This window comes from Enterococcus sp. LJL128 (assembly GCF_056924295.1).
This window is the reverse complement of the sequence record NZ_JBXPBP010000015.1, coordinates 1-56794: the sequence shown is the minus strand read 5'-3', so window position 1 is coordinate 56794 and position 56794 is coordinate 1. Positions and strand designations below refer to the sequence as shown.

Genomic DNA, 56794 nt, shown 5'->3' with positions numbered 1-56794 from the left:
TTTATGAACCCGCATTGGATGAAGAGGAATTTTATCACTCCAAAGTAATCAAAGATCTTCAGGAGTTTAAAGAACTATCTGATGTGATTGTCTCAAATCGATTTGAAGACGACTTGGCTGATGTTGAAGAAAAAATTTATACAAGAGATTTATTTAAACGGGATTAAGCGTTATCCCGTTTTTTCGATGTTATTGTTTCTTAAACCATGTAGAGAACCACTGAGTCGAGAAAATTTGGATTTCTTATGTTCAGTATTTTACAATTGTGTTAAGATATCATGCCAATTTTTCAAAAATATTGCTAGCCCGGGGAATTTATGAGAAAATGATTGGGTGTAACGATTCTTGTGTAAATGAGGAAGTGTCTTATGAATCTATGGAAAAAACTGGTACTGTCATTTTTAGGACTGGTATTGATACTGATTGCTGGTGTTTGTGCCTACGGTCTAAAAATGTATTCAGATGCCACTGATACAGTAACAGATGTTTATGAATCGATCGAAAGAGTATCTACAAAGCGGGAAACAGCAGTGAATATTGATGCTCAAGAGCCTTTTTCAGTTTTATTGATGGGAATCGATAACGGAGACCTTGGGCGAGCTGAAGAAGATGGCGGTCGTTCTGATACCTTAATGGTTGTAACCGTTAACCCGAAAGAAAATAAATCAACAATGATTAGTTTAAGTCGAGATACGTTAACTGAAATTGTAGGAAATGATACAAATGATAAATTGAATCATGCCTATGCTTATGGCGGAGCTAAGATGGCGATTGAAACGGTGGAAAATCTGCTGGATATTCCGATTGACAGCTATGTCTCCATCAATATGAGAGGTCTAAAGGATCTGATTGAAGCAGTTGGCGGTATTGATGTGGATAATCCATATGCAACAGAGTTGGATGGTATTGAACTGCCTAAAGGACCAATGACATTGAATGGAGAGACAGGTTTAGCTTATGCTAGATACCGTTATGATGATCCAGAAGGAGATACTGGCCGTCAGAAACGGCAGCGGGAAGTTGTTGAAAAGATTGTCCGAAAAGTAATGAGTTTAAATGGTGTAACTCAGTATAAAAGTATTTTAAATGCTGTGAAGGATAATGTTAAAACTGATTTAACCTGGGATGATATGATTGATATTCAGAAGAAATATATGTCGGCATTCCAGACGATTGATTCATTGCAGATAGAAACAACTGGCGAAATGATTAATGGTGTATCTTATCAAATCATGAATCCTGATAACCTGTTTGAAGTACAGACAAAACTTCGGGAGCAGCTGGGTTTGCCTAAAAATGAAGAAATGCTGGCGGAACTGACAAATAAGTTATCTATTTACTCATCAAATGCTGGGACAGCGGATAGCACCTATTATGAAGATCAGGATTATTATGATCAAAATACGTATGTGGACCCTAATGCTGCTAACCAAACATATTATGGCAATGATCAAACTGGTGCTAATTATAATCAGGGTTATCAGGAACCTGTTTATAATGAACCAGTGACTCCTGCTGAAACGACACCTCAATACGAAGCTCCTGTAGATCCCAATACAGGCGGCGATGGAACTGGCAGTACAGACACTGGTGCTGGAGTTCAGCCGGAGGCTCCTGCAGATGTACAAAATGCAGAGGGTACCTGAATAATCTGAAAAATAAAGTAAGAGATTGAAAGCAGAAGCGCTGTCAGAGTGTTTCTGTTTTTTTCTTTTATCTAATCTTTTAGGTAGAAATTCGAAAATAAAAGTGGTATAATTGGACTATACCAAATACAAAAGAAGTAAAGGAGATTGTCATAAATGAAAATCATTCGTGTAGCAAATGCAGAAGAAGGCGGAAAAAAAGCGTTTGAATTGATTAAAGAAGGCATGGAAAAGGGAGCAAAGGTTTTAGGCTTGGCAACTGGAAGTACACCGGAAACACTTTACCATGAAATGGTAGGGAGCGACCTTGATTTTTCTAATATGGTTTCTATCAATTTAGATGAATACGTTGGCTTAGGCGGAGAAGATGAACAGAGCTACCGCTATTTTATGAATCAAAAGCTATTTAGTAAGAAACCGTTTAAAGACACCTATGTACCAAACGGTAAAGCAGAAGATTTAGATGCAGAATGTGCGCGCTACGAAGAGATTATTGATAGCCATACAGTTGATATTCAAATTCTAGGAATTGGTCAAAATGGTCATATCGGTTTCAATGAACCTGGCACTCCTTTAGATAGCCTGACACACGTTGTACAACTAACAGAATCTACAATCAATGCAAACAAACGTTACTTTGATAAAGTTGAAGATGTACCGACAACAGCTGTTTCAATGGGGATTGGCTCAATTATGAAAGGTAAGAAAATGATTTTAATGGCATACGGCGAAGCAAAGGCTGATGCGATTAAAGGAATGGTAGACGGACCTGTAACAATTGATATGCCGGCAAGTGCTTTACAAAACCACGAAGATGTTGTTGTAATCATCGATGAAGCAGCAGCAAGCAAGCTGTAAAAGATAGGAATAATTAGAAGAGCTGAGTTTTTACTCGGCTCTTTTTTCCATTCCAAAGAAACATCTGCAAAAAAATATTATCCACAGGCGTTCATATTTTTTTGATATTAGTGCTATAATGAAGAAATACAAGGTTTATAGAAAAAGGTGAGAGAATTGAGTACATTGGAATTAACAGTGCCGGAGATAATTCTGCGTCTGTCTATTTCTTTGGTAATCGGCGGTATCATCGGATTTGAACGGCAGTACAAGAATCGACCGGCTGGAATGCGCACCCATATATTAGTTTGTATGGGCGCAACGATTATCGCATTGATACAGGATCAGATTGCAATCTCTGCATTGAAGGATGCAATGACATATCCTGAGTTGAGTGGTGTGATACGATCGGATCAGGCCAGACTGATTGCACAGGTTGTCAGCGGTATTGGCTTTCTAGGAGCTGGAACAATCATTGTAACAAAGCGTTCAGTTACAGGACTAACAACAGCAGCATCGCTTTGGGCAGTCGCTGGTTTGGGAATAGCAATTGGCATGGGCTATTACTCAATTGCTTTGACTAGTTTTGTTGGAATCTTTATGGCGTTGACATTAGTCAAAAAAGTAATTCATGTGCCCAGCATAAAAAAACTTGAGGTTCGATATATCCATAAACAGGAGACAAAGGAATTTATTACTCAATATTTTACAGAGCATGGTATTGAAGTCAGTGATGTCAATTTCGATGTAGACTTAAGTGGTCCAGCAAGAATCTATACGAATATTTATACCATTGAGCTGGCGAAGGGAATGACCTACGCGGAAGTAATAGAAGATCTTTCTATCTATGAAAATATCACTAAACTACGTTTAGTAAGTCTTTAGGGAGGTAACAATGAAACTTGCAAATTTTAGAGAATTAGGCGGCATTAAAACAAAAGATGGAAAACAAGTCAAACACAAGCGGCTACTTCGCTCTGGGGAAGTGTATCAGCTGGATGAAAAGAGCTTAAAGGTGCTGGAGGCTCATGAACTGACTAAAATTATTGATTTACGAGGAGAAAAGGAAATTAATGAACGTCCGGATGATCAGCTGGCGAATGTTTCCTATCAGTGGATTGATATCATGAAGGAAGTTCACCATAATGCTAGCATGGAGGACTTGTTTGATGTTTCCGATATTGGCGCTGTGGATCAGCATATGATGGATATTTACGAGAATCTCATTTTAAATACAGGTGCTCAGCAGGGATACCGGGAATATTTTCAGCAGCTGCTTTCGACGGAGCAGGGAAGTGTACTGTTCCACTGTTTTGCAGGGAAAGATCGGACTGGTGTTGCAGCTGCCCTGACATTGGAGTTGTTGGAGGTATCAAAAGAGACAATCTATAAAGATTATTTAGATACAAACATTCAACGTCAAAAGCCTAACGCTTTATTTTTAGCAGAGGCAGCTTCACGAGGGCTGACAAAAGAGCAGCTGGCAGGAATCAAAGTGGCAATGGAAGTCAAAAAAGAATATTTGGATTATGCCTATCAGCTGATTGATCAGAATTTTGGAAATGTTTCTGAGTATGCAAAGGATATCTTAAAGCTAAGCAGTAGTGATGTTCAGCTGTTGAAGCAGATGTATGCTGAATAGGGAAATCGGTTGAGGCAGAAGCGTTAAGCTTTGCGAACTAAGCAGATACTGAGAAAGATTCGCTCATACCTCACTTTGTTTTCTCAGCAATAAGAAGGACTTTCTTAGGGTAACTATACAAAGTTTAAAGAAAATTTGGCTTATTTCCGAAAACTTCAACTCTTAGTGCTTTTAGCACTTAGAAGTTGGTGCTATCGGAACGAAGTGTAGTAAGTTGATTCTGAGCCACCGTTAATTTGAATTTTAGAGAAAGAGGAGGTTGGGGATTTAGTTATGCTTCAATCTCTTTTTTATAAAGTATTTTTTGCGAATGAAAGCATAATTTTTTATAAAGTATGTAGAAAATACTGAAAAAGAATATTTTGTAGAAGTTGATAATGTTAAAATATGGGTAATTATTGTTTTTTGGGAAAGGGTTTTGGTTGAATGGGTTCTTTGTTTAAGCAGTCCAAATTATTATTTTGGACAGTAGAAATAGTTTTAACGATTATCGGTATTTTCTTTTTAATGAGGATGCCAAACATTTTTACACCAGTTTTGGGGATGATTTCAGCTTTATTTTTACCACTGCTGATTGCGGGATTTTTCTATTATATGTTTGAGCCGATTGTTGTTTTTATGGAGAAAAAGAAGATTCCAAGGCTGGTAGGTTTCTTTATAACATTGATCGTATTGATGATATTGATTGCTCTCATTGTGATGAATGTAGTACCACAGCTTGTTAATCAATTTTTAGAATTAAGTCAGTCTATTCCGGCTTATGCAGAGGAAATCAATAAATGGCTGGTGGAATTAAGTCAACAGGAGGCTTTGAAGGGATTTAATCTTCAGGAAGAATTGTCTCAAGCAAACATTACTGTCAGTAATATCCTTAATATTGCTATTGTTGGCGTGACAAATAGTTTATCGAAAATTGTCAGTGTGCTGATGCAGTTTTTCATTCTTTTATTCACAGTTCCATTTATCCTGTTCTTTATGTTTAAAGATGGCCATAAATTTTTAGATGCTGCCTCTCATTTCTTTCCTAAAAGTATTCGTAAAGAACTAAGAGAAACTGTTCAGGAAATGAATCAAACGTTGTCTGCATATATCAGCAGCACGATTCTAGATGCGCTGATTATTGGTGTGCTGAGCTTTGTAGCTATGACGATATTGAATCAGCCTTACACATTGCTGCTAGCTGTATTTTGCGGCGTGACGAATATCATTCCCTATGTCGGACCCTTTATCGGAGCTGTTCCGGCAGTTTTAGTCGGTGTATTCGTTTCACCATGGCAGGCTTTATATGTTGCTTTAGCTATTTTAATTATTCAGCAGCTTGATGGTAATTTGATTAAGCCTCTTCTTATGGGTAAATCGCTGAGTATTCATCCATTGACTATTATTTTAATTTTGATTGCTGCAGGAAGTATTGGCGGAATTATCGGGATGCTGATTTGTATACCTGTTTATGCAGTAATTAAAACATTAGTGCTGAATATCCGCAAAATTTATCTTCTAAAAAAAGAAACTAAAATAGAGACTGATTTGAATAATTAAGTGAGGTACTTTCTGCATCCGTTTTAAGTGATGCGGGAAGTATTTTTTATTATACTCACTAAAAATCAAAACATTTGCTCGTTTTCTGAAATAATTTAAGAAAATTTCAGGAAATGAGCAATATTGTTTGAATTATTAAAATAGGATGAGATAATACTTTCCAGTTAAATAAATCCTACTAAATAAATGAGAAGCTATACTGAAACGCTGGGAAAGGCAATAATAGCTACTCTGAAAGCTAAGTATCTCTATTAAAGCAAGCTTATTGGATAAACAATTAAGTAGGATTTATCTGACATCAAAAAATGGAAAGAAGGAAGACTGTTATGATTAAAGGAATAATATTTGATATGGATGGCGTGATTGTTGATTCAGAATACACCTTTTTAGAATCAAAAGCAGAGTTGCTGAAGGATGTAGGCTTCCCTCTTGGTATCAGCTATCATTATCAATTTATGGGAACTACGTCTGAATTTATGTGGAAAAAGATTAAAGAAGACTTATCGCTTCCCGGGTCTGTAGAAGATTACATCAAAGAGATGACTGCACGTAGAAAAGAAATTATTAAAAGAGATGGATTGAAGCCCATTGAAGGCGTAGTAGAATTTATTCATCGTCTAGCAGAAGAAAATGTACGGTTGGCAGTTGCCTCTTCTTCTCCAAAGAAGGATATTATTCATAATCTGAAGGAATTAGGTATTCGGGATTGTTTTGATGCATTAGTCAGCGGTGAAGAGGTTAATCGTTCTAAACCGGCCCCAGATGTTTTTCTAGAAGCAGCTAAGCAAATCGAGATTGCTCCCGCAGAATCTTTGGCATTTGAAGATTCTCATAATGGAAGTATCGCTGTAAAAAAAGCCGGAATGTTCTGTGTTGGAGTAGAAAATGATAATTATCCTCCACAAGATTTAAGCCAGGCTGATCAACTAATTTCAAGTTTTTCAGAGGTCGAACTAAAAGATTTAAATCGATCCTTTATTAATAATAAAAAATAAAGCTCTTCAATCTTTCGAATGTATCAGCTTGTTCTAACCGATACATCGAAGCTCTATAGCTTTGTAATACGCTGTGCTGGTGGAAACCTCTTAAGGAAAATCCAACCAGCACTTTTTAATTAACCAAACGTAAAGAAGGAATACCAAGTGAAGGAAATCATCTCAAACCATAGTCCATTAAAAAAAGGCTTGTCTGTTGGTAAAAATGCTAGAGTATTCATAGACATACAAATAGACAGTTCTTCTTCGAAATAAAAGAAGAAATAGAAACAGTGATTTCTGCTTTTTATTCCAAATTCCAAGTTTTCATTTAGTTTTTATTACGCCAACATAAATTGATATAGAGACATTTTTGTTTTTATTCCGGATTCTTCAAAGTAAACGAGTGTTTAATTTAATCAAAAATCATGAGATAATACGATAGAAAATAAAAAAGAATACGAATGACGGGAGAACCAGGATGATTAAAGGGATAATATTTGATATGGATGGTGTATTGGTTGATTCTGAGTACACTTTTTTAGAGTCCAAAACTGAAATGCTGAAAGATGCTGGCTTTTTGAAAGATATCAGCTATCAGTATCAATTTATGGGAACTACTTTTGAATTTATGTGGCAGAAAATGAAAGAGGAGCTTGGACTGCCGGATTCAGTTGAATCCTACATCAAAGAAATGAATAGTCGCCGAGCGACGATGATAAAAAGAGATGGAATTCGTGGAATTAGAGATGCAGTATCATTGGTTCGTCATTTAGCAAAGCAGGATATAAAACTGGCCGTGGCCTCTTCCTCGCCTAAAAAGGAGATCCTCTATAATATGAAAGAGCTTGGTTTACTTCCTTGCTTTGATGCCTTAGTCAGCGGAGAAGAGGTGGAAAACTCTAAACCAGCGCCAGATGTATTTTTGGAAGCGGCTAAACAGATAGATGTTTTGCCGGAAAACTGCCTCGCCTTTGAAGATACAAAAAACGGCAGTCTGGCAGTAAAACGGGCGGGTATGTTTTGCGTAGGGTTTAAGAATCCTGAGTACCCGGCACAGGACCTTAGTCAGGCGGATCAGGTTATTTCCAGTTTTTCAAACCTCAGAATGTCGGACTTAAAGAGGTGGTTTTCTGAACAATAATCAACGCATCACCAAAAAAAGCGTTTGAGACATAATTAAATGTCCAAACGCTTTTTAATTAGTCTAAGCCAATCAGATAGTCATCGTCTTTCATTGCTTCTACTTGCCCCAGCAGGTAGCCGTTTCCTACTTGGGAGAAGAAGTCATGATTACTAGTTCCAGTAGATAAACCATTCATAACAATTGGATTCACATCGTTGGCAGTATCGCCAAACATTGGGTCCATCCCCAAGTTCATTAAGGCCTTGTTGGCATTATAACGCAGGAAGGTTTTTACTTCTTCAGTCCAGCCGAGATCATCATACAATTCTTCTGTATAACGTTCTTCATTTTCATATAATTCATAAAGTAAGTCGTACATCCAAGCCTTCATCGCTTCTTGTTCATCTTCGGCTAATTCATTGAAGCCAAGCTGAAATTTATAACCGATGTAGGTTCCATGAACGGACTCGTCGCGGATAATCAACTTGATAATTTCTGCAACATTGGCCAGTTTGTTGTTGCCAAGATAATATAGCGGTGTATAAAAACCAGAGTAGAATAAAAATGTTTCTAGAAAAACACTGGCAATTTTTTTCTCTAAAGGTGTTCCATTTTTGTAGATTTCATTGATGCGCTCTGCTTTTTTCTGCAAATAGACATTAGTATTTGTCCATTCAAAGATATCGTCAATTTCTTTTTTTGTATTTAAAGTACTAAAGATAGAGGAATAACTTTTTGCATGGACAGATTCCATAAACTGAATATTATTTAGTACAGCTTCCTCATGAGGAGTCCGAACATCTTTGCGAAGCTGGTCCATACCGCTTTCAGATTGAACGGTATCCAGTAATGTCAGTCCGCCAAAGACATAGCCTACTGTTTGTTTTTCTAGCTCAGAAAGTGTACGCCAGTCATCTAAATCGTTAGATAAAGGAATACGGGTATCCAGCCAAAATTGCTCAGTCAGCTTCTCCCAGGTTGATTTGTCAATGATATCTTCAATTGCGTTCCAATTAATCGCTTCATAATAAGTCGCCATAGTTTTCTTCCTTTCTGCCTAAATAATCAAAGTAAACCGGCTGAAGCAAGATAAGAGGAGCGTTAATCAGCACGTTCTCTCTAATAACTTTCTATTAGACCATGGTGCTTACTGGAAGCATGCCGATGATTCGCAGTCCAAGGTTGTCCAGTTTGCAGCCGGTTGTAGATCATTAGGTTGTCCTAGATGACACAGCTTTCACATTGATTACTACCAATTTCTTCAGAATCTTCAGTGAAAGTCCGTACGTAATAAATTGATTTGATGCCTTTATGGAAAGCATAATGGCGTAAAATATTTAAATCTCTGGTTGTCTGTTTCGTTGTTTCTTTCCATTCATACAGACCTTCTGGAATTTCTGAACGCATAAAGAGCGTTAAACTCATTCCTTGATCCACATGCTGCTGAGCAGTAGCATAAACATCAATTACTTTACGCATATCCATGTCATACGCTGAGGTGTAATAAGGAATCGTATCATTAGCAAGATGAGGTGCAGGATAGTAAATTTTTCCGATTTTCTTTTCCTGACGTTCCTCAATCATACGAGTAATCGGGTGAATACTGGCACTTGTATCATTGATATAAGAAATTGATCCGTTTGGAGCGACTGCCAATCGGTTTTGGTGATACAAACCATCCTGCATAACAGCATTTTTCAGTTGTTCCCAATCTTCCGCTGATGGAATAAAAATTCCTTTAAAAATTTCTTTTACTTTATCAAATTGAGGGGTAAAATCACCATTGATATATTTATCAAAATATGTGCCGTCAGCATAAGCTGATTTTTCAAAGTTATGGAAGGACTGATTATATTCTTTAGCGATTGTATTGCTTTCAGCCAACGTCCAATAATTTAGGAGCATAAAATAGATATTTGTAAAGTCCAATGATTCTTCCGAACCATACTCCATGTGGTTTTTGGCAAAGAAGGTATGGAGCCCCATTGCACCTAAACCGATTGTGTGGCTGAGCTTGTTGCCGTTTTGAATAGTCGGAACAACATCAATATCAGATGAATCTGTTACAAAGGTCAATGCACGAGTCATCGCACGTACTGATTTTCCAAAATCGGGACTTTCCATTAAATTAACAATGTTTGTAGAGCCTAGGTTACAGCTGATATCAGTTCCCATAACCTCGTACTCCTGCTTGCCGTTAATAACAGAAGGTGTTTGTACCTGTAGGATTTCAGAACAAAGATTGCTCATAATGATTTTTCCATCAATCGGGTTCTGTTTATTTGCTGTGTCAATATTAACAATATAAGGATAGCCTGATTCCTGCTGCAGCTTGGAAATTTCATTTTCCAAATCGCGTGCTTTGATTTTTGTTTTACGGATATTCGGATTGGCTACCAAATTATCATATTCCTCAGTAATATCTACATAAGAGAAAGGAACACCATATTCCCGCTCCACACTGTAAGGGCTGAAAAGATACATTTCTTCATTCTTACGAGCTAGCTCATAGAATTTGTCAGGTACTAATACACCTAGAGAAAGAGTTTTTACACGAACTTTTTCATCTGCATTTTCTTTTTTTGTTGATAAGAACATTTCAATGTCAGGATGGAAAACATTCAGGTAAACCACGCCGGCACCTTGCCGCTGACCAAGCTGATTAGAATAACTGAAGCTATCTTCGAAAAGCTTCATAACAGGTACTACACCGCTGGCTGCGCCTTCGTAGCCCTTGATTGGAGCACCGCCCTCTCTTAAATTAGAAAGAGTGATTCCAACACCGCCGCCAATTCTTGATAACTGTAGGGCAGAGTTGATTGAACGGCCAATGCTGTTCATATCATCTGTGACTTGAATTAAGAAACAAGAGACCAGCTCGCCACGACGTTGTCTGCCGGCATTTAGGAATGACGGTGTAGCAGGCTGGTAGCGCTGATGAATCATTTCATCTGCAAGACTTAGAGCCAGCTCTTCATTTCCATCAGCAAAATACAACGCATTAAAAGCAACACGGTCTTCATACGATTCCAGATACTCTGTCCCGGCATTATTCTTCAATGCATATTGAGAATAGAATTTGTAAGCAGCCATAAAAGATTTAAACTGGAAGTTTTGTTCTGCTAGAAACTGATACAAACGTTCAATAAATGCTAAAGAATATTTCTTGATGAATCCTTTTTCAATATAATCATTCTCAGTTAAATAGCTGATTTTTTCTGATACATTAGCAAATTTTTTAGTATTAGGTAAAACATTTTCATTAAAAAAAGCCTTCAGGGCTTCGCCATCCTTATTTAAAGGAATTTGTCCGTTGACAGGACGATTGATTTCGTTATTTAACTTGAAATAGCTGACATCTTTAATTTCTTTTAAACTCAATCTCACTCACTACTTTCTTAAAGGATTCGACATCTTCGGTTGTTCCGCTGAATTCAAAGGAGAAAACTAGCGGTACATGATAATCTCTGGCAATGTCTTTTGCCGTATAAATAAAAAGCTCAGCGAAGTTACGGTTGCCGCCTCCGGCTACGCCTTGTAAAAAGTCTTTATTGGATTTGTAATCCAGAAAATCATTAACAACTTCAGTAATTTCTATATCATAAGTAGGAACAATCAAAACAAACGGCTCGTTTATCTCAAAAAAAGGATTCGCAGGCTCAATTTCATAAGCTGGCAAATCCAATTTTTTTATAAAGCGTCTGGTCTGTCCGGTCACACTAAAATAGACTATTTTCATGATTAATTTGCCAATTGCTTCAATTGATCAGGACGGAACCCGACAACTGTAGTGGCATCAGAAGTAATCACTGGAACGCTTTGATATCCTTGTTCCTTTAACCAGTCAATCATCTCAGGCTGATTATCGATATTTACTTCCTCAAAAGTAATGTTATTTTCATTTAAAAAGCGTTTTGCCATGTTGCATTGGATACAATTATTTTTAGAAAAGATTTTTACGTTCATTTTTTTTGCCCCCTTGATTAATCTACATTCACTAGTATAAATCTCTTTAGGAAAAAGTCAACACTTAGGCACTACATATTGTGGTCGTTTTTTTGTTAGATACTATGTTTTGTGTTTTTTTAAGATTTATGAAAACCAGTCGCTATGAGAGTTTTCCCGAGAAAAAGAGGTTTTTTATCTTTATAAATTGACGAAAATAAAAAATTTTTGAAAAAAATTTGCTGTCTAAAATACAAGATATAGTGGTCAGTTTTTTTAGAGACACTATTTTTTAGACGAAAAATAGGATTAGCTAAAAAGCTCCTTTTTGTGTATAAACTTTATAAAAATATTCAATATACGAACATTTCATATTCTCCTTAGGACAGACAACGAAATAGTAGTTATAAACGGTTTCTTTTATTGATTGAGCTTAAGCATTGTATTGTCATGCACGAACCTCTAATCTTATAAGTCTGTTATGTCAGCTCCGTTAAATGAGCCGCTATAGTAAATAGGCAGGCAAAAGGAAACGCACGTTAATCTATTAAAATTCATTTTTTAAAGATGTAAAAATGGGTTATTATCGTTAATATTCTGAGGGTTTTAAGTGGTGTAATATTGACAACTATATATAGAAGGAGTATTCTTATTGATAATGATTATCAATCTCATTGGAGCTGGAATTGAAACTTTTTCACAAAAAAAGGAGGAGCTTAGATGCTGACTTTAGTAGATGCTGAAATCAATACGGTATATATAGTAAAAGAACTCATTGTCTCTGACGAAACAAAAAAACACTTAAATAACCTGGGATTGATTGTTGGCGGTAAGATTGCATTGGTTAGCTATTCTAATGGAAATGGCATTATCCTCCTTCATAATAGTCGGATTGCCTTGAGTAAATCAGTATTAGAACAAATTATAATAGATGAAGAAATTCTGGAAGAAGAGAGCTGGTTGTCTTTGGATCAGCTAGAGGTTGGAGAGACGGCAACCGTTATTAGTGTTCATGGTCAGGGGGCAGTTCGCAGGCGGTTGATGGACATGGGGATAACTAGAAATGTCGAATTACTGGTTAGAAAGAGAGCTCCTTTAGGAGATCCGATTGAAATCAATCTTAGAGGCTATGAACTGACGCTTAGAAAAAATGAAGCAGAGCTGGTTTTAATAAAGAGAGTGGGGTAAGAAATGAACGAGTGCCAAATTGCATTAACAGGAAACCCGAATAGTGGAAAAACGACAGCCTTCAACGGACTAACGGGTGCTAATCAATATGTTGGAAACTGGCCGGGAGTGACTGTAGAGCGCAAAGAAGGAAAATGGAAACAGAAAAAGAATGTGCTGATTCAGGATTTGCCGGGTATTTACTCGCTCTCACCTTATACACCGGAGGAAGTAATCGCCAGAGATTTTCTGCTGGAACAACAACCGGAAGCCATTCTTAATATAGTAGATGCAACGAATCTCGAACGAAATCTATATCTGACGACACAACTAATCGAAACAGGTATTCCTGTGGTTGTCTGTCTAAATATGATGGATATTGTTGAAAAAAGTGGAAAACAAATCAATTTTCAGAAGCTGGCGTACAGTTTAGGAACCAAAGTCGTTGGAATCAGTGCGGTCAAAAAAAGAAATTTGGATGAGGCTGTGGAAAAAACACTGCAGCAAGTTGAATCAGCTGAGGAAATAAATTATCCTCAATATGATAAACGCCTAGAGGCTGCATTAAATGAAATCACCGGTGTTTTAGGTACGACGGTTTCGAAAAAACAGGCGCGCTTTTATAGTGTGAAACTTTTTGAAAGAGATCCTCAGATACAAAAAACACTGCGGCTAAATAGTGAGCAGCAGAAAGAAATTGAAGAAATTATCAAAATAACAGAAAAAATCTTTAATGATGATAGTGAGACGATTGTGATTAATGAACGGTATGATTTCATTGCTCGTCTTACTGCTTTGTGTGTAATTGAGGAAGATGAACTGAAACTAAAATTAAGCGATAAAATTGATCAAATTGTGACTAACCGCTGGTTAGCCCTGCCAATATTTGCACTAGTTATGTGGCTTGTCTACTATCTGGCAATTCAGACCATAGGTACTCTAGGTACTGACTGGGTCAATGAAGAGCTTTTCGGTTCGATTATTCCTAATACTGTTCAGTCGTGGCTGGATAACTGGCAGGTTGCTGGCTGGATGCAGAGTCTGATATTGGATGGAATCCTTGCTGGTGTGGGAGCAGTCTTAGGGTTTTTACCTCAATTAGCTGTGCTGTTCTTATGCCTGGGCTTTCTTGAGGATTGCGGTTATATGGCAAGAATTGCTTTTGTGATGGATCGAATGTTCAGAAAATTTGGCTTATCAGGAAAATCGTTTATTCCCATGCTGATTGCTACTGGCTGCGGCGTCCCGGGTGTGATGGCTAGCCGGACCATTGAAAATGAAAAAGACCGTCATATGACCATCATGGTCACAACCTTTATGCCCTGCTCAGCTAAGCTGCCAATCATTGCATTGATTGCCGGCGCATTTTTTCCAAACAGCAGCTGGGTATCTCCGTCAGCTTACTTTTTAGGTATTGGAGCGATTATTCTTTCGGGGATTGGCTTAAAGAAAACCAAAATCTTTGCTGGTGATCCAGCTCCCTTTATTATGGAGCTGCCGGCCTACCATTTACCCCAGCTGAAAAATGTTATCCGCTATTCATATGATAGAAGTAAAGCATTTGCTAAGAAAGCGGGAACCATTATTTTTGTCTCTAGTATCATTATTTGGTTTACTTCCACCTATACCTTCACTCTTCAGGAAGCTGAAGGCGACCAAAGCATTCTAGCAGCAGCCGGTCGTCTAATTGCACCAATTTTTGCGCCATTAGGCTGGGGTAACTGGCAAGGGGCGGTAGCGACAATCACTGGACTAGTGGCGAAGGAAAATGTGATTGGAACTTTTGGGATTTTATTTGGACATGTAGAAGAAGTATCTGAGAACGGTCAGGAGTATTGGCAGGCGCTGCAAAGTGCTTTTACACCAGTAGCTGCGTATTCTTTCCTTACATTCAATTTGTTATGTGCGCCCTGCTTTGCTGCGATTGGAGCTATTCGCCGGGAATTGCCAGATTTGAAATGGCTGGCAGGGGCAATCGGCTATCAATGCGGATTGGCTTACGTCGTTAGCTTTATCATTTACCAAGTTGGTCATGTGATTTTTGAAAACGGTACTTTGGGATTTGGCACATCGCTCGCTATTATCTTGATTTTCACAGGTATTTATTTATTAATTAGAAAGCCAAAGAATTTAGGAAAGACACCAGTAGGCGTTCTTCCAATCACGGAAAAGGGGTAGGAATATGGCAACGATTGTTTTAGCTGTTATCATTTTCGGCAGCGCCGGCTATATCGTCTATAGTCGAATGAAAAAGGGACAGGACTGTACAGACTGTCATACAACTTGTCCAGTGAAGAAAGAACAGGAATGAGATAGAAGGATTCTCTGTCAGTGTAAAACTGGCTGCTGACAGAGAAGGGGTTGATTGTTTCACGCAATTTTAAACAGAGAAAAATAGTGAGTAGAATCTTTCAAATTTTAATAGAGATTTCACTTGAATAAGTGAGACTGTGGTGCTACAATAATTAAGTATTGTTTGGGCCGTTAGCTCAGTTGGTAGAGCAGCTGACTCTTAATCAGCGGGTCGCGGGTTCGAGCCCCTCACGGCCCATTGGGTGCCAAACCCACGAGAATGGCGTTACATCGGCGTTTACGGACGTTTAGAAGATGTAATGCGCATTCTCTTTTTTGTTTTTTTGAGAAATATGTTGTCTAAAAATGCCTACTTACTAATAGTTAGTGAATAGGCGATTTTTTTAAGATGTTATTTTATTTAGTTCTATCAATGATGTAGATCATGTCTCCGTCAAGAAATTCGAGATCATGGTATGTAAAATCAATGTCATCGTATTGAGCAATGTATGAAACTTGCTTTGCTTCTACATCGATTGAATGCTCAGCTACTTCTTTTTCAGTTTCGTAACTAGTAGCGTATAGTTCTTTTCCGTCATTGATTAGTTCAATTATTTGCTCTTTTTTCATTTTAAAAGTACCTACTTTCTGATTTTTTAAATATTCATCAAATTCATTAAGTGTTAACTCAGCTATTGTTGCTAGTTTCTTTATTGTGCCGTATTTCACGTTGTTGAAATCATTTGAGTTATCAAGTCGTTGTAAACTACTTGCGGTGATGTGGGCTTTTTTACTTATTTCATAGTTACTTTTAATGCAGTAATCTTTCTTGTATTGTTCAAACCAGTTCATTGTTGCCTCCTTATCTTACTAATATATTACTACTCATTGCGTATTAAGTCAATAAGAAAATTTAGAAAAGATTATTTAATTTATCACTCATTGATTTTTGTGCATTAGGGTACAAGTGTCCGTAAGTGTCTATTGTTGTTGTAATAGAGGCGTGCCCCAGTCTGGCTTTAATTGCTGTCGGTTCTTCACCGTTGTGGATCAGTAAAGCAACGTGAGAATGTCTAAAGTCATGTAATCGGATTGGTGTAATGTTCAAATCGTTTTCTTTTATGATCCGTTTGATCCGTCTGCTAAAAAAATCTCTTGATGGATGATTTTCATTGTATTGAAAGACTAAGAGATTTTCTTTATCGAAGTTCTGAAACGTATCGATAAGAAATTGGACTTGTGATTCTTTCCAAATTCTGAGCTTGTTTAATAGATTGCTGTTTATCGTCACGTAACGCCGACTGTTAGCCGTTTTCGGTTCTGTAGTGATGTATTTGCCTTTAATCAATGAAGCCGTCTTATTCACCCGTATTTCGCCTCTATTAAAATCTATGTCTTTCCATGTTAGAGCAATCATTTCCCCAGCTCTAAGACCTGTAAGAAAAGCAACTTGATAGAATAATGAAGTGTACGGCTCTTTTTCCTCGTCAATCGCATTTAGAAATATTTTGAAAGTGTCAGCCGTCCAGAAATCCATATCCTTTTTTTGAAATTTCAGTTTTTCAATGTTTCTACAAGGGTTTTCTGTGAGAATGTTCTCTTTAATTGCAGTGTTAAACAGTTTACCTAGTAAGATCATGATTTTGTTAATAGAGTTCTTAGACAATACTTTTTTGCTATCTGATTCTTTTTCTAGTAAGTGATTCTGAAAATCGTTTACTTGCTTAAACTTAATAACTGTAAGTAAAGTTTTTTTGAAATAAGGTTGAATGTGATTTTTGTATAATTCCTGTTGTGATCGTATGTAGCTAGCTTTTTGATTCGTTGTGTACTTGTCAAAGTAAATTTCTTTTATGTCTTCTAAAGTAAAAGAGTTTGCTGAGACAAGTTTTTTTTCGTGATAAAGTCTCAGATATTTTGCCTCAAGTTCTTTTGCTTCCTTTTTAGTTTTTAGTTTTCCACTTGAAACTCTTATCCTCCGTTGTTTCTTTGTAATTGGGTCAATTCCTAAACTGACATCTAATGAATAACCGTTTGCTTCTTTTCTAATTACCAATTAAATCACCTCTCTAAAATACGAACGTATGTTCTTTTGTGTTCAAAAAAAATGGGCTGTATTACTTTGGTAATATTTTAAGTCTAAAATATCTGGATCAATATTGAAGTAAGTGGCTACTTCATTGTAACTCATGTTTTCGATATAAGTTAGTTCTTCCTCTAATAATCTGTCAGGTAATAATAACTCACAAGCGAAAGTTTCCGCTTCTTGTTCTAACTTAGCTGTAAAAGATAAGGTGCTGAGACTTAATCGAAAAACGTTTAAATGCTTATGTAGAAAATAATGACCGAGTTCATGAGCAACAACTCTATCGGTTGTTCTCTCGTCTTCTATGTTTTCGTTAATGTGAATGATGTAACTGTTCTTGTAATTCTGTAGGAAGCCTTTAATAGCTCCTAAATCTGATTTTAAAATAATGATACCTAAATATTCAGCAATTAGCACCGGATCATTTGAGCTATAAAAATCAATGATTTTAGTAGCTTCTTCCTTTATCTTCCTGTTTATCCCCTTGATAAGTTCCACCTAGCTTCCTATTTTTGAAAGTGTATATTCAAAAATATTATTCTTTTTTCTTCATGTCGTCAACTGTCCGCATAGCGTTTTTCATTGCAATCTTAACAAGCCTTGCGGTTTCTTCGTCAATGTCTCCATTTTTATCTTTTAAAAATAAAAGAGTGTCCTCAGATTTTAATTCGTCAAAAGTAGAATCAATTACTTGTTCTAACTTATTTTTTCGCTTGTCCGGTCGTCCTAAAAGATAGTCAGAAGACACATCAAAAAAATTAGCAATATCATTTATTGTTTTTGCTGTTGGCTGGATTTTTCCATTTTCATAACTACTAATTGTAGTTTGTTCCAAAAATAAAATATCAGCTAGTTCCTTTTGAGTAAGTCTTTTTTTCTTTCTTAGGGCTTTAAGAATTTCTCCGAACTCCATAAAATCAACTCCTTAAATGAATTTTAGCATTAAAATCTTAAAAAATGTGGGAGTATAAAGAAAAATCTTAAAACTTCTTGACAATATGATTATAATGGTATAAAATAAGATTATAAATAATAAATATACATAAAATAACATTTATAATCGTTAGAAAGGAAGATGGATGTGAAAACAGCAAAAACTTATCAAAATATTGGTTGGATTACTGTAGTTGGAGGAAAAAATTTTGGAAAAAGTCATCCTGTATATCGTGAACGCTGTTATGCGATGGATTGCTTTGTTGTCACTACAACGGATAATGAAGAAATAATTGCTTTCATAGAAACTAACAATGTTAACCATTACTATAATTTAGCTGAGTTTGAAGAAACTAGAGAAAGTGTTTCTCTTAATCATTTAGAAGAAAAAAATGTTATTACTATACGTAAATCAGAACAGGATTACTGGAATAAAGTGGCAAACTGGAGATATCAATGAAGGTAGCAATTTATACACGTGTTTCTTCTTATCATCAAGCTGAGGAAGGACATTCATTAGATGCACAGAAAAAAATATTGATTCAATATGCTGAAAGTCGTCTTTGGACTATTTCAAGTATATACACTGATGAAGGTATTTCAGGAAAGAACACCGTAAAACGACTAGGCTTTCAAAAAATGCTTTCAGATGCTAGGTCAAAAAAATTTGATATTATTCTTGTTTGGAAATTAAGTAGATTTTCAAGAAACCTTCGTGATCTTGTCTTATCGTTAGAAGATTTGAATAAATGGGGTGTTTCACTTGTTAGCTACAGCGAACATTTCGATTTATCAACTCCGACTGGAAAATTGATGTTCAATGTCATTGGAGCATTTGCCGAATTTGAAAGAGAAACAATCGCCGAAAATGTTCGGATGGGAAAGCAAGAAGCAGTCATTCAAGGTGGTCGTTCTATGGCTTTCTGTCTCGGATATCATGTAGAAAACAATGATTTTATTGTTAATGCTAGAGAAGCACGTTTGGTAAATGAAATATATGATATGTATTTAGAAGTCAAGTGTATAAGTAAGGTAACAGAATTTTTAAACGATATGGGATATAGAGGATTGAGAGGAAAAAAATTCCGTTTTAATTCAATAAGAATTATTCTAACAAATGTTTCTTATACAGGATTTTCTCGATTTAAAGGGAGTATCCCTTGTAAATATAAAACAATTCCTCAGATCATTTCTGAATCAAAATATGATGAAGTTCAGGGTATTCTTAAATCTAAAGCTAAAGGAAATGGATTATTTTATAAAACTGTTGAAGAATGGCTACAAAGTTAAATATGATTATAATCATAAAAAGTGTTGACTTTAAGATTATTGCAAGTTATAATAAGATTATAAATAATAAATGTACAGAAAATAATGATTATAATGGTGGTGAGATTGTGGAAATTAAATTCCTTACTGCAAAGGAAGTTAGTGAACTAATGAAATGCAGTAAGTCAAAAGCTTATTCGATTATTAAAGAGTTGAATGTTGATCTTGAAAAAGATGGGATCAAGGTTAGTAATGGACGAATCAATGAAGCGGTGTTTGCTAAGGCTTACGGCTTCACAAGTGAAATAAAAATAAAACAAGAACAGGAGTAGTGATAGGAAGATGGGAGAACAAAAGACTTTATCAAAAGTGATTGAAATGTTGGAAGCTGGATTTGATGTTTTAAATGAAAAGTATTTTGAAAATACACTTTCAAAATCTGTCATAACAGTACAAAGCACGCCGGGGTCTGATGGTCATTTTACTTATGGTAAAGTTTGGAATCTTCCAGAAAACCAGCGAGCTTATGAAATTAATATTAGTGCTGAATCCATTGGGAATGAAATAGAGCATACTGTTGATACGTTAATTCATGAAATGGTACACCAATACTGTACAGAAAATGAAATTAAAGAGACAAGCAGAAGTGGTACATACCATAACAAACGTTTTAAAGCAGAAGCTGAAAAACGAGGGTTAATCGTTAGTTTTGATAAAAAATACGGATTTGGCTTTACAAAACCATCTGAGGAAGTTATTGAGTTTGTCAGAAGTAATGAAGTTTTTCAACAAATTGCTCTTTCAAGAACTACAATTATTGAAGAAAAGGAAAAAAAGAAGTCAAGTACACGAAAATATAAATGTCCGACTTGCGATCAGTCAGTTAGAGCAACTAAAGAAGTAAAAGTTATCTGTGGTGAATGCGGGATCAATATGGTTTGCTGTTAACCTACAGCAAACCAACATGAGGAGGAAACAAAATGGATGTACGTACTATTGAATTGTCTGTTGCTGAATGTTCAGATTTAAAAGTATTTATTTTGCTCGATATTGAAAATAAAACGAAAACATTAGACTGGTTATCTGAAAGATTTGAAGATGAAAGCGCAAGAAAATTGTATGAAAGTTATGAAAAAAAGATAGCAAAGCTAAATGTTTTGCTGAATAAACTTGATTAACGAGGAGGCGACTGAGTGAAAGGAAAAGAGCTACTAGCATTAGAAAAAAAGATTTCTGACAAAGAAAAAATGAAACGAAAGGAGGAAAAAAGAAAACGGGTTGAAAAATTGATGAATGATGAACAATTCTATATTTCATTAATTGATAAATCTGTTTTTCAAAGAATCATACAGCAATTTATTTACCGGAAAATTGGAACACTTTTATTTGTTGCTTTTTTCGCTTTAATTCCTGTCGTTTTACAAATGGATGGCATCTTGGTTAAAACTTTTATCTCCTTTGTTTTGTTCTATTCTGCTTTAGCTTGTCTGTTAAGTGTTGTAATTGTTTTATCAGATAAAAACGTTAGATATGAGTTGAGAAAGATTTATAAGAGCTTAGAGGAGGAAACAAATGATAGTTGAAAGAGTAAAAGAGATTAGTAAGCTTTTGTTGAATCAGTATTTTATTTATATGAGAATGCTTAGTTGGAAAAATGGCAAGAATGGATTGAAAGAAACTGAAAAACTCGCTTTTTTTCAAAGTGTGAGTTCTGATTATTTACACAATATCCCAGCAATAATTTTAGGTTTAAATGAAACGAATTTAGAAGATGGGTTAACTGAATTAAAAGGTGCGGTATCAAGTATTTTATATTATATCAATTCAACCTATTTTTATACTACTGGAAATAAACAAGTTTTTTATCAATTTAAGGTGTTTCTGGAAGTGACTAAAAAAGAGTTATCAAGAATTTCTGATCTTTCTATACAATCCGAAGCAAGTATTCAAGAAAATGAAAGTATTGAAAATGTTTGCACGATTGGCTTTAAAAAAGATGAATATGAAAAGGTAAAAACTGAGTTAGAAAAGTTCGAAAAACAGGAGTTACAGCGATGCTTAGATATCTATGGAAAAGTGATGGAATTTAATTATTATCCGGATGAACAAGCTGATTTTTTAGAAAATGTGTACGTCGCTATGAAAATCATTTGTGAGGAGGAAGAAAATGAGCAGAAAACAAGAATACTATGAACTGGCAATATACAATCCTCTTTTCAGGGTTATCAATGTCATGAATGTGTCAAAACGTGAAAGAGACAGAATAATTTTAGATATGATATTACATGAGATGGAATACTCGAAAAATCCAGTAGAAGTAAGAATTGTTTTTGATGAAGGATTTATATTTTCTGTTGAGTATGAAAGGGTGAGGGAAATTGCTAGACGAGTAAAAGGAGAAAAATAAAAACTTGCTTTATTGAGGTATCTATAAAGCTGAGATACTTCACTAAAACAAGTTTTAAGGGTTAGATTTCAATTTAGCGGGCTTGTGATCCTGAAAAAAAAGAAAGATGATCCATACATTAAAATTTGTTTAACTTTGTCCTTTGAAAACTGAATAGCCGTCATAGAAAAATCTGACTTACTCTATATGAGGTTACAGGATAATTCTATGACGTACAGTGAGCCTTTAAGACGTCAATGTGTGCTACTCTCTGACAAGAATAAGTATACATGAAACGACTTTAAAAGTCACTCTCTGCGCTGTTTGCAATTTACTGCGAAAGAAAATTGCATATGGTTATTGAATGAAATGTGCTGTTGTTTTTCAGCAAAGAACTGCGGTTCGAGCGTGTCCTAGAATATGCGATGATCTGAAAAACAATATAAAATTATTGAGGAGTGATTTATATAGATGAAACATTTGAGAAAGCCTAGTAGAAAAATAAAAGAAATGTTATCAAATCATGGGAAGGGGTGTATAAAGCTAAATCCGGCTAATTGGTACGTAGAACGTCAGACAAGCCGTGAAATAGTGTGTGTTAACCCGAAAACAGGGAAAAAGTTAACTTTGAATGTAGCTTAAAAAATAGCTACTAAGAGAAATACTTGTAAGAGCAAAGGAAGAACAATATTAATTTTGAAAGGAAGATATAAGAAAAATGGGTGTAAAAAAATTATTTATTGACGTATCAGAAATGGGCGTTATGTTAATGCAACAGCATGTTAGAACAATTTCAGAAGGAAGCGGTAGAAATCGGGTTCCGGTTTATGAACGCTTTGAGGTAGCAAGTGAGAAAATGGGAAAAATTGAAATTGATGTCCCTGTAGAAAAAGCGATTAAAGGGGTTCGTTATGGTGCGCCTGTGACAGTCGAAAATCCTTGCGTCTTGCCTCGCTCGGTCGTTAATAATATTAATGGATCAAAGCGGGCTAAGGTTGAGTTTATTATGACTGTTGATGAATTAAAAGTACAAGGGGGAACTAATTAATATGGCAATTTCATTTGAAAAAAATATTGTTCCGGCTAATCCGGAAAAAACTTTAGGAAACTTGATTTTTGTAAGCTCGGAATCTCGCGAAGGTTTCGAAAATGGTGAAAGAACTGGTGAAATCGTTGAACAGCGTGTAGAAGTGTCTAGCGATGTTCAGCAATCTACAATTAGAGTAGTGTTACCAGCGACTACAGATGTAAAGTCGTTCAAATTTGGTGATACTGTGGAATTGGTAGAGCCTACATTTATGGCGTGGGCGATGATTGATCCGGAAGCATATGGAAATTTTGCAGACGCCGACGTAAAAGTAACTGCAAAAGACATTAAGAAAAAAGGCGGTCTACGTCAGCAATTAAACGATAAAAAAGACCAGAAGCAGGATGTTCCCTCTATTTAAAAATAGTGGGATACATTCAGGCAGTGTCAATGGTAAATGTCTGACCGAAGGGAATTTAAGGAATTGACACGTTATCTATTTAAAACCCTTCTGACTGTTCTTTTCGGAATACAAATGCCGAAAAGAGCTGGCTCCCGCCGAGGGGGTGTCCTCATGAGTGAGGATGTAGGAGCTGAATTATATAAAAGTTTGGTGTGTGCCCTTTTTAAAGGGTACGGTCTTAGAAAGAGGTGATTTATTGAAACTGTTCAAGTGGAAAGGTTTCAGGATCAGAAAGAGACACAAAGGGGCGCCGATCCGGTTCGTGTTTTATTTAATGCTTCCGGTTCTGGCTGTCACTGGATTTTTGGAATACATGATGATTAGTCAAGGTCAACAGTCTACAATAATTTTAACGTCTACGGCTGTATCTGGTTTGATGTTATCGTTTATTCTTGCGTATCTGATGATCTATTTTCCCTTTTACAATCATTACAAAAGGTTACTTCACAAAAGAAAACTAGCAAAAATGATTATTAGCAGACGGCTTTTCGTTGAAGTGGCTAAAACTGGAAAGAATGCAAAAGGGAAAAAAACAATCTACTTTCCTAAAATATTTTATCAATACAAGAAAGGGTATATCTATGTAAGGTTTCCGCTAGACCTCGGACCTTTTCAAGCAAAATTTAATGAACTGGCGGGCGAATTAGAAGAAGCTTTTTTCTGCGACATGCTGGAAGCACAACGAGAAGAAGACTATGTTTGCTACAAACTTCTCTATGATATCGAGAAGAAAAGAATCAATATCAATGATTTGGTTGTGAAAGATTTTGTTTTAGAACTAATGGACGGCGTAGCATGGGAAATCAATAAAACGCCTCATGCCCTGATCGCCGGAGGCACCGGAGGGGGTAAGACTTATTTCTTCTTATCTCTTTTAAAAGCGTTAATTCCGGCGGGTGCTCTAATAGATGTTTGTGATCCGAAGAAAGCTGATTTGTTGGACTTGGGTGATTTACCATTTTTTAAAGGTCATGTATTTTTCGGTGCGGGTATTATTAAATGTCTGGAAAATAACGTAAGTGATATGAATGATCGCTATGAAAAAATGAAGGCTTCCCCAAACTATAAAACAGGAAAAAACTATTCATTCTTTGGATTCAAGCCAAAATTTATTTTTGTTGACGAGTGGCCGGCATATTACAGTTCATTAGATACTAAAGAACGAAAGAAAGCCATGCAACTTCTAAATCAAATAATTCTGATGGGCAGACAGTCCGGCTACTTCCTTGTGTTAGGTATGCAAAGACCGGACGCAAAATACATTGACGGAGCACTTCGAGACAGTTTCGGCTTGCGTGTAACGCTAGGGAAAATGTCGCAATCCGGCTATAAAATGATGTTTGATTCTACAATCAAATCATTGTTTAATAAGCCGATTAAAGGTCGAGGCTATGCGGACGTAGGAACGGAACAGGTACAAGAGTTTTATTCTCCGTTTGTAAATGCTGACTTTGATTTCATGAAGGAGTTCGCAAAATATCCGGCACAAGAGGAACTGGAGGCGGTGGCTTAATGACAATTTATGAAGCGGGTGGTGTCTGTAAAATTTGTGGTGGTGATAAATATTTTTTAGATGATAAAGAATATTGTGAAATCTGTTCTAGTGTTGAATGTGATGATTGTGGTTGTAATCGGTTTGATTGTAGCGAGCTATGGCAAAATCAAAGAAAGTGCTGTCCTGACTGTAAATGCAATCAAATCATAAACAATTAATTGAGGGAGGATTTATGGAATTAAGTTTTATAAGTGTTGGTTTAAGAAATGCTGGCATGTACTATAGAATGAAAAGTGATTTCATTAGACAATACATTCCGTTGGCTGAGGAGATAGGAATTAAAGATATTGTTGCAGAAAATTACTCTCCTCAACAAGCAAAGAAAAATTTTTGTGATAGGAAAGATATGACTGTTGATTATATTTCCATCGATAAAAAAATGGTTGGGTTTATCGAATATTCAAGAAAATTTTCTGAACATGTAAATGAAGATGTTTGTTTTATTGATGGTCTTTATCTGCTAGATGATTTTAGAGGGAATGGGATTGGAAAAAGAGTGATAAATCTTTTTTTAGATAGACATGGTTTGTTAGAATTGACGTGTCATTATTCTAATAAAGCACATGATTTTTATGAAAAACTAGGTTTTAAAAGAGAATACACACAATACTTTCTTAAAGAAAGTAGGTGTGCTCGGTGTGGGAATAAAATTGTAAAGTGTGCTAACTGTCAGAAACAGGAAAGAAAGGATTGTCCTGCCTGTGCATGTGAAAATTGCTGGACAATTGATTTGCAAAACTGAATACAAAAAAATGCAGTGATAACAAGGTGATTTCTAAAGGCTTGCTATCATTTTTTTTTGTTGCCAAAATCAGGGATGATCCGCCGATTAAACAGGATAGGCGGTAAGAATATTGTCCACACCAAAAGTAAAAGGCGTAGAGTCGCCCTTAGGCGACTCAATGGTAATGTAGGCTTTTTCTTTTGAGTGTGGGGCGGGCGCTCTTTGCCCGCCTCAAACCCCCAGTATCTAAAAGGGGGGTAAAAAACACTGAATATTTGTTCACTAACAAACGGTAAACACTGATACAGCAAGCAATTTGTAAAATTTTAGCTTGTCACACTCTGCAATTTTTAAGTGTGAAGGTGTGACAAAGGAAAGCGGTGAAGAAAATAGAAGGCTATGAACTGCGGGAAATGAGGTTAAGAAGGAATTTAAGCCAACGGCTTGTATCTGAGACTTTCGGCTTTGATCGTTCTTATCTTGCGAAAGTAGAAAAGGGGGAGCGATTCTTTTCACCTGACATGCTTTCGGCAATTTTAGATTTCTATAACTCGATAGAAGTTAGTGAGGTTATAGAAGCTAAGTTTGATTATGTGAGAATCAGATTTCCAACGCACGATGTGCGAAAGGTAATTGAATCCGTTTTGCACATGGATTTTGATTACTTTGATAATAAGCCTACTGGCTTGTATGGCTATAAAGAAATGTATTTCTTGGGTGCCATTCGGGTACTTGATTCTGAGAAAGGAGACGAAAGGGGGGTATTGATTGAGCTGTCCGGTCAAGGATGCCGGAATTATGATTGCATTCTCGAAGAACTACAGGAAAATTGGAAGAACTTTCTAACTAGAGTGTTTGAGAATAAAGGTTCGGTTACTCGAATTGATGTAGCTTTAGATGATTATGAGGAAATTTTTTCCATTCCTGAGCTGGCAAAAAGGCTTAAAAATGGAATGTATCAAACAAAATTTAAGTCTATGCGGGTAATCAATCAGGAAAGTTTACAAGAGGAAGATTCTGAGGGCGTCACTGTCTATCTAGGGTCAAGGCAAAGTCTGATGCACTTTTGCTTTTATCAAAAGAACTATGAAACGGCAAAGCGTGAAAAGATTCCGGTGGAAGATGTTGAGGTCAAAAACCGATATGAAGTCCGGATGACAAATGAAAAAGCAAAAGAATTTCTAAAAATGTATATGACTAGCTTTGATTTCTCTAGTTTGATTTTAGGAATCATTAGCAATCAGTTAACTGTTTTTGAAATAGATAGGAATGGTTGTGAAACGGTTTGGAAAAAATGGTTGAAATTAATCGGCAATGCAAAAGCGATCAATTTAAAAATTGAGCCGGAAAAACCAACGTTTAAAAAGAAAGTGGCATATGTAGATACATTTATGAGCCGGACGTTGAAATTGATTCAAAGCAAAGATGAAATTTTTGGTACGAATACATTGCAAGATATTATTGATCGTGCTGAATTGCGGGATCAGGATGAAAAGTTACTTGATGTTGAAGTAGCTGAAACAAGTGAATTTGCAAAAGCTACCGGAATTGTTTTGTAAGTGCACTTTCAAAAAAAAAAAAAGAAATGAGGGTAAGAATTGAGAAGTAATAAATTTAAAGTGTTGCGGTCTGTGTTGGGCTTGTCGCTTTCTCTCTTGATGTTTGGCGGGGCTAGTACAGCAGTTGCTGAGGTAATTAAAGTAGATCGTGAAAACCCAGTAATTACCGCTGAAAACAATCTTGTGATTGAAAAGAATATGAGTAAAAAACCGACTGTAAAAGTTAGTACAAATAATTCAGGTGCAACCGTTAAATATTTTGATGATCCTAAACTTTCAGAACCACACCACACGTTTCAAGATGGGTATGGGGCGAATCGAGTAGTATTTTCGAATATGCCGGATACATTCAAAATAACAGTCAATTATGACTATGTAGGTAAGTATAAGGGAAAAAATATTTCTGCGGTGGCTGAGTATTCGAATTTAAAGGTGCATGGAAACGAACAATTTTTTGTTATCTCGGATAATCTTTATAGTGGACATTGGTACCATAACATTTACCAATTCGATTATTCATTAAAGTTTTTTGAGGAAAACGGGAATCCGGTTTTGCTTTCAGGTGATTCGTTTCTTTCTGTAAATTCTTTGAATGGTTCGGGGTTACTTGATCCAGCAGAAAATACGGCAAACGAATTTGTGTCTTATTTGAATCAGGATCAGAACATGAAAACATACATTACAGATGATTCAAATGTGATTGAAATGGAAAATCCGTTCTCCTCTGGCAAAGTATTTGCGGGTGGAAATGGTAATTTTACGGATGTGTTAGGTTCAAAAACATTTAAAAGAAATACTGTAAGTTTTCAGGTAAACGGATCAGAAATGAAGTTTCGTGTCGGTTCTTTAAAGAAAAGTCCGGATGTCTGGAACTCGTTCAGTTGTGCGACATTGTTCAATACGGAACAGAAAACGCCTGTGAAAAAAGTAGTTGATGATTCTGGAAAAGATATGGATAAAAAAGTAGTCAAAGCTGGCGATGTGCTAACCTATCAAATTGAGCAAAAAGTGCATACGCTCGGTGTTGACTTACTAGAGCGTTATTCAACGTTTGAAATCAAAGACCAGCTACCGGAAAAAGTAGTTTTTGAAAAAGCGTGGCTGAAAGAAGACGAACAAGGCGAAGTGACATTTGATGAAGATAAAAACGAAGTTTTGTATGCTGCTTCTTCTGAATTTTTAAAATCAATGAAGCTGGATGGTGAAACATATGTCTTGAACGTTCAAGTAAAAGTAAGTGAGGATGTTCGGGCTAGTGATTTGCTTGTTAATACAGCTTCAGTAACTGTTAACTCTACAGAAAAAGAAACAAATGAAGTAGAAAATAAGGGTTCTGATCCGCAAGGATCGTTCAGGATTTTTAAAGTAACCGATCAAATAACTGGTCTTGATCCTGATACTCAGCTTCCAATATTTGAAGAGAAACCGCAAAGCGGGGTATCTTACAAAATTACAGCCAATGAAGATATCAAACTAAGTGATGGAACGGAAATTCATGAAGCTGGTGAAGATTTAGGAGAAATTTCAACGAATGAAAAAGGCGTTGCAGAAAAAGAAGATGTGTACGCTGGTCAATACAAAGCTGTTGAGTTTAAAGCTCCTTTAGGCATTCAAGTTGATCCTACGCCTATTTTAATTGATGTAGTTGCAGAAAAAGACACTGCGACAGGTGAAGGCAATCAAAAAGACCCGCTACAAGAGGTTCGGGTAAATGTTCATAAGATTTTTGAATTAGAAAACGGTGATTTTTTTAGTGGAGATTCATTAGATGATTTATCAAAATTTCTAAGAGATAAAGGCTATAGTGATGATGTTGTAACTGGAGTAATAGGAAATGTGGAACAAGATAAAAAATATTCTGCTGTTTTTGGCTTATACCATGGTGCCAATTTTAATATTGATAACGAAAATACGATTTTAAAAGATACGTTAGTTAGTACCTTAGAAACTGAAAAGGGTGTTGCTTCATATCAAGGTGTTTTGCTTCCGGAACAAACATACTACATTAAAGAAATTTCTACGAGTGAAGGATATCAAATAAACGAAAACAAATTCACTTTCATTTATGTTCCAATATCTAATGAAGCTGTTCATGAAATAAATATCTATGAAGATGGCTATGTTGACGCTGGGATCAAGAAAGAATACGGCGAAAATCAAGAAGCTGGTGAGGAGATCACAAAAGATTTTTCACCTATTAAGAATATGATGATCCGAAAAAACTCGATTGTGAAATCTATCTTGAAAGAAGATGGAACGAGGGTAGATCATTATGACTTGCTGAAAGATGGTGAAAAAGTTGTCTTTGAAGGGATGGTTTACATTGGTGATAATGATTCGATAGAATCAATCAAATTACTGGATAAACTGCCGGACGGTTTCACGCTAGAAGCTATGAGGCTTTATGATGAAACTGGAAATGATATCACTAAAAATACCACCTATGAAGTAGACGGACAGTCAGCCTCATTGATTGTAAATAAAGAGTATGCAACAAAGCTGAAAAGAACGTCTCTACGCTGGGTGTTAGATACAACGTATCATTACAAAGAGGAACATGTAGGGAATAAGCTAGAAAATCAAATAACTTTAAAGGTTAATAATGACGATATTTTATCAAATATCGTAACGTTATCGCCTCCAGTTATTGAAAAAGAAAAAGAAGTTGTAAAACCTACCGGATCATTACCACAAACAGGTGAGGAAATTCAGCGGTACGCAACACTTATCGGAGCTGTAATTTTCTTGGGTGTGATTGCATTCTGGTATACACGTAAAGGACAGCAAACGGACGAAAATAAAAATGAATAGGTACACGACTAAGACAAGAAGCTATCCGTTTCTTGTCTTTAATTTTGAAAGTGTACTTTCAAAAAAAGAAAGTGAGGGTATTGAATGGATTTACAGAAAATTTTGTTAGTTGTTCTAGGTCTTGTGTTTGTCGTGTATATGGGAACGCTTTTTATTCTGAGGCGTAAAAAGAAAAATGGGTTAGGCAAAAGTAAAAAGCAACGGAAAAAGGTAATTGAAAAGGCTGTTGAGAATCAAGAGCCAATACCTTTTTATGATCCGGTTTCTAATGAATCAAATAAAGAGTTATACACTGAAAAGGGTGATCGTACACATTGGTATAAAATCACAATCACGTTTGATACAAAAGAATCAATAGAATATGATTTTTATTCTTACAGTGATGATCTATCAAGAGATGAAATTTTAGATAAACGGTTTTATGTTAATGATCGTGAGATTTTGATTGTTAATGAAGACGGTGAGCACTATATCAATAGAAGCAAAATTGATCAAATTGATTTTCTTGAAAGAAAAATATTGGGAAATCAAATCGATACAAAAGAGGCTGAGGACTCTTTTGAAGAACAAATTCAGGAGATTGAAAAAGAGGAAAGTAAGGAGCCGGAAATTGTTCCGAAAACTTTTGTAGAAGTTGAGGAAATCAGTGAAGAAAAAGAGGAAATCTTTGAAAGTGCACTTTCAAAAAGAGGACGGTTCTTTAAAGCTAAGAAAGAAAAACGTCCATCAACAAAAAAGATAGCTGTTAAAAAATACAATCAGTTTTTCTTAATTGCGATGGTGCTGTTCCTCTTTTCTGGTGTCTTCTCCCTGTTTCGTTCCTTTGGAATTGGCGGGCGTGTGGATAAGGTTCAAGCAGTTCAGAAAGAACTTTCAGATAAAGTCACAAATGAATCCGGATCAGGTGAAAGCTATCCATTTTCTATGAACTCATTTATGAGTGACTTTATATCTGATTATATGTATTTGTCTGCTAATTCAGATGAAATGAAGGCACGAAAAGAGACATTAAAGAAGTATTATGCTGAAAATGTGTCGGCTGATAGTGAAGAAGTAAGCACTGCAAGAAAACTGATTTCTAGTGAACTGAGTGAAGTTACTGAAAAGGATACTTACTCAACAGCAGTTTATAGAATTGTTTATTCTGTAGACATTGCACACGAAGAAATCAAGAAAGAAAAAAATGGCGATTCCTTTGAAGATGTTTCTTACATCGAATATGAGACAGAAGAAAAAACAACGCTGTTGAGTATTGATTTTGTTGAGAAGGAAGGCAAGTTTTCGATTATTTCAACACCTTATTTTTCGGCAATAAAAAAAGAAGTGGCTAATTTTGAAGGTGTTAAAAAGCAAGAAGAATCAGGAACTGCTTTAGACGCTGACAAGTTAAAAGATGTTAATACGTTCTTAGATATTTTCTTTGAGAAGTACGCAACAGGAACAAATGAGGAACTACAATATTTTATGAAAAATGTAGAAAGTCTAGGTGGTGGGTATCGAGTAGATACGATTGAAACGCCTGAGGCGTTCTCTCATGACGAGTTTACAACAGTGTATGTAAAAGTAATCTTTGCTGAAAAAGAATCGAATTTGAAGCATAAAGAGGCTTTTTCATTGAAGCTTGTTAAAGAAGAAGATCAATATAAAATAAGTGAATTAAAACATAATTTAGGAGGATTTTAATAGATGAATAATTTAGTATTAGGAGCGTTGCCGTCACTTACCAATTTGGATGGTTATCTTACAACGGAGGTACAAATTGGGGTGGGTATCGTTGCTTTAATCTTGTGCATCATTCTTTGGGCTAAGCAACAAGTTGGACCACTTATTGGTGTAATATTAATGGCTTCGTTTATCTTCTTCATGGCGAATGATCCAGAAAGAATTTTTAATTCAGTTGGAGAATTGTTCAGTAAAATTTTTGGAGGATAATGGATGAAACAAAAAAATCTGTATAACTATAAAAAGGCTTTAACAGTTCCTTTTATGATCCAAAAATTGTGGCGAGGGTTTACGCTTGAAAATCCGGTTGAAATTACGAAAATGGCAGTATTCGGCTTTACGATACTATCGCTATTTACAATCTTTAGACCGTTTATGTGGCTACTTGGTTTTATTCCAGGTCTTTCGCTTGCTGGCTATATTTTGATACCGGTGGGCGTGGTTATGCTATGGGATAAGCTGGAGCCGGACGGACTAAAGATTCATGATTACGTGATAGATTTCTTGTTTTTCTTCTTTAAATATAGAGTGGGAAAAAAAGTAATCTGTCAGGATCAGCAATTCAAACAAAAAAATGAATTAATAGTATTTGAGAAAATTCAAGGTTAGGGAATCCCCTAGCCTTGTTCTTTTTAAGAAGGAGGAAAAAAATAATTGAAATTAAAATTTCCGTTAAATAGTGTCAAAGATAACATGATGTATACAAACGATAATGAAATATGGGCGTACTATCGCATTCGCTCAACAAGTATACCGCCAACAGCAGACAGAAAAAAAGCTGAGATAAAAAGGAAATTTACGCATTTAGTAAATGAGTTGAAAGAATGCGGTGGAATCGATATTTTTATGGTTCCGCGTGATATGACGCTGGAGGAAAGATTTAGTGAACTAGCTAAATCATTTAGTCCGGATGTTAAAGAAACAGCGGAATATTATGCTGGGAAGACTGTTGAGCTGTTAAAAAAAGAAATGGGTATGATCTATACCTATGATTGGGTAATTGGTGTACCGCTTAAATCAGCGTTTGAAGTTGATTCTTTCAAGGAGGGAATGAAGCGAGCTTATGAGAATTTCAGAAAGAATGCGTTGAATTTAGCGGGTTATAGTCTGAATGTTGATGATAGCGATTTTGAGCCGTTTCAAGAATTGGAAAGCTTAGTATCAAGGAAAATGAGCGTGTTTCAGGGTGAGCGGTTGACTGAAACAGAAATGTACTACTTGAATCGTTTGAATTTCATTCGTAACATGCCACATACACTGGAAGAACAGGCTTCGAATACGTCGATTGAAAACATTACGGATTGTGTCATTGATCCCTCCAAAGCGGGTATGTTATCGCTGGAAAGTGTTGAGGGAAAGAGCACGATTGCTATTTTACCAATCGCTGAGACACCTGATATTTTAAACTATATGCACATTGCAGAAATAGCACAAACGTTGCCATTTCCGGTTGAACTGAGATATAAAGTGAAATTTCAGAACCTAAAAGGTTCGTTAGGGGTGGAAGGGAAAGCGAACCGTTCAGCATTACGGCTTAAAAACGTAGTGAAAGAAAGTCGCTCTGTAGGGAATAATGAAAGTAAGCGGGTTTCAAGAAGTCGTTTAATTGTTGAGGACTTGAAAGAACAGGTTGATAGTGAAAAATCGATTGTGAACTGGCTGGGTTGTATCGTTGTGTATGCAAGCAGTAAGAAGGAATGTAAACAACGTATTAATACAATTATTTCGCTGTTCAAAACTCGTAAAATAAAAATCTCTCGTGCCCAGTCTCAACAAGTCTATCTGTATTATAAAAATTTACTTGGGGTGGGTCTTGAAAGTAGTGATACAAAATGGATTCAAACTACAAATACAGCCGGATTCTGTGAGAATTTACTGGCAATTAATCAGCGTGTTGGTTTTAGAACAGGCTGGTATATTGGGCGTGTTGATCCGCACATTTCGGGAGCGAAAAGCCTCCAAAGTGCGATTTATTCAAGTAGAAATGTTGTCTTTTCAAATCCATTTACGGCGAATAAATGGAATGAAGAAATGGGAACAGCAAGCCCGCATATCAGCGTAACTGGTGAAACTGGTATGGGTAAAACATTTCTGGTTAGTCTGCTCTTTACCTTTTTAACAATGTTAGATGTAAAAGGACTGTTCATTGATCCAAAAACGGAAAAAATAAAACAGTATCGAGCGTTTCTTTCTGATCCTGAAAATAAAAAACGGTATCCGCTTTATTACAGTTTGATAGAACAGTTCCATTTAATCGAACTTGATCCGGATAATGCTGAAAATTTCGGTGTACTTGATCCAATTACATTTTTAACAGGAACGGACGCAAAAGATACCGCTGAGGCAATGATTTATCAAATGATAAATCTTGATGATACACGTGTCGGACAGTCTGAGCTATCTAAGGCTATTCGTCAGGTGGTTGAATGGCGGGCTGAGGGGCAAGAAGTCGGTATGCTTCATGTTGTCAAGTTACTGCAAGAGAATGCCAATGTAGACGTGAAAGAAATTGGTGATCTGCTTGCTGAAAAAGTAGAGGGAAGTATTTTGCAATTAGGTTTCTCTGACGGTCAAAGCAAAGGGTTAGATTTTGAAAAACGAATTACTATTCTAGGTGTGCTGGGGCTATCAGTTCCGAAACAGTCGGATGATCCGTCAACGTATTCGCAAAGTGAAAAGAAAAGCCTTGCTCTCATGATTCCGTTAGGTAAATTCTGTGAGAAATTCGGGTCAATGAATGACGATCAGGAAACCTTTGAAGTTTTCGAGGAGGCTTGGATTTTTAATACTACGGCTGTAGGAAAGAAAATACTTAGTGCAATTAAGCGGGTAGGACGTTCTCAAAATAATATGCTGATCTATTCAACGCAATCAATCGCTGACGTGACGTCAGAAGACGATCATGGGAACTTTGGTACTATTTTCGCTTTTAATGAGCCGAAAGAAGAAGATAAAATTTTGGAACATGTCGGCGTGGATGTGACTGAAAAAAATCGTGAATGGCTATCAGGAATGAAAAAAGGTCAGTGTCTTATGCTTGATCCCTATAAACACGTTCAAAAAATTTCGGTTCATTGTCTGTTTCCTGAAATCAAAAAAACATTTGATACAGTGAAGGAAACAAGCAATAGTAGAGCCGAAGCAAAATTTGTGTAGGAGGTATGGAATGAATAAATTTTCTATTAACTCTTATATGTCTTTGATGAATACTGACGGCAGTTTTTGGGTAATTGGTGATGAAAAACTCTATCAAATGTTTAACTGGATAATCAATATAGGGATGGTTTTAAATCGCTGGATTTATCAAGTCGTTGATCTAAGCCTACAAATTTTCATGAATAACAAAGTATTTGAAGAAACAATTGGAATGGTGTTTAAAGTTGCTGTTAGCTTGTATAGCTCGTTGTTTTCGAGCATAGGGGTTACTTTGTTTCTAATTGCTTTAGGCTCTATTACAGTAATTTTTTTCGTGTCAAGTCCGCAAGAGGCATTCAGAAAGATTATCGTTTTATTTGCAGTGATTGGAATAAATTCGGTGATTTATGTGCAAGGTGAGGAATACTTAAAAGATGTGAATAACATTTTTAATGAAGTGGAAAATGTAATGAGTTCAGCTATTGCTTTACCAATGTTTGATATCGAAGGGAACAAAAGTGAAATACAAGTTGGTTCTGAAAGCTCTGTAGAAACAATTAGAGAAGTTTATTTTCAACTCTCTATGAAGCAAGCATTTAGCATGGTAAATTTTGGCACTCCTGTTTATGAAAAGGATTTTGATGATTTTCTTTACACGGTTGAGCAGGAAACAGATAAAAAAGCAATGGATGAGCTAAAAAGTAAAGTAAAAACAGCAAGTGAAAAAAATCGTTATCTAACGCCGGATGGTGCGATAGATAAAATTTTTATTAGTGTGTATTCTGTTTGTTCAAATTTGTTTGTGGGTGCACCACTAATGCTAATGGGAATAATGAAATTTCTGTTAAAAATACTAATTATGGTAATGGTTTTCGGATTTCCGATATTGAGTATTTTAAGTTTAATACCTAAGTTCTCAAATTCAATTTTTAACGGAATGGGAAAAATGATGATGATTTTCTTTATCGGTATTTTCTTAACAGTTGCGATGTATCTATTCTTTTTCGTTATGACTTTGATTGATTCGTCAGTTATTGCACTTGCGGGAGTTGCGGGGGGTGCGACGATTATTAGTTGTGTCCTTTCAGCGATTGTAAAAGGTTTTGCAATCTATATGATTTGGAAATTCAGAAATCAAATTGTTAGTTTTGTTACCGGAGGACATGTGACGAATGTTAACAATTTTGATAGAAGAATGTTGAATGCTATGAAGAAATCAGGAAGAGAGGGTTCCGCTTCTGGTGAAGTAGCTGGTAATCTGTCAATTAATCATGCAGATATTGAAATAGGTAATGCGAATGTTTATGGAAACTTATCAGAAAATGAAGGTTCAAATAATGATGATATTGATTCTCGTGACTATGCAAATATTGATGTAGAAAATGCTGAAATTGAGGCTGATAATTTAAATGATGATGAATATTCTAAAACGAATGAAAATCGGGCGGATACTGAAAAAGCTGAAATTGATCCAGAATTTGACCCTGAACAAGAGGAAACAACTGATTTGAATCGTGTTGAAATTGAAAATGATAATGAAATGGAATCGATTGATCCGGTTGAAGTCCTTCCGGCTGATACTGAAAAAATAGAAATAGAAGATCAAGAACCGCTGGAAGTAGAACAAGCTAGTGTTGAAAGCCTTGATTCAACTGAACCGCCTAAAAATGAATCAGGTGATCCGGATTCGTATGAAATGAATCAAGTGATTAATAGTAATACAGTGAACGATATTGATTCATATGAAGAACCGCCGGAAAATAATTACGAACAGTTTTATCAAAAGTTGGAAATGTTGAGGAATGAATAAATGAAATTAGTGAAAAGGTTCGGTGTTGTCGTTCTGCCGTTCCTTCTCTTGTTCTTGTTTATTCTGTTTTTATTTGGTGGAAGTGGTATTTCTGGTTCGGGTGGTGGATCACCTCCGGAACTTTCGACAGACGCACAAAAAAATGCGTGGGAAATTTGGTCTTTGCTAAAAGAAAAAGGGTACACTGAGGAAGCCATAGCCGGATTGTTGGGTAATATCGATCAAGAAACAGGTGGTACGTTTGTTGGCGATACTAATGAATTGAGTGGTGGTGGTGGCTATGGGCTGATTCAATGGACGCCAAAAAGTAATTTAATGACAGCTATGAAAACGGCTGGCATTACAGGTGATTATAAATCAATAAAAACGCAAGTGGAAGTAATAGACTGGGAATTGTCGGGGGTCGGTCGTGGTTATATTCCTACATCCTCCTATCCATTTTCGGGTGAAGAATTTAAAAAGCTAACAGATTTAAAAAAAGCGGCTACTGCGTACGAGATGAATAGAGAACGTCCACGTGATCCACATCCTGAGCGTCAAGAACTCGCTCAAAAATGGTATGATTTGTTTTCCGGTGCGACTAGTCCGCCTAGTTCTGGCGGTGATGGTTCTGCGACTGGCTGGAAGAAAAAAGCGATTGAATTAGCTTATGCCGATGTTGGAAAAACTTTCCCGACTGGGTGGAATGCAGAAGGTGAATGTATCAAAGCGGTTCAACGTTGGATAAATAACGGCGGTGGTCGTTTTGGTGTTGGTGGTGTACGATCTGGCTACACTGGATCAGGAGCGAAAGAGGTTTCTAAAAGTGAAGTTCAAGCTGGTGATGTTATGCAGTATGAAAGTATAACGAATCCTGATTCATTCAGTACAGGAGTTCACACACTGTTAATAACTGGTGTGAATGGCGATGGAACCTTTAAGATAGTAGAAAGTAACAATCCGGGCGGGAGTGGTTTAGTAAGTGCAACTGAAAACTGGACACCTAGACCGCCAGCGAATTTCAGAACGGTATTTTGGCGATTCCCTTAAAAGTGATAGTTTTAACTGCTTTTAAATGTTACAATATGACTTGAATTTCAGAACGGAGGGAAAGAAAGTGAAAAAATATCTTGGGTTTGTTTTAATTGCTTTGTTCATTTTGGCTGGTTGCGGGGGTTCTAAATCAAGTCAGGGGAAAGAAATAGTTAAAGCAGTTTATGAGTTCAATAAAGATGATGGTGGCGGGTATGGTCATTATTCAGTTTTTAATCAAAAAGATTCGAATGCTACAGTGTATGAAACTCCTGAAAGTTATTATGTACTTTTAGAAACACAAGAAGAATATGAGTATAGTAACAGCACTCGAAAGTATGTTGGAAATGCAATTTACAAAGTAAGAAGGCATGAAAAATTTGAAATTTCTCAATCAGATATTGAGCCGGAATATAATGAGGATATTTTAAGAAGTGCTACTGATATTTTTTATGAAGAAAAAAATATTAAATTAATAGATGAACAATAAACAGTTGATTTGGCTGGTGAAGATGAAAATCTTTACTAGCCTTTTTTTTATTTGGGAGGAAAACAAATGAATGAATACATGAAAGAAATGGGATTTATGAAGTATGAAGCAAGTTCTGATATTGTAGATGATCCTTTTCCGCCTGTGATGTATGAACGAAAGTTATCTTTGCAAACGTCTTTGATTGTAGAAGGAGAAGCACATAAAACTAATATCAGATATGAGTATTCATTTTATAAGATTGAATATGATTATAAAACGAATGCTATCAGGAAAATTAAACCCTATCTATCTGGATCAGGTGAAAAATACACTCTTGAAAGAGTGCTGGGCTGGTTAGAGTTTGTAAAGATGTTACCGGAAGGAAAGATTGTTGAACTGAGAAATCAAATTAATACCTTAGAAACGGTTAAGCCTCGTAAGCGTTACAATCAAAAATCTGTAGATAATAGAAGAAAACAGAAATTAGGAGTGTTGTAAAAGGACTGGTTCCTTTACAATACTTTTTCTTTGTTATGTTATAAGAAGATTTACGTTAAAAACTAGACTAAATTTTGTCTAAAATGGTTGTTAATCATGAGATAATAAATAAAATAAAGAAAAAATGTACTGGTTTAATAACATATATACGTGTGAAAAAGATTTTAAGTCACTCTTAATCAGCGGGTCGCGGGTTCGAGCCCCTCACGGCCCATTGGGTGCCAAACCCACGAGAATGGTATTCTGTCGGCGTCTTCGGACGTTTAGAAGATGGAGTACGCATTCTCTTTTTTTGTTTTGACCACATTTTGACCTCAATCTATTTATTCGTCTTTAACGAGTTTGATAATTTTAGAAATGTCATCAATATCCAAAGCATCTGCAATTCTTTCGATATGAGGTAGATAGATTTTCTCTCTTTTTCCATTTGCTAACTTGTTAATGATTGATGGTTCAATATCTGATAAACGAGCGAGTTCCCTTAATGAAATGCCTCTTTCTTTTACTAATTCTTTTAATTCAATCTGGACTTTATATCTCATATTTTCATCTCCTTTTTCACTATGTATTGTTCTTAGAGACATCATATAGTAAAATGATTTTAAAAGTGGTGCTCTTAAAAGCACCAGAAGGAGAAAAGAATGAATGATTCAAAGAATAATTTACAGCCACTAAAAGAAATTACGTATCAAAACATTTTTTTGATTGAAGAGTTGATGGAAAGTTTATATTCTTGGCAACAACCGTTAGAATTAATTCAATTATTTTTTAATGACAAAAAGCGACCAGTTAATAAGAAAAAAATTATTCGTGCCTACTGTGCACAATCTCAAATTTTTCATGTCTTTTATTCTGACTATATTCAAACGTTGAAAGAAATCGAACTATCACTAAACGAACTAAAAAAGCGAAGAAAAGTGTGACTTTATTTGATATACTGAAATGGAAATAATAAAAAGGAGAGTTAAAAATGACAGATACAGTGAGCACAGATAGCCAAGCAGTTACAAAATTTTCTAGTGATGTACTGATTGCACTTGGAGATATTGAGTTTAAGCCTACGTTTAACATCCATGATTCTACCAGTCCAGCGACAGATGAATTGAAACAGTTGCTTGCTTCTTTCCAACAAACGATTGGCACCTATAAGGCGTGTTTAGCAACAGAAGTGAAGAATGTTCAAGCAGTACACCAAGCGATAGAAGCCTCTGATAAAGCGATTAAAGACAGTATGTCAACCATGCAGGCGTGAGGTGGCTAAAATGAAAAAGGACCTACGAACATTGCGTATAGCAGTAGAAGAAAAAGAAGCCGCTTATTTATCTTTGAAGAAAAAGACAGCTGATATACCTTCTGCCTATGAAGAAAGTAGGCGTGTCCTTTATCGCCAAAAAGAAATTTGGGAACGTGTGCTACACTTTGCGAAAGGAACGGATTCAGAGCGACAGATTTATCAGAAATTAGACGAGCTGGAAGAGTCAGAACGAGAGTTGAAACAAGTCTTTTCACTGGCAGAAGATGAACTGGAAGAAGAATTGACACAACGCAAGTCTAGCTATGAAGAAGCAGAACAGGGCTACGAACAGGTACGGAAGGAGGAAGCAGATGAAGTTTAGCTATGAAGAGTTGATTGATGTTAAGCGAAGCATTAGTACGGAACGTTTAAATGGCGTCAGCGGTTTTCAGTCTGTTACGAATTCAATAGATGGGTTAAAAGGCAATCGCAATCTTCTTGGGAACGGTTGGGTTTCTACGGTGACGCATTTAGAAGCGTATCAAGAAATCGATCAAGCTCTTTTCAATATCTTTTATGAGATGGAAAATAGCTTAGATGGATATTTAACTGATTTTGTAGGAGAAGTGGGTAAAACAGATGAATTACTAGATACAGATGAATTAGCAGAGCTTTATAGAGAATTACAGACAGCCCAAAATGACTATTTCAATCTGATGAATGCTTTGGCAGAATCTATGAAAGATGTGCCGGTTTTAGGTGCCTTCTTCAAAAAGCAAAGTATGGAACCGATTAAAGATGAAATAGAGATTTTGGAAAAGTATCAGCGTTTTGAAGGAAGTCATGGGTCTCAGTATTCTGAACTAGCTCGTTTAATGACCGACGTAAACACTGGATTAGCGCAGTTAGGAAATCCAGCTAATTTTATCAGTCCGCAAGTTGGCTATCGTATTACCGATTTTAGTAATCAGCAATGGTATAAGAATCTAAAAAGCTACAATGAAGAGCGTACCATTGATCGAATAGAAGTTATTCAAAAGCTGGAAGAAAACGGTGAAATTAAGTATGTTGCCTATCGAAATGGCGTTATTGATGAAAAGCTTACCGCAGAAATCAACGAAGAAAGTTTCTTGGATAAAGCAATAGATGTGTTGGATAAATTTGCAGATATTGTGGACACCACCTTAAAAATTGTGGGTGGAGGTGCAGCGGTTGTGACGGGAATTGTAGGTGCCATAGGAGGTGCAGCCATTGTAACGTTGGCAACAGGAGGCTATGGTCTTGTGGTTGATGGTGTGATCGTGGCGCAAGGAATATCCATTGCCGCAGTGGGAGCGATGTATTTTAATGAGGGATTGGACTCTTTAGGAAACTCTCCTCAAGAATCGGAGATCAAGAATACCTATAATTCTATAAAAGACGCCCCCCAATATCCAGAAGGATTTGAGCCAGCAAAAGGACAAACGTTAAAAGATAAAATAAATAATGGACCTCTACTTGATCAATTAAGACGAATTGAATCAGGAGAATGGAAAAAAATATATAAAAATGGGTATGATAAATTTGGTAATGAAATATCGATCCATTATTTTCAAAGTAAATCTGGTAAAGTATTTAATGTAAAAGTTATTAATAAGTGGAGCTATAAATAGGAGGATATGTTTGATGGAATTGAAAATGAGCGTAACATATAAAGAAGAAGTTGAACGAATGGTCTTGATAAATTTTTTAGGATTTATTGAAGCAATAGCAACAAAAGCCTTATCTATAGATGATGCCCATATTTATTTTTTTAGTCCATATACAGTTCGGGTAGTGATGGATAAAGGAATAAATGAAGAAATAATAACATTACTAAAGAAGAGTACAGAACTTGAAGATATTGAAGCCCTTATTCCAGAAAAATTAGAGGAGATTTTAGAAGATTATAAAAAAACAGCGATACTACTTTTGAAACAAACTTCTCACCCTAACGATATCTACTTAGGTGATATAAAAGATTGGATAGATGATGACTAGAAAATTAGAAGACCCTAAACTGGTAAAAAGTTTAGGGTCTTTTTAATCAATTATCATTCATGAGTAAAGCGAATTTTTCTACTGCTTTTCTGTTTATTTCTTTCGTAATATGAGGATAAACTTTTCTCATGGTTTTAGAATCTTCATGACCAATTCGTTCCTGTATATACGCATACAGAATAATTTTTAATAGCATCTTCGGGTGGTAGGCCGGTCGGCCTAATTGTTCTTCTAATTTATTAAAGAGTGTTTGCGGCATGGCTTCGACTAAGGCATTAACCGCAAAAGCGACATCCGTTTCAGGAATAAACTGTTCCAACTCTAATGGTAAAATCGTTTGATTAATGGTATAATCTTTAAACATAAAAGCACGCTCCTTTTGATTGGGTTTGGTCACTTTAATCATACAAGGCTGTGTGCTTTTTGTGTACCCTAAAATTAAAAAAGTAGGACAATAATCAGATTTTCTTCTGACTATTGTCCCAGACTCTCCTAAGAGCTTCCAGCGTGGTAGTAAAAAAGCCTCCTAAACTGATAAGATGAAGTTGGTTTCCCGACCACCACATCAAAAGTTAAGGAGGCACCTCTATGAAAGAGGCTAACGAAAGTTTATCACACACTGTCTGGAAATGTAAGTATCATCTAGTATTTGCCCCAAAATATAGAAGACAAATCATTTATGGAAAATATAAAACAAGTATAGGGGAAATATTGAGAGAGTTATGCGAAAGAAAAGGTGTCGAGATACTTGAAGCAAATGCTTGTAGAGATCACATTCATATGCTGGTAAGTATCCCGCCTAAACTAAGTGTTTCTCAATTTATGGGTTATTTAAAAGGAAAAAGCAGTTTAATGATTTTCGATAGACATGCCAATCTAAAATACAGATATGGGAATCGAAAATTTTGGTGTCGAGGCTACTACGTGGACACAGTAGGGAGAAATAAAAAACAGATAGAAGAATACATTCGTAACCAACTACAGGAAGATTTCCTTTAGATAATGAAACTATTTTAAGTGATAAGAGTTTCAAAGTAAACAAAAGTAAAGGAAGAATAAAAGGCGCAGTTGTCTATGAAAAAGATGGTAAGTTTTATCATAGGGATACTTTTCATAGAGGTGAAGGCTCGCATATAGAGGTTTATGATAAAAGAGGTAATCATTTAGGAGAAGCTAACCATCAAACAGGCGAACTAATTCCGGGCACTCAAGATAAAACAAAAAAATTACCTAGATAAAGGAGATGATAGTATTGAAAATTCTAAAGAAAGAAATAGAAAATAATGATGTTTATGCATTAGCTGTTACAAAAAAATATATAGTAATAAATAGCAATTATAAAGGATTGACTGTTTTTGATAAAAATTTTTCATTTGTAACAGAAATAGATGTGGATGAAGAACTTGTAATCTATCAAATGTATGCCTCTACTTTAAATGACTATGTAATTATTCAAGATTTAGAGAATGAAACATTGTATAGTGTAGAAGTTAAGAACAAGAAAATAGTAAAAATGCAATGTACTACTTTTTTTATGCAGAATTATTATGTTGATGGAAGCCGTTTTCGACTGATGGATGGAGAAAAAAATTATTTTTTCACCTATGATAATCTTCTATTTACAGTGGAAGAACATTCAGTTAATGGTTTAACATACCTTACTAATAATCAAGAAGAAACAATTTATCGTGATTATGAAAAAATTATTTATGATGATGGAAAAATGAAAAAAGAACTGTTGTATAATAGTAAAGGTTATTTTTATAGTATTAAAGATAAAAAAATAATTAAGTATGATGAAGAAGAACTATACTTGTGGGAAAATGATGAATGGATTCTGTTGTATGAAGCCGAAAGTTCTTATAGTATTAGACAATGTATATTGGAAAATGAAAGGTGCTATTTTTTAATTAATAATAAAGGAAATAGAGATGAGAGTGAATTAGCTTGTCTATTTTTGGAAATTTAGGCTAAAAATATGAAGAAAATAATGTTAAATGATTTTGTAAAATGCTTAGATGAAAAACTTAATTATGTTGTAGAGGAAGGAATTAGTACCGAAATTAGAATTTGGTTGAGGGATATTGAAAATGTACTAGATTTTTCAATAAAACTGGAAGGTACAACATATGTAGTAACTATAAACACTCAAAAGAAAGATGAAGTCTCTATTGAAAGAGTATTTTATGAATTTGTTCATATAATGGAGTATCGATTTATGACTTTTTATTGCAGAGAAAAAACACCTGAATATATCAATTTTAGAATGATTTCAGCTACTGAAAACAGTTTACTCTTAAAATTTTCAACAGAAGAATCAAGCAAATAAATATATCTATTAAGTAGGATATGCTATTCGAATATTTTGATGTTATATTATAAGAGTTTGATTTTGAGAATGCTAGTCTAAAATTTGTCTAAAATGAGTGTTTATCATGAGATAATAAATAAAATAGAGAAAAAATGTACCGGTTTAATAACATATATACGTGTGAAAAAGATTTTAAGTCACTCTTAATCAGCGAGTCGCGGGTTAGAGCCCCTCACGGCCCATTGGGTGCCAAACCCATGAGAACGAAGGAATATCGGCGCTATTGCAGCGTTTCGAAGATAATCCTTGCGTTCTCTTTTTTGTTTTGACCTACTTTTGACCTACTTTCTGAAATCAATCCTCTTTTTTCAGCTTTATAATTTTTGAAATATCTTCGATATCCAAGGCTTTTGCAATCCGCTCAATATGTGGCAAATAAATTTTCTCTCTTTTTCCATTTGCTAACTTGTTAATGATTGATGGTTCAATATCTGATAAACGAGCTAATTCTCTAAGAGATATTCCTCTTTCCTTAAAAAGTTCTTTCAAACATATTTTTACTTTTCTATCCATAAGTATCCCATCTTTCTTTTTTAGTGTTGTCTATAGAGGCATCGGATAGTGAAATGAGAATACAGGTGGTCACCATTAGTAAAAATAAGTAGAATGCTGATGGATAGTATAAAAACGGGTATCACTAGAAATAAACAACCGATAAAAGAAATTAGTTATCAAGGTATTCATGAAATTAGTGATTTGTTAGAGCGATTGAGTTCTTGGGATTAACCTCTTAAAATTTTAGATGATTTTTTAGTGAGAAAAGTAATCCAGTCAATAAAAAGAAGATAGTAAAAGAATATCATGCGTGCTCTCAATTATTTCATGCGTTCCATTTTGAGTTTGGCAATTCGATACAAAGGACTGAAGGACAGATTGAAGAGTTGAAGAATCGGAAAAAGGCATGAAAAAAGAACAATGATATCATGCTGGGTATCATTGTTCTTTTTATGCTATTTTGATTCCGTGTTCATTAATTGTGCAAATCGTTGTACCGCTTGTTTATTTACTTCTTTTGTAATATGAAGATACACCTTTCTCATTGTTTTAGAATCTTCGTGTCCGATTCGTTCTTGTATCGCTTGTAAATCAATACCAGCATCTAGGAGTAAGCTTACGCGGTGTGGCTAAACTTGTGAAGCGTAAGGGGGTTACTATTAACTAATTTTTACAGGTATCTTTTTAGACAGAAACCTATTGCTCTTCTTGATTCCGGATAACCGCAGAAGTTCCCTTCTAGCTTGGTAAAAACAAAATTTTTATCATGATAAGCAGGAAAGATTTTTTTAATCTCTTCTTGCTCAAATTGCATAACACTTAATTGTTCTAAAACAACCTTATCCACTAAAATAACTCTGTTAGACTTTTTTGTTTTTGGAGTAGTCAAGTAGTATACCTGTATGAAATTCAACATGCTTTAGAAATTTCAATAACTCGTTTTTTGTAAAATAAAGATCTTCTAGAGACTGTTCTTTTTGCTCTTCAATAGTTTTGGCTGATCGGGAATGTGTATTTTTTGTTTAAAAATCTGTTGTATCTATCATGTTAGTCTGATATTCATTGATTTCGGAATTTAGTAAACGATTTATTTCACTTTCCATCTGTTCAGCCCATAATGTTTCTCCCATATTTTGCAGAGTTTCAACAAATGTTCTAGCGACTTTTTGGTAGTGATACTCTTTTGTGGTTAAGTACAAATACATATTATGTAAATATCCAATGTTTAGATGATAGTGGTAATCCTTTACACCAGAATCCATAGATTTCGCTAGGTCAATATACCTCTCAGCCAACAAATAATTTCTCTCAAATAAATACTTTGTGATTATATTAGTTACTCCATTAAGAACAAACAATCTAGTTTTCTGATTTCTTAAATGACAATATTTAATTGGATATGCCGCTTTTGAAAGGAGGTCAATCTGTGTATCGTCAAAAATGAAAATGGTATCGCTTAGTAAAACATAGTCAAAATGAGTAAAAAAACTTTTATTTGATAGGTAATGGTATATTTTGTGCATATCTTTTTTTGATAGAGGAGTAACTTCTTTAAAGCGATGGCCCAAATGAATCTTTATTGATACAAGATTTGAGTATTCCTGTATGTTAAGATTGCTCCGATTATTTAAATCATAATATATGGAAAGTAACTTTTCTTTTGACTGCAAATCACTTGAATTAACTGAACAATTATAAAATAGCAACCGAAATTTATTCTGTTCTTCGTCAAGCTCAACAACAGAAAAAAATTCTTCTTGGCCAATTCCTGCCTTCTTTAAAATATCTCTTATCTCTTCAAAAGGCACTGTTTGCTTGCCGTTTTCTATTTTTGAAAGAGTGGGTTGTTTCATATAATCTGGTCGGACACTTTTTTGTGTCAAGTTCATGTTCTTTCTAAAGAAACTTAAGGCTTCTCCGACTTTCAAAAAAATTCCCCTTTTTTATAAAAATATAACTTACAAGAATAAATTTATCAGGAAAATGGCGAATAATCATAAAAATGGGAGTATTGTTAATAATATGTATGTTATTTTATTCTAATTTGTTATAAACACTCATCCTCTATTTATTTTCCTTTAATGATTTGCTACAATCCGAATATAGCAATATAAAAAGGAGGTTTTTAGATGGATGCAATTATGGTTTTAATCAGCAGGGTACCATGCATCATCGGAGTAAGTCCGTAGACACGAAAAAACAGGAGCACATTCACAGATTGACCATCATGTAAAAGCACATAGCTAGTGCTGCTCCCGCTTTGTAGAAACCTACGTTTAAAGTATGTCAGATATCTATGGAGCAAAACACTGAATATTAATTTAAATAAAAAATCCTGTTATTTAACTAAGCCCTTAATCATAAATTATAAGGGGTTGTTATCATGAAACTGAGTAATGAAAGTAACTCAATGTCTGAGAAAGAATATGTTGAATATATTATAAAAATGCTTTATCAGATAAAAGATATACATTTAATAAAAAAAATCTATACTATTACTAGTTATTACTATAAACAGGCTGATTAATCAGTCTGTTTTTTTGTTTCTGCATTTATCTTGTCAATCATACTTTCAAGCGCATCCCATTCGGATTTATCAAATTTTGAAAAAGCTCGGAATAGATTTCTATGGAATTCATTATCCCCAAAGTTAACCTCATCAAACAGCCTCATTATTGCATCTTCTGATTCAGAAAACATATTTCCTTTTCCAGTATCCAGCCATAGGGGGTCTACATTGAACTCCTTTATCATCAAACGACGTGTGGATTCTGGGATAATCCGCTTCCCTTTCTCCCAGTTTGAAACAGTTGACTTAGTTACTCCTAGCCTTGTACCAAAATCTTCTTGGTTCAATCGCAAAGATTTACGTAACTCAATTAGTCTATTTAGCATTTCATCATCTCCTTAGTAAATATTTAAACAGAAAAAGTAAACTTAGTCAACTTTTGTATTGACAAAGTTTTCTAAGTCGATTAATATGTTGTCAAAGGCGATATGAGTCTGGAGGTGAAGAACATGACAAAAGCAACAATTGAGCAAATGAAACAAACAGCACAAAAAGTTTACTTCTATGGATGTGGAAGTTTAGCAGTTCATTATGGGCTATATAGTTGGACGGGCTAGAAGCAAAAATATAAAGGAAAAGATGCTTTGATGAAAGAAATGTTCAATAAATAAGCAGCATAGGAGGAAAAAGTGATGTTGCATTATTAACAATCCGCTGATCCTTCTTATTGTTGTGAAACAAGTGAGGGACGAGCTGATGTTAAACAATACCTACTTGGTTTTCAGAGCTAAACATTTTTGTTGCAACCTCACGTAAATATTTTGAAGAAAAACAGGGCACAATTTTAAAGCCGTTAGTTACTCTTCGTTTTCTTGTGAAATTTGATTATGGAAATCCTACATTCAAAATCGATGAGAATCACCTTTGTGGTTTGAACACAGGAAAGGACATCATTGGATTTGGAAAAGAATCGAGTATCTAGAGAAGGAAGTAGCAGAATCTAGAGAAGGTTGTTTGAAAGGAATGAGAAATGCAATCAAACAAAAAAACTTGTCCGAAAACAAGGTTTTCGTAGCAACCCAGCGAGAGTTGCTAATCTGAATTCGTACTTAGATTATAACACTCCCAGAGGCTGGTCACAACGAATGAAACGCTGTAGTATCAACATTTATCACCCTCGTATACTGCATTAACATTCTGATGTAACAGAAGTAATTGGTGAAGGAGATAGGGAAAGCTGTTATTCATTAGAGAAAAAATAATAAGGTGTGGTGGATATGCTGAAGGAGATATTATTCTCCACACAGGTATAACAGAGAAGACTGTTAGAGACAGACGAGGAAAGCGAAAGAAAATATCTAGGTCTAGCCAGAATAAGGTGAACGATAAAAATTCATCAAGATATTTGACAATGGTATGTAGGGGGATTGGAGAATGGAACTTTCTAAGAAACAACAAATGGCTTTATGCTTCGCAATTGAAGAACATGATTATAAAGAAGTGCTAGATAGTATTAGCAGCATTTACTATTCGTCATATCTTAGCCCACTGGAGACAATAGAGGTTATTAGAGAATATTTGGATTTTGTAAAAAAAGAGGTTTCCAATCTGGAATTAAAAAACATAGAAGGAAAGTAAGATGAAGAGTCATCGAAAGGGGGTATAAATTTGACAGTAAAAAGTAGTTGAGTTTTCAGATGAGCAGCTTAAGGAACTCGCTGAAATAGTTATTAATCGTCTAATAAGCTTTTTCCTAGCTGCAACTTGTGGAAATAAGATTATGCAACAGTCAACCTAACATTGATAATTAAAATAATGTTTGGCTAGGAAGGCATTACGTAGAAAATGACAGACGGATGGAACATAAATAAATTCCCAGACTTTTCGTACGCTTAAATCCGCATAAATGGTGAGACAGTAACACATATGGGCACTGAATTGCAACGAGTAACCGCAGAAGCAGCTTTTTCGACAATAAGCCGAAATTTAGTAAACGTTTTTGGCGCACCAGATAGGAATCGGTCAACATCGAATGGTTTACCTTCGTGTTTCCTGTCATTTTCATAATTTCCGACTTATTGCTTTAAATCACTGTGACTGCTCACTGCGTAAGTAGAACAGATGCTGAAAAGTATCTAATTGGTGCTTGAAGCTAATTGTTTCTGTCTCAACCCCCGTTTGCTTTTGTTTGAAAGGATAAAACGAATAAACCACATTGAATAGATTAAAAAGATAAGAGAAGAAAAGCACCTGGATCATATTGCTGCCGCAATAGAAGAAGTAATACGTATGTTATCAAAATAGAAAGAAAGCAGGCTTGAGTTTTTAAGTCTGTTTTTTTATCGGAAGAGTTGCCTCAGTGTATTGAGGAACATAAACGATTTAAAGCTTTAGGTCTGTAACAATGTATGTTCGCTTGAATAATTGTAAGAAAAATGAAAGTGTAAAAGTTATCCTTAGTAAGTTGGGTTCTATAAAGTTCTCATGTATAATAGAAAAGATATGAGTAAGAGAAACTAAATTAATTGAGATTAGCTGGTAGAAAGTATCTGGTGAAGAATATAAATCAAACAGATTTTAATGATAGAATTTGACATACATATGAGAGGTTTTTTATGAAGCACAAGAAAGAAAAAAGACATAGTGAATGGTACGAGCTTTTAATTAGCTGCGGATTGTTCTTGTTGGGTGGAATACTTTTTGGGTATTTGTTGTTTAATAATTTGGATTATCAAGAGGAGGCAGCTTGGCCTGGTCTTGAAGGATATCGGCTTTCGAAAGAAGATATTATCCAGATTCCGATGCTTATCTCTGAATCTGCGGGCGATGATGAAGGAATTAGTGTAAATCCTAATTATCAAGAGGAGTATCTGGAAACTTTATTGAAAGAGAAAACAAATGGAATAGGAATAAGCTATCCTAACTCAAAGCCTGTTTTCCAGTTAGTAGATATAGGTAATGGTCAAACGGTCTATCGGATAACGGCAGAGCTTTCCAGTTTGCGTCAAATTGATTCGGTGCAATTCCCTGTCTGGGGTGAACAGAATGGTCAGAATGATTTGCAGCTCTATGACGCAGTTTATGATGCTGAGACAAAAAAATGGCAAAGTGATATTTTAGTTGAGAATCATCAAGAAGCTGGAAGCTACTATGCAGATATTATTGTGAACAAAAAGAGCGGACGCATTGAGCAAACAGAGTTAGGGAAGTTTAAGGTGGATAAACCCAGCATCACGGCGGAACTTGATCCAACACGTACAGACAAAGGTCAATTCGATGTAAGAGTCACAGTTGATAGTAAAGCTCCTGTGGCAGAAATCAAGGTTCCTGTTTGGTCAAAGGAAGACCAAAGTGACCTGAGATGGTATGAGGGAAAACGGCAGGATGATAGAACCTATCAGGTTCGGATGGACTACGAAGATTTTGACTTTAGCAATGGCGTGTATACAGCAGAAGCCTATCTGACAAGCGCAAATGGTTTAGAGGCTCATGCAACAGCTGGAACTGCCGAGATTAATATGAATTATCCTGTCAGAATCCGTGTTCAGGGGGATACTGTATTGTTTAAGGACAGACAGCTGACAAGTGAAATAAAAAAAGTTTCTTCGAATAGTATGGCGTATATCAAAGGAATTGTTTACAATTCTGAACAGAAAATTTATAGAACGGATTCTGGCTATATCCCAGCTGATGGACTTCAGGTAAATGAGATGATGGAAGATATTCGTTATGTAGCTCATCGGGGAAATCATCAAGTAGCTCCGGAAAATTCAATTCCATCTTTTGAGCAAGCAGATACGTGGGGCGTGGAAACAGACATACGTTTGACCAAGGATAAGAAGTGGGTTGTAATGCACGATGGTACAATTGATCGAATGACTAATGGTAAAGGAAATATCAGTGATTTAACCTTGGAACAAATCCGAAGCTACAGAATAATATCCGGCTCGAATGTTTCTACTTATAGTCAGGAACAGCTAGTGGTTCCCACTTTGGAAGAATTTCTCAGCATCATGGGCAGCAAGCAAGGCATTCCATTTATAGAAATTAAGACAGAGAAAGTAGCAGCAGCAGACTATGATCACCTTACGCAATTAATTGATCAATACGGCTTCTCTGAAAGAGGTGTTGTCATTTCTTTCAATTATGAAAATCTAAAAGAAATGAAGAGCAGACTTCCACAACTACAGGTTCAACTGTTAAGTGAAAATCTGAATGTAAAAATGATTGAAGAAGCAGCTGCTCTGGGTGTGAATGCTGGACTAGATATCAAATATAATCCTGCAGTTTCAACAGCAGATTTAATCGCAAAAGCACAGCAAAAAGGTCTATCTGTTAACCTTTGGGGCGTACCGCGGGATAAATTTCCACAGATGGAGGCTTTAGGGATTGATAATTTAACGACAGATTTTGATTAATCAATTATTTAAAAATTACTGATGAAGTTCTGATATGCGGGAGCAGCTATTGCATGTCAGAACTTTTTGTAGCTGTGTCCAAACAAATGCCTTTCTTTTTTCTAAAAAAAAGATGTGTGCTATCCTTCAATTAAAGATAAACTCTATTAAAAAGTGAGCGAAAGGACTATTTTTTCTACAAAATGTCATTTTGCAGGATAAAAAAATTTTTATAGAATTTATTATAGAAAAAACAATGGAGGGAACACCATGAAAGAGTATTTTTGGTTTGAAAAAAAAGATGATGACTTCCCTTTTTACAGGAATCTTCCGTATAGCGTTGCAGGTTGGCAATGGTTAGTTATGCTGCTATTTCCTTTTTTAGGATTTTTGTCTTTAACAGTGGTTTATATACCAAGCCTTTCTATCTATGAAAATGAGCTTTTTAGTGGAATCGTTTTAGTTCTATCTGGTTTCTTGGGGTTATTTTTAGCAGTTGGTAAAGACTGGAAAAAGCTATTTAGGAGAATTTATCCAAAAGAAATCCTGCTGGTCATAGGTTATGTGCTGGGGGCGATTCTTTTTGCTTCTTTACTTGGAGGTATTATTGAACTGCTGAGTGGCACTTTGGCCGATAATCCAGCAGCCACAAATTCAGAAGGTAAAGCAGCTCTAATGGAATATTTACTTCTAAGATTCCAGGAAATTTTTCAGTTGTTCGGTGAAGAATTTCTAGCAATCATCCCTTTTTTAGCAGTCCTTCATTTAATGGTTGCTCGTTGGCAGTTAAGGAGGAAAACAGCAGTAATTATCGCTTGGATTGTTTCATCCGTAGTCTTTGGATTGCTTCATCTGCCCACGTATGATTGGAATATTATTCAATGTGTGTTTCTCATAGGCGGCAGCCGTATGGTGTTGACATTGCCTTATATCCAAACGAAGAATATTTGGATTTCTTATTTTGTTCATTATTTATATGATATGCTCATCTTTACAGCGGCATTCTTGAGTTAATACGTTTTAGTTTAGGAGGAAAAGTCATGAAAAAGAATTATTTACTAATAGGCAGTTTAGTGTTTTTGACTGCGCTAATTGTTGGATGCAGCAATTCCAATGATAAATCAAAGGATTCAACCGACAAAAGCAGTAGTGAGACTAGTTTAACAAGTAGTAAAGAGTCGTCTGAATCAGAAACAAAGCAATCAACAGCAAAATCAGGGAGTACTATAGAGGGGAGTTCTCAAACGAGTGAAACATCCGCACAGGCAAATGAAGCTACTCCGGAGGATCAGGCGAACAGTATATTAAATAGTCTGACTAAGCTGTTTCCAGCTGATGCACTGCCTTCAGAGATTTTAACAGCGAGTACACCAAACTATGTCAGTGCAGCCACAACGCCATCGGAAGACCAAGCAAACTACCGAATTTTATACTATGCTGAAAATCATCCGATTGGACTGAACAGCAAGGAATTAAACGAGCTTAAGCCGATTGCTTCTTTTGAAAAAATAACGTTTGGTACGAACGAAGAAGCAAAAGCCGCGGTTGATAAGCTTAGTGATTCAGGTGGAAATCCAGTCGATCTTGGCTTTGGTTTGACGGGATATATGCAGGGAGCAGCTGGATCCAGCTACTTGACATGGGCAGAGGGGAATTGGAATCTTACTGTAAAAGCTTCAAATATTGAAGGGGAAGATCCTGTTTCTTTAGCGAAAGAAGTTGTTAACTATTTGGAAAAGAATGCTTTGCCAGCACCAGATACTGATGGGAAAATCAGTTTAGAGGTTGGTGAAAACGGCGACTATCAGACCAACAGTGTCATTTGGCAAAAGCAAAACGTTGTCTATAAAATATATCACTTTAACGCATTACGCGCTATACAAATGGCGGTTTCAGCTCGTTGATGAAAAAAGGAATGGAAGACTAGTCAAACTGGCTATTTTCTAGTTCTTGAAAAGCAAATAAACAGGGTCTTAAAAGCCCCCCTATCCAGCTTGCCAGTCAAATAGGGGGGCTTCGCTATACTTCTTTTACTTACTATTGCGTAATTCTGCTTTTATCTGGCTGAGAATGAGCTAGACGACTGGCAGCTGAAGCGGCTATAGCGCCTACAATATCATCAAGAAATGTATGAACAGAAACGCCGTCATGAGAATTCAACTTAGCCAGAATACCAGGCTTCACTTTATCGATATAACCGTAGTTGGTAAAGCCGATTGAACCATAAACATTTACAATAGATAAAGCCAAAATTTCGTCAATTCCATAAAGTCCTTCATCATCAGACAAAATCTGCTGAAGGGGCTGGAGTAGTTTTTTCTCTTCTGCAAGTATATCCAACTGAATCCCGGTGATAATGGTGTTGTGCACTTCTCGTTTCGATAAAACTGCTTCGACATGTTCAATACAGGTTTCTATATCCAGCTTGTCTACATAGTCTTTTTGCAAAAACATAACTAAATCAGCAATATCTTCTATTTCCACACCTCTCTGCTTTAATAATGCACGAGCTGTTTCTTCTAATGTTTTCCCCTGAATAACCATATTATTTCCTCCAACGTGATTTTTTTACTATAATACAACAATGGTATACTAAATATATCCTAAAAAGCAAGGGAAGAACAATGAATCCATTAATTGAGTGCTGTGAACAAAACTTGGCAAAAGGCGGATCACTGCTGCTGGAGAATCCTTTTATAAATGAAAATAGCGACCTCATCACTTATTCCTGCATAAATGAGTGTGTACTATGCGCGCAAAGCTTTTATGTATTATTTGAGGGAGAAAGAATTAGCGGACAAACACCGGAAGAGCTGTTAGAGAAAGTGAAAGAGGCTATTTATCAATGGCAGAATGAGATGATGTAATAAAGCTAAATAAAAATAAACAGATAAAGATACCTGCTAAAAGGATCTTCATCTGTTTATTTTTGTAGGATTAGCCTGAAAAAACTTCAGGATTAATTTTCTCAAATAGACTGGTACTATGCATCGGTTGAGTCCGTGCGTCCGGCTGGATGAAATGCAGTGCGTTGTTCACTGCAGTCGGTGCTTCGCCAAAACCAGTGGCAATCAATTTTACTTTTCCCTTATAAGTAGAAATATCCCCAACCGCGTAAACTCCGGGAATGTTTGTGGACATATCAGACTCAACATTAATTGAATGACGGGATATATCCAATCCCCAGTCTTTTAAGTGATCTAAAGAAGAAGTAAATCCATAATTGACAATTAAAGAATCCACTGGAAGCCTACGCACCTGCTTCTCCTTCGCATGTTTTAGCTGAATACCGTAAAATGAACCAGCCTCAAGCAGCAGCTCGTCAATGATATAAGGGGTGAGAATTTGAACGCTAGAGCTTTTTAGTTTCTCCACACTATGTTCATGCCCGCGGAATTCTGGCCTGCGATGAATAATTGAAACTTCTTCAGCAACAGGCTCCAGCATTAAAGCCCAGTCAATTGCAGAATCACCACCGCCGGCAATTGCAACTTTTTTACCGGAAAAAGTACTTAAATCCTTTACGAAATAATGGATGTTTTGATCTTCAAAAGTATCTGCCCCATCAATAGTCAGACGCCGAGGCTGGAAGGAACCATTTCCGATAGCTAAGATAACCGCTTTGGAGTAGTGCATGCCTTTATTGGTTTCAATTTCAAGGTGTCCTTCTTTTTGAGTGAGGTTTGTGACCTCTTCCTCTAAAAAAATATCATGGTCAAATGTTTCCAACTGTTTTTCCAGGTTAGCGACCAAATCGGCTGCTTTTACTGCTGGGTATCCGGGTACATCATAAATGTATTTTTCAGGATACAAAGTTGTTAATTGTCCTCCTAATTGAGGTAAACTGTCAATCAGTTTTGTTTTAGCTTGTCTCATACCGGCATAAAAAGCAGCAAAAAGTCCGACAGGACCGCCGCCTATAATTGTTAAGTCATAAATCTCAGTTGTATGGGTCATTACATTTCCTCCAAATTCATCGAACAAATTATCGGATAAAATAAACAAGTTACGTTTCAATCATTTTTCACAAAATAGCATTTGTACAGGAAAAAAGCAAGTAATAGTTTGTGAATAAGAAAAAGTTTTAAAGATTCTAAGAAAAGAAAATGGTAATTTTTGCTGAGATTAGGTATGATAAAACAATAATCATTTTTAAGGAGGAACTACTTGTGAGTGAATTTCCACAGTTGAATTTAGAAAATGTATCAGGACCAAAAGCGGTAGTAAAGACGAATAGAGGAGATATTACTATTCAGCTTTTCCCGGAACAAGCACCTAAAACAGTAAAAAACTTTGTCGAGTTAGCAAAAAAAGGCTATTATGATGGTGTGATTTTTCATCGAGTAATTCCAGATTTCATGATCCAAGGCGGCGACCCAACTGGAACAGGAATGGGCGGTGAAAGTATTTACGGCGAAAAATTTGAAGATGAATTCTCAAAAGAAGTCTTTAATTTACGTGGTGCTTTATCCATGGCTAATGCTGGACCAAATACTAACGGTAGTCAGTTCTTTATTGTAAACAAGGTTGAAATGCCGGCAAATATGTTGGAGCAGCTGGAAGGCGCTGGTTTTCCAAAAGAAATCATCGAAGCCTATAAAAACGGTGGAACACCATGGCTTGATTTCCGCCATACTGTATTTGGTCATGTAACTGAAGGCTTGGATATAGTGGATGAGATTGCTGGTGTCCAACGTGATGCGCAGGACCGTCCGACATTTGATGTTGTAATTGATACGGTAGAAATCACCGACTAAAGATAAAAGGGAGTGGGACAATAGTCAGAAGAAAATCTGATTATTTTCTCACTTTTTTAATTTTAGGGTACACAAAAAGCACACAGCCTTGTATGATTAAAGTGACCAAACCCAATCAAAAGGAGCGTGCTTTTATGTTTAAAGATTATACCATCAATCAAACGATTTTACCATTAGAGTTGGAACAGTTTATTCCTGAAACGGATGTCGCTTTTGCGGTCAATGCCTTAGTCGAAGCCATGCCGCAAACACTCTTTAATAAACTAGAAGAACAATTAGGCCGACCGGCCTACCACCCGAAGATGCTATTAAAAATTATTCTGTATGCGTATACTCAGCGTGTCTTTTCTGGTCGGAAAATGGAATTTCTGTTGGATGACAGC

Annotated in this window: 66 protein-coding genes, 1 tRNA gene and 1 pseudogene (1 of these 68 cut by a window edge); 52 read left to right on the top strand and 16 right to left on the bottom strand. The window is 35.8% G+C overall.

Features of this window, described 5'->3' with window-relative positions; all coding sequences use genetic code 11:
• The 8 genes from AC1Z3K_RS15115 to AC1Z3K_RS15080 all read left to right on the top strand — a co-directional run.
• Positions 1-167, top strand: partial view of a nucleotide sugar dehydrogenase gene (locus AC1Z3K_RS15115; RefSeq protein WP_461733164.1) — the end only. It extends 1000 nt beyond the left edge of the window; only the last 167 of its 1167 coding nucleotides appear in the window; its start codon lies off the left edge, out of view; the stop codon is at positions 165-167.
• Positions 168-368: 201 nt separating this feature from the next.
• The gene (locus AC1Z3K_RS15110; RefSeq protein WP_461733163.1) at positions 369-1646 is read left to right on the top strand and encodes an LCP family glycopolymer transferase; all 1278 of its coding nucleotides are present in this window, start codon (positions 369-371) and stop codon (positions 1644-1646) included.
• 156 nt (positions 1647-1802) lie between these two features.
• Entirely contained in the window at positions 1803-2504 is a 702-nt protein-coding gene (nagB, locus tag AC1Z3K_RS15105; RefSeq protein WP_461733162.1) for a glucosamine-6-phosphate deaminase, read from the top strand.
• Between the two features lie 156 nt (positions 2505-2660).
• Positions 2661-3368: an MgtC/SapB family protein gene (locus AC1Z3K_RS15100; protein WP_461733161.1), complete on the top strand. Its 708-nt coding sequence runs from the start codon at positions 2661-2663 to the stop codon at positions 3366-3368.
• Between the two features lie 10 nt (positions 3369-3378).
• Positions 3379-4125, top strand: a complete 747-nt coding sequence (locus tag AC1Z3K_RS15095; protein ID WP_426084066.1) for a tyrosine-protein phosphatase — start codon at positions 3379-3381, stop codon at positions 4123-4125.
• 426 nt (positions 4126-4551) lie between these two features.
• Positions 4552-5664: an AI-2E family transporter gene (locus tag AC1Z3K_RS15090; protein WP_426084065.1), complete on the top strand. Its 1113-nt coding sequence runs from the start codon at positions 4552-4554 to the stop codon at positions 5662-5664.
• Positions 5665-5990: 326 nt separating this feature from the next.
• The gene (locus tag AC1Z3K_RS15085; RefSeq protein WP_426084064.1) at positions 5991-6659 is read left to right on the top strand and encodes an HAD family hydrolase; all 669 of its coding nucleotides are present in this window, start codon (positions 5991-5993) and stop codon (positions 6657-6659) included.
• Between the two features lie 460 nt (positions 6660-7119).
• Positions 7120-7782 (top strand): HAD family hydrolase, encoded by a 663-nt coding sequence (locus AC1Z3K_RS15080; RefSeq protein WP_461733160.1) that lies wholly within the window; start codon positions 7120-7122, stop codon positions 7780-7782.
• 58 nt (positions 7783-7840) lie between these two features.
• On the opposite strand, the gene nrdF is transcribed toward AC1Z3K_RS15080, so the two are convergent.
• The 4 genes from nrdF to nrdH all read right to left on the bottom strand — a co-directional run bounded on the left by nrdF (position 7841) and on the right by nrdH (position 11730).
• Positions 7841-8803, bottom strand: a complete 963-nt coding sequence (gene nrdF, locus AC1Z3K_RS15075) for a class 1b ribonucleoside-diphosphate reductase subunit beta (RefSeq protein ID WP_426084062.1) — start codon at positions 8801-8803, stop codon at positions 7841-7843.
• Positions 8804-8985: 182 nt separating this feature from the next.
• Positions 8986-11145 (bottom strand): class 1b ribonucleoside-diphosphate reductase subunit alpha, encoded by a 2160-nt coding sequence (gene nrdE / locus AC1Z3K_RS15070; RefSeq protein ID WP_461733184.1) that lies wholly within the window; start codon positions 11143-11145, stop codon positions 8986-8988.
• On the bottom strand, positions 11126-11503 hold the full coding sequence (gene nrdI / locus AC1Z3K_RS15065; protein WP_426084060.1) for a class Ib ribonucleoside-diphosphate reductase assembly flavoprotein NrdI: 378 nt from the start codon (positions 11501-11503) through the stop codon (positions 11126-11128). Before nrdI ends, nrdE begins: the two co-directional genes overlap by 20 nt.
• 2 nt (positions 11504-11505) lie before the next feature.
• Positions 11506-11730, bottom strand: coding sequence for a glutaredoxin-like protein NrdH (gene nrdH / locus AC1Z3K_RS15060; protein ID WP_426084059.1), 225 nt, complete (start codon positions 11728-11730; stop codon positions 11506-11508).
• 699 nt (positions 11731-12429) lie between these two features.
• On the opposite strand from nrdH, the gene AC1Z3K_RS15055 reads away from it, so the two are divergent.
• From AC1Z3K_RS15055 to AC1Z3K_RS15040, 4 genes are all read left to right on the top strand, one after another.
• Complete coding sequence (locus tag AC1Z3K_RS15055) at positions 12430-12897, top strand: FeoA family protein (RefSeq protein WP_461733159.1); 468 nt, start codon at positions 12430-12432, stop codon at positions 12895-12897.
• Positions 12898-12900: 3 nt separating this feature from the next.
• Complete coding sequence (gene feoB / locus AC1Z3K_RS15050) at positions 12901-15054, top strand: ferrous iron transport protein B (protein ID WP_461733158.1); 2154 nt, start codon at positions 12901-12903, stop codon at positions 15052-15054.
• Positions 15055-15058: 4 nt separating this feature from the next.
• Positions 15059-15187: a FeoB-associated Cys-rich membrane protein gene (locus AC1Z3K_RS15045; protein ID WP_426084056.1), complete on the top strand. Its 129-nt coding sequence runs from the start codon at positions 15059-15061 to the stop codon at positions 15185-15187.
• A gap of 167 nt (positions 15188-15354) precedes the next feature.
• A tRNA-Lys gene (locus AC1Z3K_RS15040) sits at positions 15355-15427 on the top strand.
• 158 nt (positions 15428-15585) lie between these two features.
• Here the strand turns inward: AC1Z3K_RS15040 and AC1Z3K_RS15035 are convergent.
• The 4 genes from AC1Z3K_RS15035 to AC1Z3K_RS15020 all read right to left on the bottom strand — a co-directional run bounded on the left by AC1Z3K_RS15035 (position 15586) and on the right by AC1Z3K_RS15020 (position 18167).
• A complete protein-coding gene (locus AC1Z3K_RS15035; protein WP_461733157.1) occupies positions 15586-16020 on the bottom strand; it encodes a hypothetical protein in 435 nt (144 codons plus the stop codon).
• A 61-nt stretch (positions 16021-16081) separates the two neighbouring features.
• Positions 16082-17224: a tyrosine-type recombinase/integrase gene (locus tag AC1Z3K_RS15030; protein WP_461733156.1), complete on the bottom strand. Its 1143-nt coding sequence runs from the start codon at positions 17222-17224 to the stop codon at positions 16082-16084.
• A gap of 42 nt (positions 17225-17266) precedes the next feature.
• Entirely contained in the window at positions 17267-17752 is a 486-nt protein-coding gene (locus AC1Z3K_RS15025; protein WP_461733155.1) for an ImmA/IrrE family metallo-endopeptidase, read from the bottom strand.
• Positions 17753-17789: 37 nt separating this feature from the next.
• Entirely contained in the window at positions 17790-18167 is a 378-nt protein-coding gene (locus tag AC1Z3K_RS15020) for a helix-turn-helix domain-containing protein (protein WP_461733154.1), read from the bottom strand.
• Positions 18168-18335: 168 nt separating this feature from the next.
• Between AC1Z3K_RS15020 and AC1Z3K_RS15015 the strand changes: the two genes are divergently transcribed.
• From AC1Z3K_RS15015 to AC1Z3K_RS14900, 24 genes are all read left to right on the top strand, one after another.
• The gene (locus AC1Z3K_RS15015) at positions 18336-18647 is read left to right on the top strand and encodes a hypothetical protein (protein WP_461733153.1); all 312 of its coding nucleotides are present in this window, start codon (positions 18336-18338) and stop codon (positions 18645-18647) included.
• The gene (locus tag AC1Z3K_RS15010) at positions 18644-19477 is read left to right on the top strand and encodes a recombinase family protein (protein WP_461733152.1); all 834 of its coding nucleotides are present in this window, start codon (positions 18644-18646) and stop codon (positions 19475-19477) included. The genes AC1Z3K_RS15015 and AC1Z3K_RS15010 overlap by 4 nt, the downstream gene beginning before the upstream one ends.
• A 107-nt stretch (positions 19478-19584) precedes the next feature.
• On the top strand, positions 19585-19788 hold the full coding sequence (locus AC1Z3K_RS15005; protein ID WP_461733151.1) for a DNA-binding protein: 204 nt from the start codon (positions 19585-19587) through the stop codon (positions 19786-19788).
• A gap of 10 nt (positions 19789-19798) precedes the next feature.
• Positions 19799-20404 (top strand): SprT-like domain-containing protein, encoded by a 606-nt coding sequence (locus AC1Z3K_RS15000; protein ID WP_461733150.1) that lies wholly within the window; start codon positions 19799-19801, stop codon positions 20402-20404.
• 32 nt (positions 20405-20436) lie between these two features.
• Positions 20437-20634, top strand: coding sequence for a hypothetical protein (locus tag AC1Z3K_RS14995; protein WP_461733149.1), 198 nt, complete (start codon positions 20437-20439; stop codon positions 20632-20634).
• A 15-nt stretch (positions 20635-20649) separates the two neighbouring features.
• Complete coding sequence (locus tag AC1Z3K_RS14990) at positions 20650-21039, top strand: hypothetical protein (RefSeq protein ID WP_461733148.1); 390 nt, start codon at positions 20650-20652, stop codon at positions 21037-21039.
• Entirely contained in the window at positions 21029-21649 is a 621-nt protein-coding gene (locus tag AC1Z3K_RS14985; RefSeq protein ID WP_461733147.1) for a hypothetical protein, read from the top strand. Before AC1Z3K_RS14990 ends, AC1Z3K_RS14985 begins: the two co-directional genes overlap by 11 nt.
• Positions 21624-21863: a hypothetical protein gene (locus tag AC1Z3K_RS14980; RefSeq protein WP_461733146.1), complete on the top strand. Its 240-nt coding sequence runs from the start codon at positions 21624-21626 to the stop codon at positions 21861-21863. Before AC1Z3K_RS14985 ends, AC1Z3K_RS14980 begins: the two co-directional genes overlap by 26 nt.
• Positions 21864-22313: 450 nt before the next feature.
• Positions 22314-22484: a DUF6906 family protein gene (locus tag AC1Z3K_RS14975; protein ID WP_461733145.1), complete on the top strand. Its 171-nt coding sequence runs from the start codon at positions 22314-22316 to the stop codon at positions 22482-22484.
• 76 nt (positions 22485-22560) lie between these two features.
• Positions 22561-22890, top strand: a complete 330-nt coding sequence (locus AC1Z3K_RS14970; RefSeq protein ID WP_461733144.1) for a hypothetical protein — start codon at positions 22561-22563, stop codon at positions 22888-22890.
• 1 nt (position 22891) lies between these two features.
• Positions 22892-23290 (top strand): DUF961 family protein, encoded by a 399-nt coding sequence (locus tag AC1Z3K_RS14965; RefSeq protein ID WP_461733143.1) that lies wholly within the window; start codon positions 22892-22894, stop codon positions 23288-23290.
• A 304-nt stretch (positions 23291-23594) separates the two neighbouring features.
• Entirely contained in the window at positions 23595-24845 is a 1251-nt protein-coding gene (locus AC1Z3K_RS14960) for a hypothetical protein (RefSeq protein WP_461733142.1), read from the top strand.
• A 60-nt stretch (positions 24846-24905) separates the two neighbouring features.
• A complete protein-coding gene (locus tag AC1Z3K_RS14955; protein ID WP_461733141.1) occupies positions 24906-25037 on the top strand; it encodes a hypothetical protein in 132 nt (43 codons plus the stop codon).
• A gap of 22 nt (positions 25038-25059) precedes the next feature.
• Positions 25060-25629 (top strand): GNAT family N-acetyltransferase, encoded by a 570-nt coding sequence (locus tag AC1Z3K_RS14950; RefSeq protein ID WP_461733140.1) that lies wholly within the window; start codon positions 25060-25062, stop codon positions 25627-25629.
• A 362-nt stretch (positions 25630-25991) separates the two neighbouring features.
• On the top strand, positions 25992-27170 hold the full coding sequence (locus AC1Z3K_RS14945; protein WP_461733139.1) for a replication initiation factor domain-containing protein: 1179 nt from the start codon (positions 25992-25994) through the stop codon (positions 27168-27170).
• A gap of 39 nt (positions 27171-27209) precedes the next feature.
• Positions 27210-29981, top strand: a complete 2772-nt coding sequence (locus tag AC1Z3K_RS14940) for an isopeptide-forming domain-containing fimbrial protein (RefSeq protein ID WP_461733138.1) — start codon at positions 27210-27212, stop codon at positions 29979-29981.
• 84 nt (positions 29982-30065) lie between these two features.
• Entirely contained in the window at positions 30066-31664 is a 1599-nt protein-coding gene (locus AC1Z3K_RS14935) for a conjugal transfer protein (RefSeq protein WP_461733137.1), read from the top strand.
• A 3-nt stretch (positions 31665-31667) separates the two neighbouring features.
• Positions 31668-31913, top strand: coding sequence for a TcpD family membrane protein (locus AC1Z3K_RS14930; RefSeq protein WP_461733136.1), 246 nt, complete (start codon positions 31668-31670; stop codon positions 31911-31913).
• Positions 31914-31916: 3 nt separating this feature from the next.
• Positions 31917-32312 carry a TcpE family conjugal transfer membrane protein gene (locus AC1Z3K_RS14925; RefSeq protein ID WP_461733135.1) on the top strand — a complete coding sequence of 132 codons (396 nt, stop codon included), beginning with the start codon at positions 31917-31919 and terminating at the stop codon, positions 32310-32312.
• Between the two features lie 45 nt (positions 32313-32357).
• Positions 32358-34859, top strand: coding sequence for an ATP-binding protein (locus AC1Z3K_RS14920; RefSeq protein ID WP_461733134.1), 2502 nt, complete (start codon positions 32358-32360; stop codon positions 34857-34859).
• Between the two features lie 10 nt (positions 34860-34869).
• Complete coding sequence (locus tag AC1Z3K_RS14915; RefSeq protein WP_461733133.1) at positions 34870-36648, top strand: hypothetical protein; 1779 nt, start codon at positions 34870-34872, stop codon at positions 36646-36648.
• 9 nt (positions 36649-36657) lie between these two features.
• Positions 36658-37677, top strand: a complete 1020-nt coding sequence (locus AC1Z3K_RS14910) for a phage tail tip lysozyme (protein ID WP_461733132.1) — start codon at positions 36658-36660, stop codon at positions 37675-37677.
• Between the two features lie 67 nt (positions 37678-37744).
• Entirely contained in the window at positions 37745-38149 is a 405-nt protein-coding gene (locus AC1Z3K_RS14905; protein WP_461733131.1) for a hypothetical protein, read from the top strand.
• 66 nt (positions 38150-38215) lie between these two features.
• Positions 38216-38629 carry a hypothetical protein gene (locus tag AC1Z3K_RS14900; protein ID WP_461733130.1) on the top strand — a complete coding sequence of 138 codons (414 nt, stop codon included), beginning with the start codon at positions 38216-38218 and terminating at the stop codon, positions 38627-38629.
• A gap of 323 nt (positions 38630-38952) precedes the next feature.
• Here AC1Z3K_RS14900 and AC1Z3K_RS14895 read toward each other — a convergent pair whose 3' ends face one another.
• Complete coding sequence (locus AC1Z3K_RS14895) at positions 38953-39171, bottom strand: helix-turn-helix domain-containing protein (protein ID WP_461733129.1); 219 nt, start codon at positions 39169-39171, stop codon at positions 38953-38955.
• Between the two features lie 99 nt (positions 39172-39270).
• Here AC1Z3K_RS14895 and AC1Z3K_RS14890 point away from each other — a divergent pair, with 99 nt between their 5' ends.
• From AC1Z3K_RS14890 to AC1Z3K_RS14870, 5 genes are read left to right on the top strand one after another with little or no spacing between them, the layout of a single operon-like run.
• Positions 39271-39552 (top strand): hypothetical protein, encoded by a 282-nt coding sequence (locus tag AC1Z3K_RS14890; RefSeq protein ID WP_461733128.1) that lies wholly within the window; start codon positions 39271-39273, stop codon positions 39550-39552.
• A gap of 47 nt (positions 39553-39599) precedes the next feature.
• Positions 39600-39881, top strand: a complete 282-nt coding sequence (locus AC1Z3K_RS14885) for a hypothetical protein (protein ID WP_461733127.1) — start codon at positions 39600-39602, stop codon at positions 39879-39881.
• A 10-nt stretch (positions 39882-39891) separates the two neighbouring features.
• Complete coding sequence (locus AC1Z3K_RS14880) at positions 39892-40245, top strand: hypothetical protein (protein WP_461733126.1); 354 nt, start codon at positions 39892-39894, stop codon at positions 40243-40245.
• Positions 40235-41515 carry a T7SS effector LXG polymorphic toxin gene (locus AC1Z3K_RS14875; RefSeq protein ID WP_461733125.1) on the top strand — a complete coding sequence of 427 codons (1281 nt, stop codon included), beginning with the start codon at positions 40235-40237 and terminating at the stop codon, positions 41513-41515. Before AC1Z3K_RS14880 ends, AC1Z3K_RS14875 begins: the two co-directional genes overlap by 11 nt.
• 13 nt (positions 41516-41528) lie before the next feature.
• Complete coding sequence (locus AC1Z3K_RS14870) at positions 41529-41882, top strand: DUF3969 family protein (protein ID WP_461733124.1); 354 nt, start codon at positions 41529-41531, stop codon at positions 41880-41882.
• A 160-nt stretch (positions 41883-42042) separates the two neighbouring features.
• On the opposite strand, the pseudogene AC1Z3K_RS14865 reads toward AC1Z3K_RS14870, so the two are convergent.
• Positions 42043-42246 (bottom strand): annotated as a pseudogene (locus AC1Z3K_RS14865) (transposase); the annotation flags it as partial.
• A gap of 224 nt (positions 42247-42470) precedes the next feature.
• Between AC1Z3K_RS14865 and tnpA the strand changes: the two are divergent.
• From tnpA to AC1Z3K_RS14845, 4 genes are read left to right on the top strand one after another with little or no spacing between them, the layout of a single operon-like run.
• Positions 42471-42881: an IS200/IS605 family transposase gene (gene tnpA, locus AC1Z3K_RS14860; protein ID WP_461733123.1), complete on the top strand. Its 411-nt coding sequence runs from the start codon at positions 42471-42473 to the stop codon at positions 42879-42881.
• Positions 42882-42892: 11 nt separating this feature from the next.
• Entirely contained in the window at positions 42893-43120 is a 228-nt protein-coding gene (locus AC1Z3K_RS14855) for a colicin E3/pyocin S6 family cytotoxin (protein ID WP_461733183.1), read from the top strand.
• A gap of 14 nt (positions 43121-43134) precedes the next feature.
• Entirely contained in the window at positions 43135-43851 is a 717-nt protein-coding gene (locus tag AC1Z3K_RS14850; RefSeq protein ID WP_461733122.1) for a hypothetical protein, read from the top strand.
• 21 nt (positions 43852-43872) lie between these two features.
• Positions 43873-44211 carry a hypothetical protein gene (locus tag AC1Z3K_RS14845; RefSeq protein ID WP_461733121.1) on the top strand — a complete coding sequence of 113 codons (339 nt, stop codon included), beginning with the start codon at positions 43873-43875 and terminating at the stop codon, positions 44209-44211.
• Positions 44212-44547: 336 nt separating this feature from the next.
• On the opposite strand, the gene AC1Z3K_RS14840 is transcribed toward AC1Z3K_RS14845, so the two are convergent.
• The 4 genes from AC1Z3K_RS14840 to AC1Z3K_RS14825 all read right to left on the bottom strand — a co-directional run bounded on the left by AC1Z3K_RS14840 (position 44548) and on the right by AC1Z3K_RS14825 (position 47643).
• Complete coding sequence (locus tag AC1Z3K_RS14840) at positions 44548-44766, bottom strand: helix-turn-helix domain-containing protein (RefSeq protein WP_461733120.1); 219 nt, start codon at positions 44764-44766, stop codon at positions 44548-44550.
• Positions 44767-45418: 652 nt separating this feature from the next.
• On the bottom strand, positions 45419-45595 hold the full coding sequence (locus AC1Z3K_RS14835) for a hypothetical protein (RefSeq protein WP_426084054.1): 177 nt from the start codon (positions 45593-45595) through the stop codon (positions 45419-45421).
• A 175-nt stretch (positions 45596-45770) separates the two neighbouring features.
• Complete coding sequence (locus tag AC1Z3K_RS14830) at positions 45771-46676, bottom strand: helix-turn-helix domain-containing protein (protein ID WP_461733119.1); 906 nt, start codon at positions 46674-46676, stop codon at positions 45771-45773.
• 595 nt (positions 46677-47271) lie between these two features.
• A complete protein-coding gene (locus AC1Z3K_RS14825; RefSeq protein WP_426084052.1) occupies positions 47272-47643 on the bottom strand; it encodes a helix-turn-helix domain-containing protein in 372 nt (123 codons plus the stop codon).
• Positions 47644-48691: 1048 nt separating this feature from the next.
• Between AC1Z3K_RS14825 and AC1Z3K_RS14820 the strand changes: the two genes are divergently transcribed.
• The 4 genes from AC1Z3K_RS14820 to AC1Z3K_RS14805 all read left to right on the top strand — a co-directional run bounded on the left by AC1Z3K_RS14820 (position 48692) and on the right by AC1Z3K_RS14805 (position 53558).
• Complete coding sequence (locus AC1Z3K_RS14820) at positions 48692-48895, top strand: hypothetical protein (protein WP_426084051.1); 204 nt, start codon at positions 48692-48694, stop codon at positions 48893-48895.
• Between the two features lie 977 nt (positions 48896-49872).
• Positions 49873-51675: a glycerophosphodiester phosphodiesterase family protein gene (locus tag AC1Z3K_RS14815; protein WP_461733118.1), complete on the top strand. Its 1803-nt coding sequence runs from the start codon at positions 49873-49875 to the stop codon at positions 51673-51675.
• Positions 51676-51924: 249 nt separating this feature from the next.
• Positions 51925-52668, top strand: coding sequence for a CPBP family glutamic-type intramembrane protease (locus AC1Z3K_RS14810; RefSeq protein ID WP_426084048.1), 744 nt, complete (start codon positions 51925-51927; stop codon positions 52666-52668).
• 26 nt (positions 52669-52694) lie between these two features.
• Complete coding sequence (locus AC1Z3K_RS14805; protein WP_426084047.1) at positions 52695-53558, top strand: hypothetical protein; 864 nt, start codon at positions 52695-52697, stop codon at positions 53556-53558.
• A 133-nt stretch (positions 53559-53691) separates the two neighbouring features.
• On the opposite strand, the gene AC1Z3K_RS14800 is transcribed toward AC1Z3K_RS14805, so the two are convergent.
• Positions 53692-54198, bottom strand: coding sequence for a phosphatidylglycerophosphatase A family protein (locus tag AC1Z3K_RS14800; protein ID WP_426084046.1), 507 nt, complete (start codon positions 54196-54198; stop codon positions 53692-53694).
• A gap of 80 nt (positions 54199-54278) precedes the next feature.
• Here AC1Z3K_RS14800 and AC1Z3K_RS14795 point away from each other — a divergent pair, with 80 nt between their 5' ends.
• On the top strand, positions 54279-54521 hold the full coding sequence (locus AC1Z3K_RS14795) for a DUF1450 domain-containing protein (RefSeq protein WP_426084045.1): 243 nt from the start codon (positions 54279-54281) through the stop codon (positions 54519-54521).
• Positions 54522-54591: 70 nt separating this feature from the next.
• On the opposite strand, the gene AC1Z3K_RS14790 is transcribed toward AC1Z3K_RS14795, so the two are convergent.
• Positions 54592-55611: an NAD(P)/FAD-dependent oxidoreductase gene (locus AC1Z3K_RS14790; protein ID WP_461733117.1), complete on the bottom strand. Its 1020-nt coding sequence runs from the start codon at positions 55609-55611 to the stop codon at positions 54592-54594.
• 212 nt (positions 55612-55823) lie between these two features.
• Here AC1Z3K_RS14790 and AC1Z3K_RS14785 point away from each other — a divergent pair, with 212 nt between their 5' ends.
• Both AC1Z3K_RS14785 and AC1Z3K_RS14780 read left to right on the top strand, forming a co-directional pair.
• A complete protein-coding gene (locus AC1Z3K_RS14785) occupies positions 55824-56411 on the top strand; it encodes a peptidylprolyl isomerase (RefSeq protein WP_426084043.1) in 588 nt (195 codons plus the stop codon).
• 134 nt (positions 56412-56545) lie between these two features.
• The coding region (locus AC1Z3K_RS14780) for a transposase (protein WP_461733116.1) at positions 56546-56794 on the top strand (249 nt) is incomplete at its 3' end.

What these genes read in the sequence shown, in the direction of transcription:
- AC1Z3K_RS15095 (WP_426084066.1), top strand. Translation starts at nt 3,379, where the DNA reads ATGAAACTTGCAAATTTTAGAGAATTAGGCGGCATTAAAACAAAAGAT.
- AC1Z3K_RS14875 (WP_461733125.1), top strand. Translation starts at nt 40,235, where the DNA reads ATGAAGTTTAGCTATGAAGAGTTGATTGATGTTAAGCGAAGCATTAGT.
- AC1Z3K_RS14805 (WP_426084047.1), top strand. Translation starts at nt 52,695, where the DNA reads ATGAAAAAGAATTATTTACTAATAGGCAGTTTAGTGTTTTTGACTGCG.
- nrdH (WP_426084059.1), bottom strand. Translation starts at nt 11,730, where the DNA reads ATGAACGTAAAAATCTTTTCTAAAAATAATTGTATCCAATGCAACATG.
- AC1Z3K_RS15090 (WP_426084065.1), top strand. Translation starts at nt 4,552, where the DNA reads ATGGGTTCTTTGTTTAAGCAGTCCAAATTATTATTTTGGACAGTAGAA.
- AC1Z3K_RS14985 (WP_461733147.1), top strand. Translation starts at nt 21,029, where the DNA reads ATGATAGTTGAAAGAGTAAAAGAGATTAGTAAGCTTTTGTTGAATCAG.
- AC1Z3K_RS14815 (WP_461733118.1), top strand. Translation starts at nt 49,873, where the DNA reads ATGAAGCACAAGAAAGAAAAAAGACATAGTGAATGGTACGAGCTTTTA.
- AC1Z3K_RS14935 (WP_461733137.1), top strand. Translation starts at nt 30,066, where the DNA reads ATGGATTTACAGAAAATTTTGTTAGTTGTTCTAGGTCTTGTGTTTGTC.
- AC1Z3K_RS14845 (WP_461733121.1), top strand. Translation starts at nt 43,873, where the DNA reads ATGTTAAATGATTTTGTAAAATGCTTAGATGAAAAACTTAATTATGTT.
- AC1Z3K_RS15045 (WP_426084056.1), top strand. Translation starts at nt 15,059, where the DNA reads ATGGCAACGATTGTTTTAGCTGTTATCATTTTCGGCAGCGCCGGCTAT.
- nagB (WP_461733162.1), top strand. Translation starts at nt 1,803, where the DNA reads ATGAAAATCATTCGTGTAGCAAATGCAGAAGAAGGCGGAAAAAAAGCG.
- AC1Z3K_RS14915 (WP_461733133.1), top strand. Translation starts at nt 34,870, where the DNA reads ATGAATAAATTTTCTATTAACTCTTATATGTCTTTGATGAATACTGAC.
- AC1Z3K_RS14895 (WP_461733129.1), bottom strand. Translation starts at nt 39,171, where the DNA reads ATGAGATATAAAGTCCAGATTGAATTAAAAGAATTAGTAAAAGAAAGA.
- AC1Z3K_RS14790 (WP_461733117.1), bottom strand. Translation starts at nt 55,611, where the DNA reads ATGACCCATACAACTGAGATTTATGACTTAACAATTATAGGCGGCGGT.
- AC1Z3K_RS14930 (WP_461733136.1), top strand. Translation starts at nt 31,668, where the DNA reads ATGAATAATTTAGTATTAGGAGCGTTGCCGTCACTTACCAATTTGGAT.
- nrdI (WP_426084060.1), bottom strand. Translation starts at nt 11,503, where the DNA reads ATGAAAATAGTCTATTTTAGTGTGACCGGACAGACCAGACGCTTTATA.
- AC1Z3K_RS14900 (WP_461733130.1), top strand. Translation starts at nt 38,216, where the DNA reads ATGAATGAATACATGAAAGAAATGGGATTTATGAAGTATGAAGCAAGT.
- AC1Z3K_RS15035 (WP_461733157.1), bottom strand. Translation starts at nt 16,020, where the DNA reads ATGAACTGGTTTGAACAATACAAGAAAGATTACTGCATTAAAAGTAAC.
- AC1Z3K_RS14890 (WP_461733128.1), top strand. Translation starts at nt 39,271, where the DNA reads ATGAATGATTCAAAGAATAATTTACAGCCACTAAAAGAAATTACGTAT.
- AC1Z3K_RS14965 (WP_461733143.1), top strand. Translation starts at nt 22,892, where the DNA reads ATGGCAATTTCATTTGAAAAAAATATTGTTCCGGCTAATCCGGAAAAA.
- AC1Z3K_RS14970 (WP_461733144.1), top strand. Translation starts at nt 22,561, where the DNA reads ATGGGTGTAAAAAAATTATTTATTGACGTATCAGAAATGGGCGTTATG.
- AC1Z3K_RS14795 (WP_426084045.1), top strand. Translation starts at nt 54,279, where the DNA reads ATGAATCCATTAATTGAGTGCTGTGAACAAAACTTGGCAAAAGGCGGA.
- AC1Z3K_RS14955 (WP_461733141.1), top strand. Translation starts at nt 24,906, where the DNA reads ATGATAAAGAATATTGTGAAATCTGTTCTAGTGTTGAATGTGATGATT.
- AC1Z3K_RS15085 (WP_426084064.1), top strand. Translation starts at nt 5,991, where the DNA reads ATGATTAAAGGAATAATATTTGATATGGATGGCGTGATTGTTGATTCA.
- AC1Z3K_RS14980 (WP_461733146.1), top strand. Translation starts at nt 21,624, where the DNA reads ATGAGCAGAAAACAAGAATACTATGAACTGGCAATATACAATCCTCTT.
- feoB (WP_461733158.1), top strand. Translation starts at nt 12,901, where the DNA reads ATGAACGAGTGCCAAATTGCATTAACAGGAAACCCGAATAGTGGAAAA.
- tnpA (WP_461733123.1), top strand. Translation starts at nt 42,471, where the DNA reads ATGAAAGAGGCTAACGAAAGTTTATCACACACTGTCTGGAAATGTAAG.
- AC1Z3K_RS15110 (WP_461733163.1), top strand. Translation starts at nt 369, where the DNA reads ATGAATCTATGGAAAAAACTGGTACTGTCATTTTTAGGACTGGTATTG.
- AC1Z3K_RS15055 (WP_461733159.1), top strand. Translation starts at nt 12,430, where the DNA reads ATGCTGACTTTAGTAGATGCTGAAATCAATACGGTATATATAGTAAAA.
- AC1Z3K_RS14975 (WP_461733145.1), top strand. Translation starts at nt 22,314, where the DNA reads ATGAAACATTTGAGAAAGCCTAGTAGAAAAATAAAAGAAATGTTATCA.
- AC1Z3K_RS14925 (WP_461733135.1), top strand. Translation starts at nt 31,917, where the DNA reads ATGAAACAAAAAAATCTGTATAACTATAAAAAGGCTTTAACAGTTCCT.
- AC1Z3K_RS14820 (WP_426084051.1), top strand. Translation starts at nt 48,692, where the DNA reads ATGGAACTTTCTAAGAAACAACAAATGGCTTTATGCTTCGCAATTGAA.
- AC1Z3K_RS15010 (WP_461733152.1), top strand. Translation starts at nt 18,644, where the DNA reads ATGAAGGTAGCAATTTATACACGTGTTTCTTCTTATCATCAAGCTGAG.
- AC1Z3K_RS14950 (WP_461733140.1), top strand. Translation starts at nt 25,060, where the DNA reads ATGGAATTAAGTTTTATAAGTGTTGGTTTAAGAAATGCTGGCATGTAC.
- AC1Z3K_RS14800 (WP_426084046.1), bottom strand. Translation starts at nt 54,198, where the DNA reads ATGGTTATTCAGGGGAAAACATTAGAAGAAACAGCTCGTGCATTATTA.
- AC1Z3K_RS14840 (WP_461733120.1), bottom strand. Translation starts at nt 44,766, where the DNA reads ATGGATAGAAAAGTAAAAATATGTTTGAAAGAACTTTTTAAGGAAAGA.
- AC1Z3K_RS15020 (WP_461733154.1), bottom strand. Translation starts at nt 18,167, where the DNA reads ATGGAGTTCGGAGAAATTCTTAAAGCCCTAAGAAAGAAAAAAAGACTT.
- AC1Z3K_RS14870 (WP_461733124.1), top strand. Translation starts at nt 41,529, where the DNA reads ATGGAATTGAAAATGAGCGTAACATATAAAGAAGAAGTTGAACGAATG.
- AC1Z3K_RS14880 (WP_461733126.1), top strand. Translation starts at nt 39,892, where the DNA reads ATGAAAAAGGACCTACGAACATTGCGTATAGCAGTAGAAGAAAAAGAA.
- nrdF (WP_426084062.1), bottom strand. Translation starts at nt 8,803, where the DNA reads ATGGCGACTTATTATGAAGCGATTAATTGGAACGCAATTGAAGATATC.
- AC1Z3K_RS14825 (WP_426084052.1), bottom strand. Translation starts at nt 47,643, where the DNA reads ATGCTAAATAGACTAATTGAGTTACGTAAATCTTTGCGATTGAACCAA.
- AC1Z3K_RS14810 (WP_426084048.1), top strand. Translation starts at nt 51,925, where the DNA reads ATGAAAGAGTATTTTTGGTTTGAAAAAAAAGATGATGACTTCCCTTTT.
- AC1Z3K_RS14995 (WP_461733149.1), top strand. Translation starts at nt 20,437, where the DNA reads ATGGATGTACGTACTATTGAATTGTCTGTTGCTGAATGTTCAGATTTA.
- AC1Z3K_RS15000 (WP_461733150.1), top strand. Translation starts at nt 19,799, where the DNA reads ATGGGAGAACAAAAGACTTTATCAAAAGTGATTGAAATGTTGGAAGCT.
- AC1Z3K_RS14885 (WP_461733127.1), top strand. Translation starts at nt 39,600, where the DNA reads ATGACAGATACAGTGAGCACAGATAGCCAAGCAGTTACAAAATTTTCT.
- AC1Z3K_RS15080 (WP_461733160.1), top strand. Translation starts at nt 7,120, where the DNA reads ATGATTAAAGGGATAATATTTGATATGGATGGTGTATTGGTTGATTCT.